A 44,307-nucleotide genomic window follows, 5' to 3' on the forward strand; every position below is an offset into this window, starting at 1 on the left:
GACCCTGCGTGAAATTCTGGCATCACTGCGCTAAGAAGGAAAAACCATGAGCAATGACAGCAACAGCCGTTTAGTGTATTCGACCGACAGCGGCAGAATCGATGAGCCCAAAGTCGTGGCTGAGCGTCCGAAAGGTGACGGCATTGTGCGTATTCAGCGCCAGACCAGCGGGCGCAAAGGGAAGGGCGTGTGCCTGATCACCGGTGTCAGTCTTGATGATATTGAACTGGAAAAACTCGCTGCCGAACTGAAAAAGAAATGCGGTTGTGGCGGTGCGGTGAAAGACGGCGTGATTGAGATCCAGGGTGACAAACGCGATCTGCTTAAACAACTGCTGGAAGCGAAAGGCATGAAAGTGAAACTGGCGGGGGGCTGACCTGTCTGTAAACGATCACTGACCGTTTATAATAAGATGCTGCATCCGCAAAGGTGCAGCATCTTGCTTTAGCTTTTAGAGATATCACAACGCGAAAGCACGTTGTTTGTCATCCATCTGATGACAATAAAGTTGACCTGAAAAACAACCCAATCCTATTTTTAGCTTTATTCGTTGCTTAACGCTTACGTTTTTGATGCCAGTTAAATAGAACTTATCTCCCGGTTGTTTTACTTACTGACCTGATGTCCGATGATACCACCCACTGCAGCGCCACCCAATGTCCCTAAGGTACTGCCGTCAGTCAGAACTGCACCACCCAGCGCACCTGCACCCGCACCGATTGCGGTGTTACGGTCACGCTTAGACCAGTTACCACAAGCGCTGACAGACATTGCCAGAGTCAGAACCAGTGCAATACTGGCAACACGTTTATTCACGAGCATCATAATTTTTCTCCTATCCAGACGCAGTTGTGCATCCGTTAATTAAAAATAGTGAAATTGATATACATTCACTAGGTGAATAATCTTAATTCACCAAGGATGCTCTTTCTCACCACACAAAAGACTAAAAAGCTGGACAAACATTCAACGGTTTGTGGAACAAATGGGCACTTTTACGTTTGCAGCAGATCTGTACGCACTCTTTAGCGATTTCCCCCATACCTGCACACACCCGTCACCCAGACAATAAAGCCTCGTAATAAGAGGAAACCAAGATGCTAAAGCAACTGAAAGAGCAGGTATTAGAGGCCAATCTGGCACTGCCTCGCCATAATCTGGTGACCTTTACCTGGGGAAATGTCAGCGCCGTTGACCGTAAACTTGGGCTGGTCGTGATTAAACCGTCGGGAGTGGAATACGACCACATGGGCGTGGACGACATGGTGGTGGTGGAACTGGAGACCGGCAAAATCGTCGAGGGCAGCAAAAAGCCTTCTTCCGATACCGATACCCACCGGGTACTGTACCTGAATTTCCCGGAAGCAGGGGGTATTGTTCATACGCATTCGCGCCACGCAACCATCTGGGCGCAGGCCGGTTTGGATATTCCCGCCTGGGGCACCACCCACGCGGATTATTTCTACGGCAACATTCCCTGCACGCGGCTGATGACCGAAGAGGAAATCGCCGGACGTTATGAATGGGAGACCGGTGAAGTCATCGTTAAAACCTTCACGGAAAGACATCTGTCGCCGGCAGACATTCCGGCTGTACTGGTGCATTCGCACGGGCCGTTCGCCTGGGGGAAAGATGCCGATAATGCCGTGCATAACGCCGTCGTGCTGGAAGAGGTCGCCTACATGGGCATTTTCTCCCGCCAGTTAACGCCGCAGTTGCCGGATATGCAGCCGCAATTACTGGATAAGCATTACCTGCGTAAACATGGCAAGAATGCCTACTACGGCCAATAATCCCCTGAAACCCGAATTATCGGGGGGCACAGATAAGGATAGGTCAGCCGACCAGGCTGACCTTAATCCCGGCAGCGGAAAGTTGCTGCTGATATTCAGGGGATAATTTGTCGTCAGTGATGACCCGGCTGAAGGCACTGACCGGCCCCAACGGGTTAAGATTTATTTGACCGAATTTCGATGAATCCGTTAGCACGATATTTTCCGCACCTTTAGCCACGACCGCATTCACCACATCAGCACGTAACATGTCCCGGCCGGTAAAGCCGGTGGTATCGGTGAAGCCGTCGATGCCCATGAACGCTTTACTGAAATTCATTTGTTGCAGACACATTCTGGTCAGCGGGCCGACCACCGTCTGACTGGTTTTCTGATACATCCCGCCGAGCAGAACCACGTCACAGGGCATACTTTTCAGCAAAGAGGCGACATAACCGCTGACGGTAATCACCGTCAGGTTCTTCTTATCGGCAAGATATTGCGCCAGCAAGGCGATGCTGCTGCCACTTTCGAAAAATACCGTTTCGCCGTCCTGGATCAGGGATGCCGCAAACTTCGCCAGTTTCTGCTTCTGGGCAAAATTCGACATCATGCGGGTATCCACGTCATCGGTCTGGATAGCGACGGCAAAACCGTGCGCACGGCGCAGATAATGTCGCTGTTCCAGTAGCGTAAGATCGTGGCGGATCGTCACTTCTGACACCTGACAAATCTGTGACAACTCACTGACGCTGATGCGCTGCTTATCGTTTACCCATTGCAGAATAACTTGTTGTCTGTCGTTCATAACCGCCCAAAATACGGGCAGCCTGCGCCGCCCGTTGAAAGTTAAATTCAGATGCGAATTTTAAAGTGAATGTTCTGTACGGGCGATAATATCATCCTGAGCCTCAGGCGATAAGGCCGTAAAGAATGCGGAGTAACCGGCGACACGGACAACCAGGTCGCGATAGTTCTGCGGTTCCTCACGCGCTTTAAGTAATGTCTCGCGGGAAACAATATTGTACTGAACATGCCAGCCGCGATGTTCCTCAAAGAATGTCCGCAGCATTAGCATTAACGTCTCGCGTTCGCTTTCATTTTCCAGCGATGCCGGATTCAGTTTCTGATTGAGCAGTACGCCGCCGAGAATCGCTTCTGTCGGTAATTTGCTCAGCGAATTAAAGACCGCTGTCGGCCCGAGATGATCGGTACCGGATGCCGGGCTGGCCCCTTCCGCCAGCGGCGTAAAGGCTTTACGTCCATCCGGCGTGGCGGTAGTTGCGGCACCAAACGGCACGTTGGCCGAAATAGACGATGTACCCGCGTAATACGTGCCACCGACCGGGCCGCGTCCGAAGCGGGTATTGTGATAATTCGACAGTTCATCGATATAGCACTGATACGCACGCACCAGCAAATTATCGACCTCGTCTTGATCATTGCCGTATTTCTCTGCGCCGTTAATCAGCCGCTGACGCAGTCGTTCGCCGTCCAGTCCCTCATAATCTGAAGCCAGCGCGTTGGCCAGCTCCTGCTGGCCAATCACGCCCTGATCGAATACCAGCTTTTTCACTGCCGCCAGGCTGTTACCCAGATTGGCGATCCCGACTTGCAATCCTGAAACCCAGTCGTATTTCGCACCGCCTTGCTTGATGGTTTTCCCGCGTTCTATACAGTCATCGACCAGCGCCGAACACAAAATATCCTGCGCATTCTCTTCCAGAACCGTATCGACCACGCATTCGATTTCGATGGATTTGCGGGTGTAATAACGGATTTGTTCATCCCACTGCGCAAAGACCTGATCGAAATTATCGAAATTCCCCTGCGACAAACCGCGTTCCTGCGGCAGGAAGCGGGTATGACTTTTCGCGTCGTGCCCCTGTTCAAGCGCGGCGAGCATCACGCGGGCAAAGTTGATGAAACTCATGCCGGTACAACGATAGCCCCACTTGCCGCCGACTGCCGTTTCGATGCAGCCAATGGCGGCATAATCATAAGCATCCTGTTTTTCGACGCCCAGTTTGATGAATTCTGGAATAACAATTTCATCGTTATTAAAGGCGGGCATGCCAAAACCACAGCGGATCACCTGTACGCAGGCATCAAGGAAGTCACGGCTCATTCCGGCGTGATAGCGCACGCTCAGATTCGGCTGGGTGGATCGCAATTGTCCGCAGGATTCCAGAATGGCGTATGACAGCGGATTGACCGCATCGGATGCCACGTCATTATGCAAATTCTGACCGCCGATGGTGACGTTCTGGTACAACGGGCTGCCCGCCGACGCTTTGGAATGCGTACCGGAGCGGATCTTGTTCACTTCCAGCAATTTCAGCCAGCAGCTTTGCAGCAGTTCGATGGCCTGATCACGCTCCAGCGTTTGTTCCAGCTCAACGTCACGACGATAAAACGGATACAAATACTGATCCATGCGGCCAAACGACACGGAGTGGCCGTTGGATTCAATCTGCAAAATAAGCTGAATGAAGTAACACAGTTGCAGCGCCTGCCAGAAGTTTTGCGGTGGCTGATGAGCAATGACGTCGCAGTTGGCGGCGATGGTCAGTAACTCGCTACGGCGCTGCTCGCGGGTTTCCGTGGCGGCCATTTCCCGTGCCAGTTGTGCGAAACGCACGACGTGGTCGCTGACCGCTGCCAGCGTGATATCAATGGCTTTCAGCAATTGCTCTTTATGCAAATCTTCCCAGTCAGTCAGCCGAATGCGGCTGCGACGCTCGCCCACTTTACTGCGTAATCCGTCCAGACCCAGTTCCAGCAGCAGCGGGAAATTCACCGCCAGATGGGCATCGCCGGAAGTCATATTGCCTTCGGCTTTTACGATACCGCTGTCGAGCAACGCTTTCTGCTCATCGGTAAACATACCGTAGCAGCGGTCCTGCACGGTCTGCCCGCGCCACCACGGGCAGAGTTCATGCAGGATTTTTTTGTTGGCTTCGCTGACGGCAAAACCTGCGCCCGGCCGGTCAGCAAGCGCGTCAATTTCACTTTCGATCCAGCCCACGGTGTATTCCGGGAAAATCGGTGCAGCGCGCACTTCGCTGGCCTGATTACCGACGATCAGCTCGTCATGTTTGATCCAGATAGTGCGTTTGCTCAGATGTTCAGCCAGCGCCAGCGCGCGGCGTACCGCCAGCGGTTTGTCAGCATGTTGCTGATAAACCTGCGTGTAATGCTGTGCGCGCTCGGTACATACCGGTGGCTTGACGATGTGGATCAGGGCTTCTTTATGAGACCGGATACGGGCGGAAAGGGTGTTCAGATTCAGTTGGGTCATTTTTCTTATCCTCTTAACTGTGCACAAAGTCCTTTTTCTGCGGCGTATTGTTCAGCGAACGTCAGCAGGTCAGGGTCATTTAACGGCTGGCGTGGCGCCAGATAAGGTTGCCCCAGCAGGACATACTTATTGATGCCCAGCGTGTGGTACGGCAAAAAGTGAATGGCTTCGCAGCCGGTTTCATCCGCCGCAAAATCAACGATCTGGCGGATGGATGCCCGGTCAGCATTAAAATCAGGAATTAACGGCACACGGACGATGAGCTTTTGTCCGGCCGCAGCCAGACGACGGAAATTATCCTTCACTCTTTTGGCGGAACCGCCGGTCAATCGGCGGAAAGGTTCATCGGCCACATGCTTGAGATCCGCCAGCAATAAATCCAGCGCCCCCAGCGAAGGCTCAATGTATTTCCACGGCACATGCAGACAACTTTCCACGGCGGTGTGCAGCCCTTCGTGACGGCAACGTTGCAGCAGTGTCAGCGCAATTTGTGGCTGCAGGAAAGGTTCGCCGCCGGAAAGCGTCACACCGCCGCCGGTACGGGTATAAAAAGGTTTATCCCGCAGGATTTGCTGCATCAGGGCGTCAATATCCGCGTCATTTCCACACACACTCAGTGCGCCGGAGGGGCAAACCTGTTCGATCAGACAGCGATCTTCTGCCTGAAATTGTTCATGCCGAATCCCGATGCGGTCATGTTCTATGCTGACTGCATGTGGAAAAGTCTTTGCGCAGTGCTGACATCCTGCGCTGCATAAACGTGAATCGAACAGCACGTCAGGCGCCGCCGAACGACTTTCCGGATTCTGGCACCAGGTACAGCTCAGGGAACAGCCTTTCAGAAAAACCACCGTCCGGATCCCCGGGCCATCATGTGTGGAATAACGCTGCACATTGAAAATCATCTCGACGCTCCCTGGTGCTAAAAATCTTCTTTCGCAATTTAATAACTTTCATTCGAAAGTGATTTTGATGATGATCAACAAACCTTCTGCTTGCTGACGTACACTCTCTGAACTTTGCATTCACTCACAAGTTTCAGGGAGAAAGTTATGGAGCTGTATCTCGATACTGCCGATGTCACTGCGGTAAAACGTTTGTCGCGCATCCTGCCGTTGCAGGGGGTCACCACGAATCCGAGCATCGTGGCGAAAGAAGGTAAATCGCTGTGGGAAGTGCTGCCTGCCTTGCGCGATGCGCTGGGGGGTAACGGTAAATTGTTCGCACAGGTGATTGCTGCCGACGCCGAACAAATGGTTGCAGAAGCGTTGTTGTTGACGCAGCGGGTGTCCGGTTTGGTCGTGAAAGTGCCGGTAACCCGTGAAGGTCTGGCGGCCATTAAAAAGCTGAAGGGCATGAATATCCCGACGCTGGGCACGGCGGTGTATGGCGCAGGTCAGGGATTACTGGCGGCACTGGCGGGGGCGGAATACGTTGCGCCTTATGTGAACCGTCTGGATGCACAGGGCGGTGACGGCATCGCGATGGTCAAAGAGTTGCAGACCTTGCTCAGCCTGCACGCGCCGCAATCGAAGGTGCTGGCCGCCAGTTTCCGAACCCCACGTCAGGCGATGGATTGCCTGCTGGCGGGATGTCAGTCAATCACCTTACCGGTGGATGTGGCCGAACAGTTACTCAATACACCTGCCGTCGAAGCGGCGATTGAAAAGTTTGATACTGACTGGCGTCAGGCGTTCGGCACTTTATCGCTGAGCTGACATTTTTGCGTGATACCCGGCCCGCACAGGCAACTGTTGCGGGCTTTTTTGTTTTTGTGTGTTAAGTATTTTCGTACAAATAATTCGAAAATGTGATTTCTCTCCGAAATTAAATATTGACGGAGTAAATTATTAAAACTACCGATCTAAAAAATAGAAACATCGTTTCAATTTATGAGTTGAATCACTTTTATCACCCTGAGAAATGGATAACGTAGCGGCATCAGGTAGTCCGTGACTTTTAAATCAGGTGAAAATTATGCACATTAAACGAGCGATAGAAAAAATCCCCGGCGGGATGATGTTGGTGCCTCTCTTCATTGGTGCGCTGTGCCATACCTTCGCGCCTGATTCGGGCAAATATTTTGGTTCCTTCACCAACGGGCTGATGACCGGCACTGTACCTATTCTGGCGGTGTGGTTCTTCTGCATGGGAGCCTCCATCAAACTCAGCGCGACCGGCACGGTGTTGCGTAAATCCGGCACGTTGGTGGTCACCAAAATCGCGGTGGCGTGGATTGTGGCGGCGATAGCATCACGGTTCATGCCGGAAAATGGTGTGGAATTCGGCTTCTTCGCCGGACTTTCCGTGCTGGCACTGGTGGCTGCAATGGACATGACCAACGGCGGCCTGTATGCCTCGGTAATGCAGCAATACGGCACGAAAGAAGAAGCGGGCGCATTTGTGCTGATGTCTCTGGAATCCGGCCCGCTGATGACTATGGTGATCCTCGGCACGGCAGGCATCGCGTCTTTTGAACCGCACGTCTTCGTTGGCGCCGTGTTGCCGTTCCTGGTCGGTTTCAGCCTGGGCAATCTCGACCCGGAACTGCGCGAATTCTTCAGCAAAGCGGTACAAACCCTGATCCCGTTCTTCGCCTTCGCACTCGGTAACACCATCAACCTGAACGTCATCGCACAAACCGGTCTGTTAGGTGTGTTGCTGGGGATGTCGGTTATCGTCATCACCGGTATTCCGCTGATCCTCGCCGACAAATTCATCGGAGGCGGCGATGGTACCGCTGGTCTCGCTGCCTCCAGTTCTGCGGGGGCCGCGGTGGCAACGCCGGTCCTGATTGCTGAAATGGTGCCGCAGTTCAAACCGATTGCCCCGGCTGCAACCGCGCTGGTTGCTACCTCGGTTATCGTCACCTCAATTCTGGTGCCGATCCTGACCGCAATGTGGTCGAGAAGAGTGAAGAACAAAGCAGTGAAAGGCAAAGTGGCGATGGATCCGCCGATGGCGAGTATCAAATAACGCCAGATTTGGATTACTCCTCCCCTTCGCAGGGGAGGAGGCAGTCCGGAATTATCCTCACAGTCCTGGCGCTTTCCACATCGACGTCGTTAGCTGCCGGTCCACCAGCCCCAGTTGATCCGCATACACTTCCTGCCAGTTGGCTTTCTGCACCAGATATTTTGCGTGGTTCGCCACATCCGGCTGATATTCCCGTTCCCAGCGCACCAGCGCTTCACCGGTGTCTGCAAGCGACGAATACACGCCTGCTGCGACACCCGCTGCAATCGCACAGCCCAGCGCGGTGGCTTCTTTGACCACCGGCACATTGACCGGAACACCCGTCACATCACTTAAAATCTGACACCATAATTTGCCCTTCGAACCGCCGCCGGAGAACACCAGCGACCTGGCGCGTACACCGGAAAATCGGGCGATCATATCCAGATTACACGCCGATACGATGGCGGCGTTTTCTTCTAACGCGCGGAACAGCACCGGTTTGTTGCATTTTTCCGGGTCGATGGACAGATTGATGAACGACGGGGCGGCGTGATACCAGTTCTTGAAATGCATCGCATCCGAGAATACCGGCGTGACGCCCCAGGCCCCCACAGGCACGCGGGCGGCCATGTCTTCCAGCAAGCTGTAAGCATCCACGCCAAGACGCTGCGCCATGGTTTTCTCTTCGGTACAGAATGCGTCACGGAACCAGCGCATGGTCAGTCCGGTAAAGAAACTGATGGATTCGGCCTGTGCCATACCGGGGATGACGTGCGGATTGACGCGGATATTCATTTCGGGGTCGGTGACCGCTTCCGGCAGGTTGACGATTTGCTGCCAGAATGTGCCGCCAAGGACGGCGGTCTGGCCGGGACGCACCAGACCCAGGCCGAGCGTGCCAAGTTGCGCGTCGCCGCCACCCATGCCGACCGGCGTTCCGGCTTTCAGTCCACAGGCATCGGCCGCGCTGGCCGTGACATAACCGAGGCGTGTACCCGTTTCAGCCACCGGAGAAAGTATATCGGCGCGCAGCCCTGCCATATCCAGCAACTCAGGTCGCCAGTTGCGGGTGGCTAAATCCAGCATGCCGGTGGTACCGGCGTTGGACGGATCCACCGCCAGTTCGCCGCTGAGCATGTAGGCCAGCCAGTCGCTGATCATGGTAATAGTGGCAGCCTGACGGTAAATATCGGGGCGGTGATGGGCCAGCCATAACAGGCGCGGCATGGCGCTGAGGGCCAGTGTCTGACCGGAGCATTCATAGACTTCGCGTTCAAATTCGAAATCGTGGATCTCTTTTAATTCGGAAACTTCACGGCTGGCGCGGGCATCGACGTTGGCGCAGGCCCAGACAGGTTCGCCGGATTTGTCGTACAGCACGATCCCTTCGCGCATGGAACAGGCCGCCACTGCGCGGATCGCAGAAGCGGGGAGATGTGCTTCCTGCAATGCCTGACGAATACACTGACAGGCCAGTTGCCAGTTTTTTTGCAGATCAAATTCCATTGAACCGGGCACATCCGGCACCGCCAGATGGATCCATTCGGCCTGTCCGGCGGCTATCTGCTCGCCTTCGAGATTGAAAATCACCGCGCGGATACTGCCGGTACCAGCATCCAGCGCCATCAGATAGTTGCGATCGTGGTCAGAGTTCAGGGTAGAGGTCATCACAATGTTCTCTCGTGCCAGTTTATCGGGCACCGTATACCTGACCGCCACGCCCCTTACACCCTGCGGGTCAGTCGAGCAGCGCCAGCATGGCTCTTGCTGTGCTCTCTTCAGTTACCAGTGCATTAATTCGTCTGCCTTTCAGCGCCGCGACGATGGCTTCAGCTTTCTCGACCCCACCTGCGACGCCTAACACGGTCGGAATGCTGGCCAGTTCGTCCGGCGCGACGGCAATCAGTTCATCGTGGATTGCCATGTTTTCTGCCAGCTCGCCGTTGCGCTGCATAAAGAAACCGAGAATGTCGCCGACTGCGCCTTTGCGGCCAAACAACAACTGCTCACCTTCGCTGATATAACCGGAACGCAAAATAGTCGCGTCCTGTTTCTGGTTCAGCGAGCCAATGCCGACGACCGCAATATCTGCCGCGCAGGCGGCCAGCATGACATCGTGTACATTACGTTCCTGACGGAAAATAGCCGCTACGCTGGCTGATGACGCCCGCAGCGGAGCCGGAATAATGCTCACTCCGCAGGCTGCATCAAGCTGACCAATCCCGGTCATATAGGGCCCGACGCCGCCGGAAAGCGTGACCATGCGGATTTGTTGTGAGGAGATGAATCCGCTCAGATGTTGCAACGTACTCATCGCCGTTTCGCCAAAACCCACAGCCAGCAGTTGTTCCGGCCTGAGCAATGTCATCAGCATGTGTGCTGCGCCGACCCCCAGCCGTGTGCTCAGCGAGCCGTCGGCCAGTTGTGGCAGCACGCGGATCTGCTGTAAACCAAAGCGTTCGAGCAGGGTATTTTCCAGCGTCAAACAGCCCTCAAAACGCGAGTTAATTTGTACGCGGATCACTCCTGACTGCCGGCCTTTTTCCAGCAGGCGTGACACTTTCAGCCGCGTCAAACCAAGCCGTTCACCAATTTCATTCTGGGTCAGGCCGTCGTGGTAATAGAACCACGCGGTGCGCGCCAGCAGTTCCTCTTCGCCCATGCTGAATTCCGGATGGTTAGTCAAATCGGAAAGCGTTGTCTTCTCATTCATAGTGAACACTTATCAAAATGTAGATCAATTGTTCGTTAACAAAATGTTGTTAACTGTGATGTGTTTTGCAAATTTCAAATGATTACTGCCTGAATCATAACGCAGAGTATATGAGTTGAACAAACTGTGATCAGCACAAAAGTTTTCCCTGCCACCTCGGTCTAGTTTTATGAACAATGTTAAATGATAAATACATTTGTTCAATTAATGTATCAAGCCAGAGGCCGGTGTATGCAGAGCAGCAAACAGTTATCAGCAGACCTGCAAACCATGGATCTGCTGTTGCAGGTCAGCGGTGTCAGTAAAAGCTTTTCCGGCGTGGCGGTGCTGAAAGACATCGATTTCAGCCTGCAATGCGGAGAAGTCCACGCGCTGCTTGGCGGCAATGGAGCGGGTAAATCGACACTGATGAAAATCATTGCCGGTGTCGAAATAGCCGACAGTGGCACGTTACTGCTCGGCGGCGAGCCTTTACTGGCGCTGTCACCAGCAAAAGCGCATCAGGCGGGGATTTATCTGGTACCGCAGGAGCCGATGCTGTTTCCCAGCCTGACCGTGCGCGAAAACATCCTGTTCCGCCTGCCTGCACATCAGGCCGGCGAAAAAAAATTGCAGCAAACGCTGGCTGATCTGGGGTGCAATTTACCGCTGGGTGCCCTGGCCGGAACCCTGGAAGTGGCCGATCAGCAACTGGTGGAAATCCTGCGCGGGCTGATGCGCGATGCGCGGCTGCTGATCCTTGATGAACCAACCGCCTCGCTGACACCGGCGGAATCCGCCCGCCTGTTTACACAAGTCCGTCATCTCACCGGGCAGGGCGTCGGGGTGGTATTCATCTCGCACAAACTGCCGGAAATACGTGCGATTGCCGACCGGGTCAGTGTGATGCGTGATGGCAAAATTGCGCTCAGCGGCAGGCTCGCCGAACTGGATAACGATGCGCTGATCCGCGCTATCACCCCGCATTCCCAGGACACCGCGCTGCCCGCAGAGCAAAAGTTGTGGCTGGATTTACCCGGCACACGACGCAACCCGGCAGGCAGCGAACCGGTCTTGCAGGTGCAAAACCTGACCGGTGAGGGCTTTATTAATATTTCATTCAGCGCCCGCGCCGGGGAAATCGTCGGGCTGGCAGGCGTGGTGGGGGCAGGGCGCACCGAACTGGCAGAAACCCTGTATGGCCTGCGCGACGCCCGACGTGGTCAGGTGCTTTTGCAGCAACAAGACATCAGCGGCCTGACGACCTTACAGCGGCTGAAAAAAGGGCTGGTGTATTTGCCGGAAGACCGGCAGGCATCCGGCCTGTATCTCGACGCGCCGCTGAGCTGGAACACCACCTCACTCACCTTCAACCGTCAGGGCTGGTGGCTGAACATCAAACGCGAAGCGGCGGTGCTCGAACGCTATCACCGTGCGCTCGGCATTAAATACCGCGACGGGTCACAAACTGCCCGCACACTTTCCGGCGGTAATCAGCAAAAACTGTTGATCGCCAAATGCCTTGAGGCACAGCCCGCGGTGCTGATTGTCGATGAACCTACGCGCGGCGTGGATGTGTCCGCGCGCGCTGACATTTACCAGTTGCTGCGCGAAGTGGTGCAACAGAACGTGGCGGTGATCCTGATTTCATCTGATCTGGATGAAATTGAAGGACTGGCGGATCGGGTATTCGTTATGCATCAGGGGGAAATGAGCGGCGAATTGCAGGGCAGCGACATCAACGTCAGCAACATTATGCATATCGCGTTTGGTAATCATGCCAAAACCCCCGCCACCGGAGGAACCTCATGCTAAAGCGGATACAAAACAATCGTGAACTGACCGCGCTGATGGCGATTATTGCGCTGTTTGCCTTGCTCGGTGCGATGGACCGGCAGTCGTTCAGCTTTCAGACACTGAGCATGATTTTTGGCAGCGCGCAGATCCTGATGTTGCTGGCGATGGGGGCCACCGTGGTGATGCTGACCCGCAACATCGACGTGTCGGTCGGTTCCGTTACCGGCCTGTGCGCCGTGACGCTGGGGGTTTTGCTCAACGGCGGCATGAACCTGCCGCTGGCCTGTCTGCTGACTCTCGGCACCGGTTTACTGGCCGGAATATTTAACGGTGTACTGGTCGCCTGGCTGCGTATTCCGGCGATTGTCGCCACGCTCGGTACGCTGGGGTTATACCGCGGGCTGATGCTGCTGATGACTGGCGGCAAATGGATTGAAGGCTTACCGGCCGGGCTGAAATCTCTGTCAGAACCGGTTTTCCTCAATGTCTCCCCGCTCGGCTGGCTGGTGATTGTCTTGCTGGCTGCGATGTTCTGGATGCTGGGTCGCACGGCGTTTGGCCGCAGTTTCTACGCTGTCGGCGACAACTTACAGGGTGCCAGACAACTTGGCGTGGCCGTCAACCGGGTACGCATTCTGGCATTTGGCATTAACGGCATGATGGCCGCCATTGCCGGAATTGTCTTCGCTTCACAAATCGGCTTCGTGCCCAATCAGACCGGCAGCGGGCTGGAGATGAAAGCCATCGCCGCCTGCGTGCTGGGCGGCATCAGCCTGCTCGGCGGCACCGGCTCCATTCTCGGTGCGGTGCTCGGCGCGTATTTCCTGACCCAAATTGACAGCGTGCTGGTGCTGTTACGCCTTCCGGCGTGGTGGAACGATTTTATCGCCGGGCTGGTGCTGCTGGCGGTGCTGGTATTTGACGGCAGATTGCGGCAGGCGCTGGAGAAAAACTTGCGGCGGCAGAAGTATTCACGCTTTCTGGCGGCCACGCCACCGCCTCAGAAGAAACCCGTTGAACGCAAATCTCAGCAACCGAAAAATACAAGCCGCCGGCTAAGTACCGGCAAAAAGAGCGGGGTAGTGTGATGAACAAACTCCAACAATATGGCTGGGAAATCGCGCTGCTGGCGTTGCTGGTCATCGAAATCTTACTGTTCGGTTTCGCCAATCCGCGCATGCTGGACGCCAGTACGCTGCTGTTCAGCACCAGTGATTTCATCACCATCGGGATTGTGGCGTTACCACTGACACTGGTGATTGTCAGCGGCGGTATCGACATTTCCTTTGGTTCCACCATCGGACTGTGCGCCATCGCGCTCGGTGTACTGTGTCAGGCCGGTGTGCCGCTGGCACTGGCCATTATGCTTACGCTGGCACTGGGCGCGGCCTGTGGTTTGCTCAATGCGGCGCTGATTCTTTATACCGGCGTGAATCCGCTGGTCATCACACTGGGGACGCTCTACCTGTTCGGCGGCAGCGCCTTACTGCTTTCCGGGCTGGCGGGCGCGACGGGTTTTGAGGGTATCGGTAATTTCCCCGATGCGTTCACCAACTTTGCCAATCAGATTGTGCTGGGCCTGCCCATGCCGCTGGTGATCTTCCTGCTGGCGACACTGTTTTTCTGGCTGCTGATGCACCGCAGTCGCACCGGTCGCAACGTCTTCCTCATCGGTCAGAATGCCCGAGTGGCGCGTTATGGCGCATTGCCGGTCAGCCGCACGGTGTTTGCTCTCTACGGCATGACCGGGCTGGCGTCGGCCGTGGCCGCCATTCTGATGACTTCGTATTTCGGCTCGGCGCGTTCTGATCTCGGTAATGCGCTGCTGATGCCCGCTATCACCGCGGTCGTGCTGGGCGGTGCCAATATCTACGGCGGTTCAGGTTCCATTCTCGGCACAGCGCTGGCGACACTGCTGATCGGGTATCTCCAGCAGGGTTTGCAGATGGTTGGCGTCTCCAGTCAGGTTTCCAGTGCGCTGTCCGGCGCGCTGCTGATCCTGGTGGTGATTGGCCGCTCTGCCAGCCTCAACCGTGGTCTTATCCGCAGTGTTTTCCAGCGCTATTGCCGGCGCGGGTCTGCGCCTTCTCCTTCCTTGACGTCTTCTCAATAAGCCGGGGTTAATGATGAAAGCCAACACAATGAAAATCTTGTTAATTGCCAGTGCCGTGAGCCTCGCGTGTCTGAGCGCACAGGCGGCTGAACGTATCGCCTTTATCCCAAAACTGGTGGGCGTCGGTTATTTCACCAGCGGCGGCAACGGCGCAATGGCCGCCGGTAAAGCGCTGGGCGCGGACGTGACCTACGACGGTCCGACCGAGCCGAGCGTTTCCGGTCAGGTGCAGATGATCAACAACTTCGTCAATCAGGGATACAACGCGATTGTGGTGGCGGCGGTATCACCCGACGGCCTGTGTCCGGCGCTTAAACGCGCGATGCAACGCGGCGTGAAAGTGCTGACCTGGGATTCCGATACCAAACCGGAATGCCGCTCGATTTACATCAATCAGGGCACACCACAACAACTGGGTTCGATGCTGGTTGAGATGACCTCCAGCCAGGTGAAAAAAGAGAAAGCGAAAGTGGCGTTCTTCTATTCCAGCCCGACAGTGACGGATCAGAATCAGTGGGTGAAAGAGGCGAAAGCCAAAATCGCCAAAGAGCATCCGGGCTGGGAAATCGTGACCACGCAATACGGTTATAACGATGCCACTAAATCCCTGCAAACCGCCGAAGGGATCCTGAAATCTTATGGCGATCTGGATGCGATTATTGCGCCTGATGCCAACGCATTACCGGCAGCGGCTCAGGCGGCGGAAAACCTCAAACGTACCAACGTGACCATCGTCGGTTTCAGTACGCCAAACGTCATGCGCCCGTATGTCGAACGCGGCACGGTGAAACAGTTCGGTCTGTGGGACGTGGTCAGCCAGGGCAAAATTTCGGTTTATGTCGCCGATCAGTTATTGAAAAAAGGCGCGCTTAACGTGGGTGACAAACTGGATGTGCCGGACGTCGGAACGGTGGAAGTGGTGCCGAACAGCGTGCAGGGCTACCAGTATGAGGCCAAAGGTAACGGCATCGTTTTACTGCCGGAACGCGTGGTCTTCACCAAAGACAACATCGGCAAATACGACTTCTGATCAGTAAGGAGAAAAGAAAATGGCAGATCTGGACGATATCAGAGACGGCAAAAATTTCGGCATCGGCACGCCGCAGGATAATCACGCGTTCTTCCTCAAGGGCAGCGGTCAGCTTGACTGGGGAATGCAGTCGCGGCTGGCGCGGATTTTCAATCCGCAGTCTGGCCGGACGGTGATGCTGGCGTTTGACCACGGTTATTTTCAGGGGCCGACGACCGGCCTTGAACGCATCGACATCAACATTGCGCCTTTGTTTTCGCATACCGACGTGCTGATGTGTACCCGTGGCGTACTGCGCAGCGTGGTGCCTGCGGCGGTGAACAAACCGGTGGTGATGCGGGCTTCCGGTGGTAACTCGATCCTGACTGAACTCTCTAACGAAACGGTGGCGGTGGCGATTGAAGATGCGCTGCGCCTGAATGTCGCCGCGATGGCAGCGCAGGTGTATATCGGCAGTGAATACGAACATCAGTCGATCAAAAACATTATTCAACTGGTCGATCAGGGGATGCGTTACGGCATGCCGACCATGGCGGTGACCGGCGTCGGCAAAGACATGGCGCGGGATCAGCGTTACTTCTCGCTGGCAACCCGCATTGCCGCTGAAATGGGCGCGAACATTATCAAAACCTACTATGTCGATGAAGGTTTCGAACGCGTCGCAGCGGGATGTCCGGTGCCGATAGTGATTGCTGGCGGCAAAAAATTGCCGGAACGCGAGGCGCTGGAAATGTGCTTCAAAGCCATCGATCAGGGCGCATCCGGTGTGGACATGGGGCGCAACATCTTCCAGTCCGAATCGCCGGTTGCCATGCTGAAAGCGGTGAAAGCGGTGGTGCATGAAAACGCCAGCGTGGCGCATGCTTATGAACTGTTCCTGAGTGAAAAGGGGTGAATCATGGAAGTGACACTGGTCGAAATTAATGTTCAGCCGGAAAAGGTGGATGAGTTCCTGGCGGTATTTCACGCTAACCATTTGGGCGCGGTGAAGGAACCGGGAAATCTCAGATTTGATGTGTTGCAGGACGAGGCGGTACCGACGCGCTTCTTTATCTACGAAGCCTATCAGGATAACGACGCTGTGCTGGCACACAAGAAAACACCGCACTATTTGAAATGCGTCGAGGCGCTGGAGGGGATTATGTCGGAGCCGAGGAAGAAGACGGTGTTTAAAGGGGTATATCCGTAAGGTAAAAACGGGTTTGCTCCACCTTTAGTGAGGACCATAGCGGAGCATTATTAGTTTTGGCTCCTCCCCCTGCGAAGGGGGAGGCTGGGAGGGGGTTTTAGGGGCTAACACTTAGTCAAAGCTGACTTTAACTGTCTGATTTTTCTTTAATACCCCACCCCAACCCTCCCCTTCGCAGGGGAGGGAGCAGTCTTGTATTACATCAACCCCTCAAGCCTCACATATAACTCCCTGAACACTTCACGCCGCTCTGCATACGCAGTATGCCGTTCTGCGTCCGGCTGATGCACTTGCTCAAGTGGCAGTTCCGGCAGGAACCGCTCCAGCGGTTGCCCCGGATTCATGGCGATTTGTGCTAAACGTGCAGCACCGAGCGCCGGGCCGACATCGCCGCCGGTGCGGTATTCCAGCGTTTTACCGCTGATGTCGGCCAGCATTTGCCGCCAGTAAGGGCTGCGGGCGCCGCCGCCAATCAGCGTGATGCTGTGCGGTTTCAGACCGGTTGCGTGCAGCACGTCCATTCCGTCTGCCAGAGCAAACCCCACACCTTCAAGTACGGCGCGGGCGATATCAGCCGGGCCATGCTGATGGGTCAGGCCGAACAATACACCTTTGGCATTCGGGTTATTATGCGGGGTGCGTTCGCCGGAGAGATACGGCAGGAACCAGACCGGTGAATCTGCAGGCGGGGTCTTTTCTGCCAGACTGATCAGTTCGCCAACCGATGCGGTGCCGGTCAGTTTTGCAGCCCAGTCCAGACAAGAGGCGGCGCTGAGCATGACGGACATCAGATGCCAGGTGTCAGGCAGGGCATGGCAGAAGCTGTGTACCGCCTGTTGCGGATTACTCAGAAAACCGTCGCTTACCGCGAAATACACGCCGGACGTACCCAGAGATAGCATCGCTTGTCCGGTTTTATACAACCCGACACCGACGGCCCCGGCGGCATTATCACCGCCACCGGCAATCACCGGCACGGAATCCATGTTCCAGCGTGAGGCGAGTTCCGGCAACAGGTGTCCGGTAATCTGATTACCTTCGAAAAGCGCGGGCATCTGCTGGCGTGTCAGGCCGGTGGCATGCAGTAATTCGTCATTCCAGTCGCGCTTAGCGACATCCAGCCACAGGGTGCCAGCGGCATCAGACATATCGCTGGCGAACACGCCGGTCATCAGCCAGCGAAGATAATCTTTAGGCAGCAGGACTTTGTCGATTTTGGCAAACAGATCCGGCTCGTTTTTACGTAACCAGAGTAATTTGGGCGCGGTAAAACCGGGCATCATCAGATTACCGGTGATCTGGCGGGAATTCGGGACTTCCGCTTCCAGTTGCTGACACTGACTGAAGCTGCGGCCATCGTTCCATAAAATGGCCGGACGTAACACGTTCTGTTGTGCATCCATTACCGTCGCGCCATGCATCTGACCGGTCAGACCGATGGCTTTGACGTCTTTGAGTGAACGCTGATGCGAAAGCGCCGTGACCGCCTTGTCCGTGGCTTTCCACCAGTCAGCGGGAAGTTGTTCAGACCACAGCGGATGCGGGCGGGAAAGGGTTAACGCCTCACTGTGGCTGGCGACCACCCGACCTTCTTCGCTGAGTAAAATGGCTTTCACGCCAGAGGTGCCAAGATCTATTCCGAGATACATAGTTTTCCCTTATCTGTTAACCCGAATCTGTAACGATTAACGCCCTGCAATTCCGCGCGCAGCGGGCAGGGCGTCAACTTATTTTAGCCGGTTAACCAAACAGATAGCGGTTAACCAGATTCTCCAGACGCTCCTGCTGACCGCTCTGGTGCTGAGGGGACAGCGCGTTGTGTTGCGCATAGTTGCTCAGGGATTCCAGTGACATTTTGCCTTGCAGGATCTGCTGGCCCAATTCTGTGTTCCAGCCAGCGTAACGTTGGGCAACATGCTTATCCAGTTCACGGCTTTCAATCATACGGGCTGCCACTTTCAGCGCCAGCGCCATGGTGTCCATTCCACCGATATGGCCGTAGAACAGGTCATATTTATCGGTGCTCTGGCGACGAACTTTTGAGTCAAAGTTCAGGCCTCCGGTGGTGAAACCGCCCGCTTTGATGATTTCATACATCACCAACGCATTTTCTTCCACGCTGTTCGGGAACTGATCGGTATCCCAGCCACACTGCGGGTCGCCACGGTTTGCATCGACGGAACCGAAGATACCCAGAGCAATTGCGTTAGCAATTTCATGGTGGAATGAGTGACCCGCCAGCGTGGCGTGGTTGGCCTCGATATTCACTTTGATCTCTTTTTCCAGGCCAAACTGTTTCAGGAAGCCATAGACGGAAGCAACATCATAATCATATTGATGCTTGGTCGGTTCCTGCGGTTTAGGTTCGATCAGCAGGGTGCCCTGGAAGCCAATTTTGTGTTTGTGCTCAACGACCATCTGCATGAAGCGACCCAGTTGTTCGCGTTCCTGACGAAGATCAGTATTGAGCAGGGTTTCGTAGCCTTCACGGCCGCCCCACAGTACGTAATTTTCGCCCCCCAGTTGTTTGGTGGCATTCATGGCGTGCACAACCTGCGTTGCGGCCCAGGTATAAATTTCTGGATTAGGATTGGTCGCCGCGCCTGCGCCGTAACGTGGATTGGTGAAGCAGTTAGCTGTACCCCACAACAATTTTACACCGCTGGCTTCCTGCTTTTGCGCCAGTACATCAGTCATGATGGCAAAATTATTGACGTATTCTTTAATTGATGCCCCTTCCGGCGATACGTCAACGTCATGGAAGCAATAGTAAGGCACGTTCAGCTTCTGGAAGAATTCGAAAGCGACATCCGCTTTACTTTTAGCCAGCTCCAGCGCGTCACCGGGATGTTGCCACGGGCGGTCAAAGGCGCCCACACCGAACATGTCATTACCATTCCAGCAGAAGGTGTGCCAGTAACAAGCCGCGAAACGCAGATGCTCAGCCATCGTTTTGCCGAGGATCACTTCTTCAGGGTTGTAATGACGGAATGCCAGCGGATTAGTGCTGTTAGCACCTTCGTAGCGAACTGCGTCGAGCTTGTCGAAATATGCGTGCATTGATAACTCCTTGAAAACGGGCCCAGCGGGACTGGGAGGCTGAGGCTCTATCTTCGGAGTTGACGTGACATCCCACAATTACGTTATTTCACACTCAATTTAATAGAATTATTAAGTGTGCGGCAGATCGCATAAATAACCTTTTTTCTTGTCGTTTTTATCCGTCTTCCACGATATCTCGATAATAAAAGTATCTGGCTTGTGCATATTACAATCAAACTATGATCCCCATCATAATTCCTAAAATAAACAAAAAATCGTAATGCAGTGATTAAAATCTGCAATTGCCGATTAATTACCCAGCGACAACAATCCTTGTGTCATTGCTGTACGCACTTCTCTGTATCTGCCTCTACTTATTCTTATAAAAGGTCTGACATGATGAAAATGAATAAAGTAATTCTTTCTGCCTGTGCCGCATTAGTGCTTTTTAGCCAGTCAGGGTTAGCGAAAGAAATTAAAATTGGTATGGCTATTGATGACTTACGTTTAGAGCGCTGGCAAAAAGACCGTGATATTTTTGTGGCTAAAGCCAAAACGCTCGGCGCGGATGTTTTTGTGCAATCCGCAAACGGCAATGAAGAAACACAAATGGCGCAGATTGAAAATATGATCAACCGTGGCGTCGATGTGCTGGTCATCATCCCGTATAACGGCGAAGTGCTCAGCAACGTGATCGCCGAAGCGAAGCAGGAAGGCATCAAGGTGCTGGCCTATGACCGCATGATTAACAACGCGGACATTGATTTTTATATCTCTTTCGACAATGAAAAGGTCGGGGAGCTGCAGGCACAAAGCCTGGTTGAGCGTGTGCCGCAGGGGAATTATTTCCTGATGGGCGGCTCGCCGGTGGATAACAACGCCAAGCTGTTCCGCGCAGGACAAATGAAAGTGCTGAACCCGCTGATCAAAGACGGGAAGATTAAAGTTGTGGGAGATCAGTGGGCCGATGGCTGGTTGCCGGAAAACGCCCTGAAAATTATGGAAAATGCCCTGACGGCCAACAACAATAAAATTGATGCCGTGGTGGCGTCAAACGATGCGACGGCCGGTGGTGCAGTACAGGCTCTGTCAGCACAAGGGCTGGCAGGGAAAGTAGCGATCTCGGGTCAGGATGCCGATCTCGCGGCGATCAAACGTATCGAAGCCGGTACTCAAACCATGACCGTTTATAAACCGATTACCAAACTGGCCAATGACGCTGCCGAAATCGCGGTGCAGTTAGGCAAAGGGGAAACCCCGAAATCCAATGCCACATTAAATAATGGCAAAAAAGACGTGCCGTCTTATTTATTAACACCGATTCCGGTGGATAAAAATAATATTGAAAGCACCGTGGTGGCCGACGGATTCCACAAAAAATCAGACCTTTAATTTTTCAATATTTTCTATAGAAACAACACTTCCCCCCGGAAGTGTTGTTTCTGCTGGAGGTGAAAGTGCCAGAACAATATGAAAAATTACCGTTGCTGGATATGCGCAATATCACCAAGCGGTTTGGTGCAGTAAAAGCCGTTGATAATATTAGTCTGACGTTATCTGCGGGTGAAGTGCTATCGCTGTGTGGCGAAAATGGATCGGGTAAATCCACGCTAATGAAAGTGTTGTGCGGTATTTATCCGCAAGGAACGTTTGAAGGTGAAATTTATTTTTCAGGAGAACGTCTTACTGCGAAAGGTATCCGGGATACCGAGCAAAAAGGGATCGCCATTATTCATCAGGAACTTGCGCTGGTTAAGCAACTGAGTGTGCTGGAAAACATGTTTCTGGGTAATGAATGGGGCAGTTATGGGCTGCTGGATACCGACAAAATGTATCTGCGTTGTCAGCGCATGCTGGCGCAGGTCAAACTCAATATTGACCCGCATACGCTGGTCGGGGAACTGGGGCTCGGGCAGCGGCAACTGGTTGAAATTGCCAAAGCGCTGAACAAGCAGGTCCGTTTGCTGGTGCTGGACGAACCGACGGCATCATTGACCGAAAGTGAAACCGCGATTTTGCTCGATATCATTCGTGACCTGCGCCATCACGACATCGCCTGTATTTATATCTCCCACAAACTCAATGAAGTCAAAGCCATATCGGACAAACTGTGCGTGATCCGCGATGGTCGTCATATCGCCACCTGCAATGCCGCCGGAACGTCGGAGAAAGAAATTATCGCCATGATGGTGGGGCGTGAACTGACGGAACTCTTTCCGCCGCGTGAACGCCAGATCGGTAAGGAAATATTAAGGGTGGAAAATCTTACTGCCTGGCATCCGGTTAACCGGCATATCAAACGGGTGGATAACGGCGGTTTTACGTTACGTGAGGGCGAGGTGCTGGGTGTCGCCGGACTGGTGGGTGCCGGAAGAACCGAAATGATGGAGTGTTTATTTGGTGTTTATCCGGGACGATGGTCTGGCGATATCTGGCTGCAAGGCGAGAAAGTGCAGATCACCGATTGCCGCGATGCCATGCGGCGCGGGCTGGCGATGGTGCCTGAAGACCGTAAACGTGACGGCATCGTGCCGGTTATGGCCGTTGGCAGCAACATTACACTGGCGGCGTTAAGCCAGTTCAGCGCTGGCGGTGTTCTGCGCGAAGCCGAAGAACAGCACAGCATCAGTGAGTCAGTGAAACAACTCAAAATCAAAACCTCTTCTCCCGAACTGGCAATCGGGCGGCTCAGCGGTGGCAATCAGCAAAAAGCCATTCTGGCACGGTGCCTGCTGCTAAAACCTAAAATCCTCATTCTTGATGAACCGACGCGCGGGATCGACGTCGGGGCAAAACATGAAATCTACAAACTGATCGGCCAGCTGGCGGCGCAGGGCATGGCAATTATCGTCATCTCATCAGAGTTACCCGAAGTGCTGGGACTCAGCGACCGCGTGGTAGTCATGCATCTCGGACAGGTCAAAGCCTGTCTGGATAACAATAATTTAAGTCAGGAACAGGTCATGGAAGCCGCATTGAGGAGTGAATCTTATGTCTAAATTTCCCCAACCAGGAACCCCGTCTGCGCCTGCAACTCAGGGTGGGGCCGACGCGTTATTTTCGATGCAGAAACTGAAGAGTATTAACCTGCAGGTGTTCGTCATGCTGGCGGCCATTGCGGTGATTATTGTCTTCTTTAGCGTCACCACTGACGGCGCGTATATCAGCGCACGTAACGTGTCCAACCTGCTGCGTCAGACCGCCATCACCGGCATTCTGGCTGTAGGCATGGTCTTTGTGATCATCTCAGCGGAGATCGACTTGTCCGTCGGTTCCATGATGGGGTTACTGGGTGGAGCGGCGGCGATTTTCGATGTCTGGCTCGGCTGGCCTTTGCCGCTCACCATTGTGGTGACCCTGGCATTAGGGCTGCTGTTGGGCGCATGGAATGGCTGGTGGGTAGCATATCGTAAAGTCCCGTCATTCATTGTCACACTGGCCGGAATGCTGGCGTTTCGCGGCATCCTGATTGGTATCACCAGCGGCACCACGGTATCACCGACGACACCTGCAATGTCGTTAATAGGTCAGAGTTATCTGCCGGATTCTTTCGGTTTTGGTATTGGTGCGATTGCGCTGGCCCTGTTTATTGGCTGGCAGTGGCGCAGGCGCAAACAGCGGGCGGTGCTGGGTTTGCCGCTGACCGCAGCAAAAAGTGATGTGACCCGCCAGGCACTCACTGCGGTTATCGCGCTGGGCGCTATTTACCTGCTCAATGATTATCGCGGTGTGCCAACGCCGGTGTTGATTCTGGTGGCGCTGATGTTGGGTGGCATGTTTATGGCCTCCCGCACCGCATTTGGCCGTCGTATTTACGCTATTGGCGGCAACATTGAAGCGGCGCGGTTATCCGGTGTTAATGTCGAGCGCAGCAAGCTGGCGGTGTTTGCGATAAACGGTCTGATGGTAGCGATTGCCGGTCTGATCCTCAGTTCGCGGTTGGGGGCAGGTTCGCCTTCGGCGGGGAATATCGCGGAACTGGATGCCATTGCAGCCTGCGTTATTGGCGGAACGAGCCTGGCGGGTGGCGTCGGCAGCGTGGCCGGTGCGGTTATGGGGGCTTTCATTATGGCTTCGCTGGATAACGGCATGAGCATGCTGGATGTACCAACGTTCTGGCAGTACATCGTTAAAGGCGGAATTTTACTGCTGGCGGTCTGGATGGATTCGGCGACCAAACGACGTGCATAAAGTCAGCAGAGATGGCAGTGATGACGGGCGGTCACTTAGGAAAGTCTGAGCAACCTCACAAATTCACTAAGCTAAATCTACGTAAGCCATGGCGTTGTGCTATTGACCAACCCAATCAGCCTCATTCATGAGTACAAATGAATGAGGCTTTAGTCTATGAGAAAACCGGTGAGAGACAGGCATGTTTGAAAAACGTTATCGGATCACGTTGTTATTTAACGCCAACAAAGTCTATGACCGTCAGGTCGTCGAAGGCGTGGGTGAATACCTTCAGGCCTCACAAAGCGACTGGGATATCTTCATTGAGGAGGATTTCCGCTGTCGCATAGACAACATTAAAGACTGGCTTGGTGATGGTGTGATCGCCGATTTTGATGACCGTGAAATTGAAACGTTGCTTGAAGGTCTCAATGTGCCGATTGTCGGGGTGGGCGGGTCTTATCATCAGGAAGAAGATTATCCGCCGGTGCATTATATCGCTACCGACAACTACGCACTGGTTGAAGCGGCCTTTATGCATCTGAAAGAAAAGGGGATTAACCGCTTCGCGTTTTACGGTTTGCCTGATGCAGGGGGAAAGCGCTGGGCGCAGGAACGCGAGCACGCGTTCAGAAAACTGGTGTCTGCTGAACAGTATCAGGGTGTGGTCTATCAGGGGATGGAGACAGCACCGGAAAACTGGCAACACGCTCAGAACCGGCTGGCGGACTGGATCCAGACACTGCCGCAGCAAACTGGCATTATTGCGGTTACCGACGCCCGCGCACGTCATCTGTTGCAGGTGTGCGAGCATCTGAATATTCCTGTACCAGAAAAGCTTAGCGTCATTGGTATCGATAATGAGGAACTGACGCGCTACCTGTCGCGTGTCGCCTTGTCATCCGTGGTACAGGGCACGCGCCAGATGGGCTATCGCGCCGCGAAACTTCTGCATCAGTTGCTGGATCAGCGTGATTTACCGTTACAGCGTATTCTGGTACCGCCGGTAAAAGTGGTAGAACGCCGCTCAACGGATTTCCGATCACTGCGTGATCCGGCCGTCATTCAGGCGATGCATTACATCCGTTACCATGCCTGCAAAGGGATTAAGGTTGAACAGGTTCTCGATGCCATCGGCATGTCGCGTTCTAATCTTGAGAAACGGTTTAAGGATGAAACCGGACAGACGATTCACGGCGTGATCCACGAAGAAAAACTCGACCGCGCCCGCAACCTGCTGGCCGCTACCTCGATTTCCATCAATGAGATCTCGCAGATGTGCGGATATCCGTCGCTGCAATATTTCTATTCGGTATTCAAAAAAGGCTATGAAATGACCCCTAAAGAGTACCGCAGCATTCATGGCGATAGCGTGTATCAGGATGTCTGAAAGCCGCATAAAAAAATGCCCCGTTCAGTGACGAACGGGGCATGAATACATTGATACCAGAGAATAAATTACAGTGTTATCACCACCGGACCTGCACCGGCAGCCGGGGTCAGCAATATCCCCAGCGCCCCTTCTTTCTGCGCAGCACCGCTCACTTCCCTGACCGATTTCTGATTGCGCAGGCACAGTGTCCAGCCTGATGCCTGGCCTTCCCGGGTTACTGTAATTACGCCATCCCGCCGTTCGGCTTTCAGGATGAAGACGGTTCTCCCGCTCAGATCGGTGATCACGCTTTCTGCCACCGCGCCGTCTTCCAGCTCGAACAGATGGAATTCAGGCTGCTGGCTGTAATCATAATCCGGCTTCTGATTATTACTGCCAAGCGCCAGCAAGGTATTCGGACGAACATATAACGGCAGGCTGTCGAAGCCATGCTGCTGACGATGCCAGCGCGAACCTTCGGCCACGTCGTTGCTCAGAAGGTGCGTCCAGCGGCCTTCTGGCAGATAGAAATTGACATCGCCTTCTTCGCTGAAAACGGGGGCGACCAGCAGATCATCACCAAGCATATATTGGCGGTCAAGATAATCGCATGCCGGATCGTCAGGGAACTCCAGCACCATGGCGCGCATCACCGGTGTTCCGTGGCTGGCAGCCTGGGCTGAAGCGGGGTAGAGATACGGCATCAGGCGGCATTTTAGCTGCGTGAACTGGCGCACCACATCGCAGGCTTCATCGTCATACACCCACGGCACCCGATAGGATTTGCTGCCATGCAGGCGGCTGTGGCTTGAGAGCAGGCCGAATGCGCACCAGCGTTTGTAGATGTGCGCCGGTGCAGTATTTTCGAAACCGCCAATGTCGTGGCTCCAGAAACCAAAGCCGGATAATCCGATGGATAACCCGCCACGCAGGCTTTCAGCCATGGACTCGTAAGTGGCGTAGCAGTCACCGCCCCAGTGAACCGGGAATTGCTGCGCCCCCACCGAGGCGGAACGGGCGAACAGCACGGCTTCGTCTGCGCCGAGTTTATCCTGCAACGTTTCGTATACCAGTTTGTTGTACATAAACGCGTAATGATTATGCATTTTTTGCGGGTCACTGCCGTCGTGCCAGACGACGTCGGTTGGGATACGTTCGCCGAAGTCGGTTTTGAAGCAATCGACGCCCATATCCACCAGACGTTTCAGATGGCCCGCGTACCATTCAGCGGCCTGCGGATGAGTGAAATCCACGATGCCCATACCAGCCTGCCATTTATCCCACTGCCAGACACGGCCGTCAGGGCGTTTGAGCAGATAACCTTTTTCTTTACCTTCACGGAAAAGCGGTGATTTCTGGCCGATGTACGGGTTGATCCACACACAAATTTTCAGGCCGCGCGCTTTCAGGCGCTGCAACATACACTGAGGATCAGGGAAAGTTTGCGGATCCCATTCAAAATCACACCACTGGAAAGCCTTCATCCAAAAGCAGTCAAAGTGGAAAACATGCAGTGGCAATTCACGTTCCGCCATGCCGTCAATAAAGCTGTTGACGGTCGCTTCATCATAGTTGGTGGTAAACGAGGTGGTCAGCCACAGGCCAAACGACCAGGCGGGTGGCAGTGCAGGGCGGCCGGTCAGACGGGTATAACGATCGAGCACTTTTTTCGGCGTCGGGCCATCGATAACGAAATACTCGAGATATTCGCCTTCCACGCTGAACTGCACTTTGGAGACTTTTTCTGAGCCGACTTCAAAAGACACACATTCAGGATGATTTACCAGCACGCCGTAGCCGCGGTTTGTCAGGTAGAACGGAATGTTTTTGTAAGACTGCTCAGTGCTGGTGCCGCCATCGCGGTTCCAGGTTTCGACAGTCTGGCCATTTTTGACCAGCGCGGTGAAACGTTCACCCAGACCATAAACCGTTTCGCCAACGCCCAGATCCAGGCGTTCCATCATGTAGGTTTTATGCGAGTTCGCATCCTGAACATAGCCGTTAGATTTCGCGACACTGCCGGTGATCCGTCGGCCATGGCGCAGGAAGTCCAGCGTCCAGTTATTACCTTTGGTGACGCGAACACTCAGATCACCGCTGTGCAGCGCGGCGAATTCATCGTTGTCTTCAAAGCGCAGTTCGGGGGTGTCGGTTTGCATTAACGGATAATGCGGGCCTTTATCCATTTCGCCATCAAAATGAGTAATACGTACACCCATCACGCCGGTCTGCGGCGAGAAGAAACGCAGCGTAAACAGTGGCGAGTCCAGTTGGCTGGCGCGTTCCGAGGCATCTTTCGGCGCAGCATAAATCACCATCTCATTACCGGAGCGTTGTACTTCAAACACCTGAAGCGGGTGTGTGAGTGACAATCCTTCCTGGATCAACCAGTTACCATCACTGATCTTCATAATGTCTCTTCCTTTTAAACTTCATCCAATTTATTTCATAAATTCTTGCTGATTGCGGCGGATGCCTTGTGCGACTTCATCAAGAATGCGGCGTAGCAGCGGGGTACGAAGAATGTAATAGCGTTTACAGATGATGGCGCTCAACAGGTAGCAAACTGCCGGAACCAGGGTGAACAGCGCGATAATGCTGGTCATGGTGGCTGCATTTTGGGTGGCGGCACCGGACTGATAACCAGCACCGGCCAGCATCCAGCCGATCATCGCGCCGGCCAGGGCCAGACCGAGTTTCAGAACAAACAGGGTACCGGCGAAGCTGATACCGGTCAGGCGTTTGCCATCGTTCCATTCGCCGTAATCTACGGTGTCGGACATCATTACCCACTGAATTGGTGTGACTAACTGATGCAGAACGCCGATAACGAAGATGAAGATAAACATCAGCACGCTGCCGTTCACCGGCAGGAAGAACATGCCGAGGCTCAGAACCGCCAGAATGGCGTTGGTCCACCAGAAAACACTGACCTTACATTTCCAGTCGGTCAGCGGTTTTGCCAGCGCACTGCCTAACAGGTTACCGACGGAATAGACGCCAAGGAACCAGGCGAACAGCACCGGATTGCCGAGAATGTACGTCACGTAATACATCATGGCGCCGCCGCGAACCGCGACCGCAATGATGTTGAGGATGGTCAGCAGGCCGACAATACGCCACTGGTCGTTGTGCCAGATATCACGCAAATCTTCGCGCATGGTGCCGGTCGGTTTGCCCGGATCGATACGTTCTTTGGTGGTGGCAAAACAAATCGCCAGCATCACGGCCGCAACAATCGCCAGCACCGCAATCCCGCCCTGATAACCGAGCGCCTGATTTTCTCCGCCGATCAGTTTAACCAGCGGCATCATCAGCACGGTACTTAACATGCCGCCAGCAGTGGCCAGCACGAAGCGATAGGATTGCAGTGAAATACGTTGCGTCGGGTTAGAGGTAATCACACCGCCGAGGGCGCAGTAAGGAATGTTGACCACGGTATACATCAGCGTCAGCAGGGTATAAGTGATAGCGGCGTAAATCATTTTGCCGGTCATGCTCAGCTCTGGCGTGGTGTAAGTGAATATGCAGACGATGCCGAAAGGAATGGCGCCAAACAGCACATAAGGGCGGAATTTCCCCCAGCGCGTTCGGGTGCGGTCTGCCAGTAATCCCATGCAGGGGTCTGAGATCGCGTCCAGTGCGCGGGCCAGCAGGAACATCGTACCGACATAACCTGCAGGAATGCCGAAAATATCGGTATAGAAAAACATCATGTAGAGCATGACGTTATCGAAAATGATATGACTGGCGGCGTCGCCTAATCCGTATCCAATCTTTTCCTTGACCGAAAGGATTTCTGTACTCATTGCTTCAATGTCCATATGAAAAGGGTGAGTACGTTTTTAACGGTTGGCGGGGGCCTGAGGCTATTGAGATTTTTGTTTCTGAAATTATGTTTCTTTATTTCTGTGATCGCACAGTGCAAACGGAGGATAGTTGAGCGGGAAAAGTGTGGAGGAAGAGCCTGATACGGGGCGGATAGATGCGGAAAAAACCTCCCGTTTCCGGGAGGCTCCGATGTTTATTTTTTATATTTTGCTTCCAGCGTCGCAAACCACGGTGCGGTGAAATCTTCAGATTTACCCCAGCCAGGAATGATTTTGCTTAGACCGGTCACGTTGATGCCGTCCGGTTGGCTGAGAAGCAGAGATTGCGGAATGGTCTGTGCCGGGAATTCATAGGTTGCAGGGGTTTTCTCACCGGCAATTTTAAGCGCCACAATTCGCAGGTTAACCGCGCCAATCAGCTGTGTATCCACTGCAGCGGTCATCTGCCACGGGCTGCCTTTTTCGCGCATCAGTTGTAAATCCTGATTCGATACATCAATGCTGTAGAGTTTGATCTCGGTACGGCCATTTTCTTTCAGTGCTTTATACGCGCCCTGACTGAAGGCGTCCCATGCGCCCCAGATGGCATCAATCTGACCTTTCGGGTACTTCGCGAGGATTGCACCGACTTTGTTCGCTGTATCGCCCTGCACGTCAGAAGACACTGCGCCGATAGATTCCAGCTGATGAATGCCCGGATTCTCTTTCAAAATAGCTTCGTAGGTTTTCTGGCGGCGTTCCATTGGCGGGAAACCGGCTACCCACAGTTTGACGATATTAGCCTTACCGTTGAAGTCTTTCACCAGCTGGCCGACAGACGCTTTCGCCAGTGAGGCATCGTCCTGACGGGTGACGGTCACGCCTGGAATGTTTTCCGGCACTTCGGTATCAAATGCGGAAACCGCAATACCTGCTGCCGCAATGCGTTTTGCCAGCGCTTCGGAATACGGGCCGCGTCCCTGGGACAGGATAATGCCGTCGTATTTCTGGCTGATGGCCTGATTCACGAAATCCTGAAATTTGGCGTCATCGCCATTACTCAGAAAGGTATCCACTTTAAAGCCAAGCGCGCGGCCTTGTTTAATGGCACCGGCCAGGAACTGCGTGGTGTTATCGTCGGAGCCAAGATTACGGATAACTGCGATGCGCACGGGACCGTTGTGCTGGGCGATAGCCGCCGGAACGGGCGCAGGTGTTTCACCGGCAGCGAAGGCCGGTACAGTGGAAAACAGGCTTAATGCCAGCAGGGATGCGGATATTTTTTTCATTATTGAACAGCTCCGTCGGACGCGATGTTTTTTCTGGTGTTTTTTTTGGTAAATCCGGGAAGGCAATGCGGCTTTCCAGATTGAGGATGTACAGAAGTCTGTCTGTCTGGACGTCTATTCTGTCGGAGCAGTTTACCGGTATGTTACGAAAGAAGGAATGCTTTGTTGTTATTATATTTAACAGTGTTGTTATTCCTGTGGGTTATAGCGGATGCGCAGCCTCTGAGCAAAATCAGGCACATGGCCTAAACTGAATTTTTGTCTGCGATTTTTACATTGATTGTTCATTCCTCTAATACAGCCTCCGGGAGAAGCCTTATGCCATTTTCTTTCCGCGACACCTTATTGCCTGCTTTTGCGCTGGTGATGTTAACCACCAACGTCTCTGCTGCGCCGAAATCCCCCGTCCCGCCGCCACTTGTCAGCGCGCAGGTCACTGAACTGGCAAAAGGGCTGGATCACCCGTGGTCACTGGCTTTTTTGCCTGATAATCAAGGGGCGCTGATTACCGAACGCAGCGGGCAACTGCGACTTTGGAAGCAGGACGTTGGATTATCCGCACCGCTGAAAGGTGTACCGGCCGTGTGGGTCGCCGGGCAGGCCGGTTTGTGGGATGTCCGTTTGTCGCCAGATTTTGCCAGTAACCGCCGGGTGTATCTCACCTTTGCGCAGCCCGGTGAAAAAGGTGAACCGCATGCTGCGCTGGGCTATGGCACGTTGACGGCGGACAATAAAATCCTGACGAATTTTAAGGTCATTTTCGTACAGCAACCGGCGTTGCAAAGCGGTATTAATCTCGGCGGGCGCATCGCCTTCGATCAGAAGGGAAATATTTTCCTGACGACCGGTGACAATAATCAGCGCATCAACGCCCAGCATCTGAATCAGTTGCAGGGCAAGATTTTGCGTCTGACACCGGAAGGCGGCGTGCCGCAGGATAATCCGTTTGTTCAGGACAAAAGTGCGAAGCCGGAAATCTGGACTTTCGGCAACCGTAATCCGCAGGGACTGGCAGTTAATCCGTGGAGCGGGGTGTTGTGGGAAACCGAACACGGTCCGCGTGGCGGCGATGAAGTGAATCTGCTGAAAGCGGGTAAAAACTACGGCTGGCCGCTGGCAACCTTCGGGATTAACTATTCCGGGCAGCCGATCCCCGAAGCCAAAGGCACCACATTAGCGGGGGCGGAAGATCCGATTTATTACTGGGAAGTTTCACCGGCATTAAGCGGTATGGCGTTCTATAACGTGCAAAAATTCCCGCAATGGAAAAACTCGCTGTTTATCGGTGCGCTGGCAGGAGAATCGCTGATCCGCCTGACGCTCGACGGCGAAAAAGTCACGCATGAAGAGCGTTTACTCAGTGACCGTAAGGAACGGATCCGCGAAGTGCAGGTGGGTGCAGACGGATTTGTGTATGTGCTGACCGACGATCGCGATGGCAAGTTGCTGAAGGTGGCACCGCAGGGTTAAGTCCTGAAGGGTTAACTCAATAAAAAGGCGGGCTATTTCAGCCCGCCTCAGTTTCAGTCAGCGCAATCAGCGTTGCGTTCTTTGCGCCTTGAACAGGGCCCAGACGCTGAGCAACCCGACCATCATCAGGTAGTAGCCCGGTGCCAGACTGCTGCCGGTGGCGGAAATCAGCAATGTACAGATGAATGGCGCGAAGCCACCAAACACGGTTACGGCGACGTTGTAGCTGATCGCCATCCCGCTGGCGCGGGTGGTGATCGGGAACAGGTCAGCCATCATCGACGGCACGGTGGAGAAATACACCGATTTCAGTAGTGCCAGCCAGCTTATCAGCAACAGCAAGGACATCGCTGATGTGTGTTGCAGCATCAGCCAGAACGCCGGATACACGGTCAGCAACAGCAGAATAAGCGATCCCCACATCAGCGGCAGACGGCCAATTTTCTCCGCCCACAGGCCCATAACGGGCGTTACTACCGTCAGGATAATCCCGGCTGCCAGTGTGGCGCTGAACCCCGCCGAAGCAGGCAGATGCAGTGTTTTGGTGGCATATGTCGGTACGTAGTTCAGCATATAGTTGATGGCAGTAGACACCACCATCAGGCCAATCGCGGTAAAGAACAGGCCTTTTTGCGCACGCACGATTTCTTTCAGTGGCGACGCGGTTTTCTCGGCCTTGCTGAAACTTTCCGATTCCCGGATATGACGGCGGATGTATAAACCGACCGGCCCGATCAGCAGCCCGAAGATAAACGGAATACGCCATCCCCAGTCCTGCAGTTGTGTTTCACTCAGCACTGCCGATAAGCCCAGCCCGAATGCCGATGCCAGCAGCGTACTCGCACCCTGTGTCGCGAACTGCCAGCTGGCGATAAACGCTTTGCGTTCCGGGAAGTGCTCGACCAGAAAGGCCGTCGAACTGCCGAATTCACCGCCTGCCGAGAAGCCCTGAATCAGACGAGCTGCCAGGATTAACAACGGAGCCGCCATGCCGATGGTTCCGTAAGACGGCGTGATAACGATAATCAGGCCGCCGATCATCATCAGGCTGATGGACAGCAACAGTGAGGCTTTGCGTCCGTGTTTGTCGGCATACGCACCCAGCACAACCGCGCCGAGCGGGCGGATCAGGAATGACACGCCGAAACTGCCAAACGTCAGTAACAGGGAAACGGTCGGATCGGATGTCGGAAAATAGGCGTGAGCAATGTAGCTGGCGAAAAAACCGTAAATCGCGATATCAAACCATTCCAGCGCGTTACCGATACAGGTCGCAAAGAGGGTTTTCATCAGGCTTGGCTTTTCTGTCGCGTTGCCGGTTGTATGGGATGACGCCGTTAACTGGCTCATTTGGCACCTCCGGCGTGATCAATATGCTGAGCGAGCAGGGCGGTACCATGCTCGCCGAAATCCCATAACAGACGGGTCATGATCGCCAGCCCCTCGCGGGCGACGGAAATCAACATGTGCTCGTTGACGCCATGCTGACCGCAGGCCGGATACGAATGCGGAACCCACAACGTCGGCAGGCCGAGAATATCGGCAAAAACGTCGTTGGGCAGTGAACCGCCGAGGTTCGGTAGCAGCGCCGGTTTTTTGCCGGTAGTTTGCTGCATGATGTTCAGCGCCCAGCCGACCAGCGGGTCGGTCGGGTCGAAACGGGTGGCCGGTGAACCGCGCATAAATTCCACTTCAACCTGTGGGAAACCCTGTGCATCAAGATGGTCACGCACGTGTTTCGCCAGGTTTTGCCAGTCAGTGCCGACCACAAACCGTAGCTGACACACTGCCGTGGCGTTGCCGGGAATCGCGTTCATCGGGCGCTGCGGATTACCGGTCAGGAATGACAGCACTTCCAGCGTATTCCAGGCATACAAACGCTCGGCTGGCGTCAGACCGGCTTCTCCCCAGTCCGGGTCGATCTGCGGATCACTTTCGCCGCCACCGACGTCAACATCACGGAGAATTTCTCGCACTGCCTCACTGACTGCAGGCGGTTTAAGCGCTTCCACCTGCAGCTGCCCCTGCTGACTGACCAGCGAGGCCAGCGCATTGGCCAGCTGAATGCCGGGATTGGTCAGCAGACCGCCCCAGTTGCCGGAGTGATAGGCGTTGTCGCGGGCATTGATGGTCAGACGGAAATTGACCGCACCCCGCGAGCCGAGGAACAGCGTCGGGCGCACAGCACTCAGGCGCGGGCCGTCGGAGGCCAGGAAAATGTCGGCGCTGAGTTGGTCGTGATAATCGCGGCACAGTTCGGCCAGCCCCGGCGAGCTGATTTCTTCACCCATTTCGAACAGCAGTTTGCAGTTAAAGCCGAGACGGCCACCACGTGCTTTGAAGATTTGTTCCAGTGCCGCGATATTAACGCTGTGCTGGCCTTTGTTGTCGGCGCTGCCGCGTCCGTACCAGCGGTCACCTTCTTCTTTCAGCGCCCATGGCGACAAATCACTGCGCCAGTTTTCATCGTCGCCGAACACCACGTCGCCGTGGCCATAGCTCAGTATGGTGGGCAATTCGCTGTCTTCAATGCGTGTAGCAATCAGGAAAGGACGGTTGGCGGCATGAGGATTTTCCACGCTGAGCAGGCTGAAACCCATCGCTGAAAGTGCCGGTTTAATCTCTTCATCGAGATAACGTGCCAGTTCAGCGTCTCGCTGATTGCTCTGGCTTTCGGTGGCAATAGCCACCCTGCGTGCCAGTGTTCTTTTGTATTCACCCTGATCGAACCAGGCTAATGCCTGTTCAACGATATTTTCCGCTGTCATGAATAACCTGCTTTTTAATGTTTTGAGGATTTATTGTTGGTTTTTTTAGCAGTTTCACTCTACGCGCGGCGCAAGCGTTGCCACAATAATAATAATTGCAACTTAGCGTTGCTTTTATTGTAATGCTTGTCTGCACAGTTATGAGGCAATACGGCCATGCAAAGTACGGAAATTCGCTACTTCCTGGTAGTGGCAAACACCGGTTCGCTGAGTGCGGCGAGTAAGCAATTATTTGTCGCAGTGTCTGCCATCAGTCGCCAGATCCAGCGCCTCGAAGAACGTATCGGTGCGCCGCTTTTTGAGCGTCATGCCCGCGGCATGGTGCTGAATGATGCCGGACAAATTCTGGAAAACCATGTGCGCAAAAGCATGATGGACATGGAACACGCCATGGCAGAAATCCAGGGGCTGAACGCGGTACGCCGCACGGTGATCCGCATGGCCTGCACCGACGGGCTGGCGTTTGATTTGCTGCCGCAGCTGTTTTCACAGTTCCGGCTGAACAATCCGGGTGTGATGTTTTATCTCAACGTCGGCACGGCGGTGGAAGTGTCGGAGATGATCCACAACGGCGAAGTGGAACTGGCGTTGCAGTTCAGTCTGGCGGCGGAGCGCGGTGTGGATATTCTGGCGTCTTTTCCCGCGCCGGTGCGCATGGTGATGCGTCCGGATCATCCGCTGGCGGAATCTGAGGTGCTGCTGACGGATTTGCACCCGTACCCGCTGGCGATGAACGAGCAGGGCAGCACCATCCGCCAGTTGTTTGATTTGTCCTGCCGGATGAGCGGCATTTTTCTTGAGCCTGCGGTGAGTTGTAACCGTTTCTCGACGTTGTACGATTTTATGGTGCAGACACCGGGCGCGATTGCGGCATGCAGCCATTTTTCCATTATGTACAAAGCGCGCCGCGACAATTTGCGGGTGAAACCGGTGAATATTGAACAACTGAGTCAGCGTACGTTGCAGTTGCAGTCACCGGCAGGCAAGCGGCGTCCGGCGGCACTGAGTCAGTTCATCGATTTTATTCGTGATGAACTGACGCGTGAAAACGAGAATTTTATTCGTGATTTCCGGCTGTAGCCGTCAGCATGCGTCTTGTTGCCGATGCGCATAGCGTGACCAGTGCAGGTTGTGCCAGCCTTTTGCAGCAGCGAGCTTTTGCAGGGGCTCGCTGGCATTAATGACCGTAGCGACATCGGCAAACTCCAGCAAAGGCTGATCATAAAGCGTATGGCTGTAGGCGAAAATTTGCTGATAGAACGTCGGCTCGCGATTCTCCAGCCACAGTTTTAAGCGCTCAAGACGCCCCTCATGAAAGGTCAGTTTACCTTCGACCCTGCCGCTGAAACGCTGGTTAACGATGCCGGCTTGCAGCCCGAGTCCGGCATTCGCACCCAGACGTCGGGCGACCGGCATGACCAGATGGTCGCCCGATGCGGAGATAATCAGGATTTCATCCCCGCGCATACGGTGCCAGTCGAGCCGTTCACGCGCCTGCGGATAAACCCGTGGCATGATATCCCGATGGATAAACCGCTGAACCCAGTTCGCCACGGTGGCACAGTTCAGGCCGCTCATGGGCTGTAACGTCTGAGAAAGATAGCGGCGGTAACGCTCGGTGGTTTGCGGGCAAATAACACCGCTGGCCGGAGTATTGTGCTGATGAACGGCATTCAGCCGGTAATGACTGAGTTCATCGCGGGGGGTGTAGCCCTGCGAAACCAGCCAGTGCAACCACAGATTGTGGCTGTCATCGCAAATCAGCGTGTGGTCGAGTTCAAATATTGCGAGATCCATGGGGCGGATTCCCTCATCTGAAAGCCTTCATTCAGCGTAGCGCAATTTCAAATATTGAGTGTTTTGTGAACAACATTGTCACGCGATCTTCATCAGGCGTGAAAGCGAGTCCACAGGCTTATCAGCAACCATGCTGCCAGTGACCAGCAGACCACGGCGCCAAACAGGGCGTAGGGGAGTTTCATCGAGCCGATGAAGAAATACAGAGAAATCAGATACACCATGTAAGGGATAACGGCCCACAGTCCGAAAATAATGGTGGTGCGCAGGGCTTCAATGCTGCGTTCGGTGCCGACGATATAATGGGCAATCAGCGCAAAAGTGGGGAACAGCGGAACCAGTCCGGCAATGTAATAATTGCGGGTTTTAGACAACACGCCGATCAGAATCACAACCAGTGCGCCAATCAGCGCTTTTACCACCAGACCTGTCATTGATGCCCCTGCGCCTGTTCACTCGCATTGATTTCTGTGGTGAATAAGCCCTTTATTGTTATAGGTATTTTGTATGTGATTTACAGACAAACTGCCCCAGCCGGATGGAATGGTCAAGTGCTTACTGCTGTTTTTATCGTCAGTTGAATCTGCGCAAGCAGCGGAAAACTCTACTATTCTTAAGATCTTTACACTATTTAGGTTTATTCCCGACCCGGAAAGCAGTAGGTTTTACCTCTGACAGAGTTGCACAATCTGATTGAAAGATAAGATAAATTTCAGTTACCCGGACAAAAGCGCTGATACCTATGACAATTTCTTCCCAATTCAAACGGACTTTCATTTACGCGCTGGGCGGTGGAGTATTGCTGCTGGCGCTGCCTGCCGCTCAGGCGGATAACGCCCCGGTCGCGCCGCAGATTAACGCGAAATCCTGGGTACTTATGGATTACAACAGCGGGAAGATCCTGACGGAATCTAATCCCGATGCGCGTCTTGACCCTGCCAGCCTGAGTAAAATCATGGTCAGCTATGTGGTCGGGCAGGCGATCAAATCCGGCAAAATCAAATCAGATGATCTGGTTTCCGTCGGTAATGACGCCTGGGCGACCGGCAATCCGGTGCTGCGCGGCTCCTCGCTGATGTTCCTCAAACCGGGTGACCGCGTGCCAGTTTCTGAGCTTAACAAAGGTATTGTGATCCAGTCAGGTAACGACGCCAGTATTGCGCTGGCGGATTTTGTGGCGGGCAGCCAGGATTCATTCGTCAACCTGATGAATCGCTATGCCGAACAGCTGAAACTGCAAAACACCCATTTTAAAACCGTTCACGGGCTGGATGCGGACGGGCAATATACCTCCGCTACTGACATGGCCCTGTTGTCGCAGGCGCTGATCCGCGATACGCCGGATGAATATGCGCTGCACAAAGAAAAAGAATTCACCTTCAATCACATCAAGCAGATTAACCGCAACCGCCTGTTGTGGAGCTCTAACCTGAACGTTGACGGCATCAAAACCGGTTACACGTCGGGCGCGGGCTACAATCTGGTTTCTTCCGCCAGCGATTCCACCGGCATGCGTTTAATCGCTGTGGTGATGGGGGCGCCAAGCGACAGGATCCGTTTTAATGAAAGCGAAAGCCTGTTGACCTGGGGTTTCCGTTTCTATGAAACGCTCACGCCAATCAAGGCGGGTGATGCCTTTACCAGCCAGCGTGTCTGGTTTGGTGAGGAGAAAATGGTGCCACTCGGCGTGGCTGAAAATGCCTCGCTGACCATGCCTAAAGGCCAGCTGAAGAATCTCAAGGCCAGTTTCAATCTGACCAGTCCGCAGCTTGAAGCACCGCTGGCGAAAAATCAGGTAGTGGGTACAGTAGATTTCAGTCTGGACGGCAAGGTCATCGAACAGCGTCCTCTGGTGGCGTTGCAGGAAGTGAAAGAAACCGGTTTTATTGGCCGTATCTGGGACTTCGTGATGATGAAGATCAGTGGATTGTGGGGCAGTATTTTCGGCAAATGATAATCTGCTGACATAAAAAACGAGGCTCAGGTAGCCTCGTTTTTTTATGCTTTGAATAACGGAGCAGGGGATCAGTGCTGAACCCAACCTTTCTTGATCGGGAAAGCAAAACCGAAACGGTAAACCTTGCACATCAGGGCATTAATCGGTTCGCCGAACAAGTTCCACACCAGTTGCGCGAACAGGCACCCCAGCATACCTACCAGGAAGCCGCCCAGCATATCCAGCGGCCAGTGCACGCCAAGGTAAACGCGTGACCAGGCGATCGACAAGGCGGTTACCATCAGTAAAGCGCCTGACCAGATACGGTGCCAGAACAGGAAGGCCAGCGCGAAGGTGAAACTGACTGTACCGTGATCACTCGGGAAGGAATCATCCGGTGAATGATGCAGGAAGTTATAACCAAAACCTTCCACAAAAGGACGGGCATGAGGGAACAACATGGAAAACGTTTTAGCCGTTGTCATCGCAAAAAGAAGCGCAATGGCTGTCTTACTGATCATTTCGCGTTGCTTATCGATACGCTCCTGATGGCCCCATAGCCACAGGCCGATAATCAGCAGCGGGACAATCATAATCAGGTCATTAGCCAGAAAAGTGGCCAGCTGAATCAGCGCTTTCGGCGAATCCGGTGTGGCGTTAATCCATAGAAAAATCAAATGATTTAGTTGCTCCATAATACTACCCTCATTTATACAGGCCAAAATAGCCATCAAAAGAATCCGGTAACTTGCTGACAGGACGAAAAAATTTCAGATACGTTAATTTGTGCTGCCCTGCAGGTAAAGGGGTCTCGTCTGAATATCCGCATTCATTGAATAACGGTATAGTTTCACGATGAAATAGAGTGTAAAGAGAAGAACTTAAGGAAGCCTTAAGCGGGTGGTCATACCGCCTGAGCGGGGGACAGACAAAGTCTGAATACGGTAACGAGTGATTTCACAGGAGAGTGTCAGAATGGAGATTCGTGAGGCTGATATCGGCGATTTAAGCCTGTTGCAGCGCCTGGGGCGGGAGACCTATCGCCATTATTTTGGTAGTTTATGGCAAAGCGGGGACGAACTGAATGCTTTCCTGGAGGAGGATTTTGGTGATGAGGCGCTAGCCCTGAGCCTGGAAAGTCCGGATTGCTGCTGGCTGGTTGCGCAGGATAACGGTGAGGCGGTCGGTTTCGCCAGACTGAATTTTAATACGCCGCTGGACGTTGCAGAAGGTCAGGGGGCGAAGTTATGCAAACTGTACTTCACCCCGCTGAACCGTTCGCGTGGTTTGGGATCTGAAGTTTTTGCCTTCGCCGAACGTGTGGCAAGAGCGCGTAACCAGCCCGTTCTCTGGCTTGATGTGTTGCAAAGTAATTTGCCCGCCATCGGATTTTATCAGCGTCAGGGGATGCATCTGGCGGCTGAGACGACATATGTCACCGCCACCCAAACCACCCGGTTGTGGATCATGAAAAAGGATATCAATGATTAAATTACGCCTCGGCGGTCTGTTTATCACACTGGAAGCAGGGGAGGATATTCCTTATGCGCCGGAATTTTGTGAACATTATACCTACCTTCTCCACCCGGTTGACGGTGGCTATGAGATTTTGCGCTACGATGCTTATTCCGGCTGGCATAGACGTCCTGACCAGCTATTTGAAGATGGTCATCAGGCATTTGTATTTGCCTATCAGGCGTACGAAAAGGAATGGAATCAGACCGACGGGCGTTTAGGCGGTAAAGGCCAGCGCCTCGAACGGATTATGTAATAACCTGTTCTTGCGAATAGTCATCTACAGCCCCTATTTCAGGGGCTTTTTGTTGTCCTTAATGCAACCTTATTTTTAGAAAAATACAAAACATGACAGAGAACAGGCTGAATTCTGTGAATTATGTTTTCATGCCATAGTATCGCGGTGAAATTATTATAGGATTTAAATATCACTGTGAGAATGATATGAAATCACTCCAGGTCAAACAATGCCGTAACTGTATGTTTTTAATTGTCTTATTATTGTGTTGTGGGCAGTTTTAAACTTAAACAAACACCAAACGAAAGGTATTTCAAAATTTTTCTGGTTGCAACGAAACTTACCCTCGTTTATTTTTACGCCCATCTGTCCGGCCCGAAGGAGAAATATAACTTCATGGTGGCGGATAATAAAATTGCCGGACGGAAATTTAAACAGTTTATAAATAATCAAGGATATTGATGATGAAATTACGCGCGCTTTCTCTGGTAATTCCCGCACTGATGATGGCTGGCACTGCTGGCGCTGCCGAAATTTATAATAAAGACGGTAATAAACTCGATCTGTTCGGTAAAGTCGACGGCCTGCATTATTTCTCCAACGATGACAGCGCTGACGGTGACCAGTCATATATGCGTTTAGGTTTCCGTGGTGAGACTCAAATCAATAATGAACTGACCGGTTACGGTGAGTGGGAATATCAGGCTTCCCTGAATACTGCAGAAAGTGAAGATGCAAACAATTTCACCCGCGTAGGTTTTGCCGGTCTGAAATTCGGTCAGTGGGGCTCACTGGATTACGGTCGTAACTACGGCGTGATGTATGACGTGGCAGCATGGACGGATGTTTTGCCTGAGTTCGGTGGCGATACCTACGGCGCGGACAACTTCATGTTCCAGCGTGCGAACGGTGTACTGACATACCGCAACAAAGATTTCTTCGGCGTGGTCGATGGACTGGATGTGGCGGTGCAGTATCAGGGCAAAAATGGCAGTGCGACTGAATCTAACAATGGCCGCGATGTCCTGGCGCAGAATGGTGACGGCTACGGCATGTCCCTGACATATGATCTGGGCGAAGGTTTCAGCGCAGCAGCAGCGATGATGGCGTCTGATCGTACCAGCGAACAAAATGGCCGTAACAATCCGGCAATCATTGGTAACGGTGATAAGGCAACGGCTTACAGCGGCGGCCTGAAATACGACGCAAACAATATCTATCTGGCAGCAATGTACACCCAGAGCTACAACGCCAACCGTTTCGGTAAAGCGGGCAGCACGGCTTACGGTTACGCGGATAAAGCACAAAACTTTGAAGCCGTTGCACAGTACCAGTTCGATTTTGGTCTGCGTCCTTCGATTGCGTATGTACAATCACATGCCCGAAATGTTCCGGGTTACAGCAACCAGAACCTGACTAAATATGTTGATGTAGGCGCGTCATACTTCTTCAACAAAAACATGCTCACCTACGTTGATTATAAAATCAATCTGATGGATGACACCCGCCTGACCCGCGACGCCGGCATCAATACCGATGACATTGTAGCCGTCGGTCTGGTTTATCAGTTCTGATAAGCCGGCGCGCCCCTGTTAGTTTCAGGAACCGCGTCCTATGTGTCTGATTCCCCTGCCAGTTGGCAGGGGATGATTCACTGACTTTTCCTTCTTTCCTCATCCTTCCCACTCAGGCATCATGGCGTAACATTCAATGCATTACTGCTGATGAGGCCAGGATGACCGACTACGCCACCCCTAATCTTCCTTCCCGTAATTTCGAAGAAACCCAGTGCTTTTATGGCAGCTTTGGATTCATTACCACTTACGTTGATGACGGCTGGCTGATCATGACCCGCGGAACCCTTACGCTGGAATTCTTCCTGCACACGGATCTCGACCCGCTCACCAGTTGGTTCAGCTGCTGCCTGCGCGTTGATGACGCCGATGCACTTTTTGATGCGTTTATGGCGGCAGGAATCGGGCAGGATAAAAAATCCCATCCGTGCATTCATCAGCCAAAAATGCAGCCATTCGGGCTGAGAATGGGCGCAATGATCGATATCGACGGCACGCTGGTGCGGGTGATTGAGAATGAGAAATAAGCGCTGAAACACGTTCAGATACTCTTCAACTCACGTTAAATTTTCGCTATGTTATTGAAGTGAATATGATTGAGGAGATGAAAACGTGATAGTTAGAACATGGCACGGATGCGTACCCGTAAAACATGCAGCAGGATTTGCTGAACATCTGCAACTGACGGGCGTCCAGCATTCTCAGGGTATCGAAGGCAATTTAGGCGCTTTGGTCAAAAGCGTTTCGCAAGGGGACTGGGAGCATTTTTTCCTGGCAACCTACTGGCGGGATATCGAAGCAGTAAAAGCCTTTGCCGGTGATGACTATCATGTTGCCGTGACCTATCAGGACGATGAACAGTTTGAATTGCTGTCTGATCCTTATGTGTTTCAGCATGAGGTTGAGGGTGTGGTGGGTAAACTATGGAATTAATCGAAACGGAGTTATTCGGCCCATTGATAGCACCTGATGAATTTTGGCAGATTATTGAGTTTGCTTCTGTGGACAAAGACGGCGCACGAAATATCTATCTTTGGAGAGGTCAAGGCAACATTGAGTGGCCTATTCATAGCGGGGCATATAGACGGCTCGCGAAAGATAAAAGTTATCTTCCTTCGGAAATGAGTATGCGTGACTATGAAAGGGAGCTTCTAAGTAGTGCGAAACACCAAGGATATCATTACGAAAATGGGCGAGTGCTTTGTGATTTTGAATTACTGGCAAAGCTTCAACACCATGGTGCAGCAACACGTTTGGTAGACGTTTCAAGAAATATGCTTGTTGCCCTCTGGTTTGCCTGTAATTCTGAAAGAGATAAAATCGGACTATTATTCGGTCTGCATTGGGCAAGCGTTCGTGGCTTTGAGGGAAGGCCTGAACTACGAACTTACAATGAAATATTTGGTTCAGGCGATCCGAAACCAGATGATGTCTTGGAGGTGTGCCCAAGATTATGGCAACCACCTGTTGTGACGAAAAGGATTGCCGCTCAGAATGCACAATTCTTATATAGCCGAGTTAGCGATGAACTAGAGGGAAGCTTATTATTCCAAAAAAATTCGCAATGGGTAAAACTAATTGCTCTTACACCGGACATGAAGAGGGAGTGCTTAGTCATGCTCGAAAAGGTTTTCGACATCAGGCAATTTACTCTTTTCCCCGACATTGATGGGTTTTGTTATGCCAACAGCACCAGTTTTGAAAGTCATAGTAATGAGCGCTGGTAGTGATAAGTTTTATCTGGCACTCAGTATCTCAATGAGATTATACAATTAAAGTACGCTAAAATATTATTCCACAAGCAATGAAAGCATTGTGACCGGTGGGTTATATTAAACCTAATAGGCAGATGTATCACTTACCCGTTAAGGTTATATCAAAGTTAGTTGTGTCATCCTGGCTAGACTCAGACCTATTCTCGTTTTCATCTATGGTATACCTTTTCCTTTAGTTGCAAACATCTTCGACACCCTGCAGCCAGAACGGCTGGCAGGGTAGCGTTCACACATTTATTGACCAGTTGTCACTTTGCGGACTGCCATGCGTGATTCCCTCCAAAGAAGGGGATATTTAACTGTATACAAAAGGGTCTTCCCCCGTTGTGGTGGCTATTGTAGGATTTGGTTGTTCACCGAACAATGGGAGGTACCACTTGAGTAATGCTGCTGTTGTCATCAGAAATTACAGTTCTACTTTTCCTGACCCTATTTTGATAACGAAAAATGATACTGCCGTTATTAGCCATTGTGACCTTGAATATCCGGGGTGGGTATTGATAACACTCACCTCAGGGAAAGCCGGATGTGCTCCCCAACAAATATTTTCTCCCCCTCAGTTCTAAAGAAGTTATCTGTCTTGAAGACTATATGGCCCATGAACTTGACCTGCCCCCAGGATTAGATACAACGCTCACTTAGTAATGTCGGATCCTTCACTATCAGAATTACCCTTTCTCCAGGCCGCCGCAAATTCAGA

Annotated in this window: 40 protein-coding genes (1 of these 40 cut by a window edge); 24 read left to right on the forward strand and 16 right to left on the reverse strand. The window is 53.1% G+C overall.

The features are described 5' to 3' along the window. Together pyrF and yciH are read left to right on the forward strand one after the other, a co-directional pair. Window positions 1-34, forward strand: partial view of an orotidine-5'-phosphate decarboxylase gene (gene pyrF / locus ABIC79_RS23980; RefSeq protein WP_121019237.1) — the final stretch only. Its footprint begins 695 nt before the window's first position; 34 of the gene's 729 nt are visible here — the last part of the coding sequence; its start codon lies beyond the left edge, outside the window; its stop codon occupies window positions 32-34. 12 nt (window positions 35-46) lie between these two features. Next, the gene (gene yciH, locus ABIC79_RS23985; RefSeq protein ID WP_013575903.1) at window positions 47-376 is read left to right on the forward strand and encodes a stress response translation initiation inhibitor YciH; all 330 of its coding nucleotides are present in this window, start codon (window positions 47-49) and stop codon (window positions 374-376) included. 230 nt (window positions 377-606) lie between these two features. Here yciH and osmB read toward each other — a convergent pair whose 3' ends face one another. Beyond that, window positions 607-825, reverse strand: a complete 219-nt coding sequence (gene osmB, locus ABIC79_RS23990) for an osmotically-inducible lipoprotein OsmB (RefSeq protein WP_013575902.1) — start codon at window positions 823-825, stop codon at window positions 607-609. Window positions 826-1,097: 272 nt separating this feature from the next. Here osmB and araD point away from each other — a divergent pair, with 272 nt between their 5' ends. Next, entirely contained in the window at window positions 1,098-1,793 is a 696-nt protein-coding gene (araD, locus tag ABIC79_RS23995; protein WP_013575901.1) for an L-ribulose-5-phosphate 4-epimerase, read from the forward strand. Window positions 1,794-1,836: 43 nt separating this feature from the next. Here araD and ABIC79_RS24000 read toward each other — a convergent pair whose 3' ends face one another. Genes ABIC79_RS24000 through ABIC79_RS24010 form a run of 3 tightly spaced genes read right to left on the reverse strand, consistent with a single transcriptional unit; the run spans window position 1,837 to window position 5,978 of the window. Continuing rightward, on the reverse strand, window positions 1,837-2,580 hold the full coding sequence (locus ABIC79_RS24000) for a DeoR/GlpR family DNA-binding transcription regulator (RefSeq protein ID WP_013575900.1): 744 nt from the start codon (window positions 2,578-2,580) through the stop codon (window positions 1,837-1,839). A gap of 60 nt (window positions 2,581-2,640) precedes the next feature. Next, window positions 2,641-5,073 (reverse strand): formate C-acetyltransferase/glycerol dehydratase family glycyl radical enzyme, encoded by a 2,433-nt coding sequence (locus tag ABIC79_RS24005; protein ID WP_013575899.1) that lies wholly within the window; start codon window positions 5,071-5,073, stop codon window positions 2,641-2,643. Between the two features lie 5 nt (window positions 5,074-5,078). Further along, on the reverse strand, window positions 5,079-5,978 hold the full coding sequence (locus tag ABIC79_RS24010) for a glycyl-radical enzyme activating protein (protein ID WP_121019239.1): 900 nt from the start codon (window positions 5,976-5,978) through the stop codon (window positions 5,079-5,081). 147 nt (window positions 5,979-6,125) lie between these two features. Between ABIC79_RS24010 and fsa the strand changes: the two genes are divergently transcribed. Both fsa and kdgT read left to right on the forward strand, forming a co-directional pair. After that, entirely contained in the window at window positions 6,126-6,791 is a 666-nt protein-coding gene (fsa, locus tag ABIC79_RS24015; RefSeq protein WP_037034458.1) for a fructose-6-phosphate aldolase, read from the forward strand. Between the two features lie 259 nt (window positions 6,792-7,050). Beyond that, window positions 7,051-8,049 (forward strand): 2-keto-3-deoxygluconate transporter, encoded by a 999-nt coding sequence (kdgT, locus tag ABIC79_RS24020; RefSeq protein WP_013575896.1) that lies wholly within the window; start codon window positions 7,051-7,053, stop codon window positions 8,047-8,049. A gap of 57 nt (window positions 8,050-8,106) precedes the next feature. Here the strand turns inward: kdgT and lsrK are convergent, their stop codons facing one another. Both lsrK and lsrR read right to left on the reverse strand, forming a co-directional pair. After that, window positions 8,107-9,699 carry an autoinducer-2 kinase gene (gene lsrK / locus ABIC79_RS24025; protein ID WP_166860703.1) on the reverse strand — a complete coding sequence of 531 codons (1,593 nt, stop codon included), beginning with the start codon at window positions 9,697-9,699 and terminating at the stop codon, window positions 8,107-8,109. Between the two features lie 70 nt (window positions 9,700-9,769). Continuing rightward, window positions 9,770-10,744 carry a transcriptional regulator LsrR gene (lsrR, locus tag ABIC79_RS24030; RefSeq protein WP_013575894.1) on the reverse strand — a complete coding sequence of 325 codons (975 nt, stop codon included), beginning with the start codon at window positions 10,742-10,744 and terminating at the stop codon, window positions 9,770-9,772. Between the two features lie 231 nt (window positions 10,745-10,975). Here lsrR and lsrA point away from each other — a divergent pair, with 231 nt between their 5' ends. The 6 genes from lsrA to lsrG are packed head-to-tail and all read left to right on the forward strand — an operon-like array spanning window position 10,976 to window position 16,852. Continuing rightward, complete coding sequence (lsrA, locus tag ABIC79_RS24035; protein WP_126124955.1) at window positions 10,976-12,538, forward strand: autoinducer 2 ABC transporter ATP-binding protein LsrA; 1,563 nt, start codon at window positions 10,976-10,978, stop codon at window positions 12,536-12,538. Next, the gene (gene lsrC / locus ABIC79_RS24040; protein WP_126124954.1) at window positions 12,532-13,608 is read left to right on the forward strand and encodes an autoinducer 2 ABC transporter permease LsrC; all 1,077 of its coding nucleotides are present in this window, start codon (window positions 12,532-12,534) and stop codon (window positions 13,606-13,608) included. Before lsrA ends, lsrC begins: the two co-directional genes overlap by 7 nt. Continuing rightward, a complete protein-coding gene (gene lsrD / locus ABIC79_RS24045; RefSeq protein WP_126124953.1) occupies window positions 13,608-14,633 on the forward strand; it encodes an autoinducer 2 ABC transporter permease LsrD in 1,026 nt (341 codons plus the stop codon). The genes lsrC and lsrD overlap by 1 nt, the downstream gene beginning before the upstream one ends. A gap of 28 nt (window positions 14,634-14,661) precedes the next feature. Further along, entirely contained in the window at window positions 14,662-15,663 is a 1,002-nt protein-coding gene (gene lsrB, locus ABIC79_RS24050; protein ID WP_369794782.1) for an autoinducer 2 ABC transporter substrate-binding protein LsrB, read from the forward strand. A 19-nt stretch (window positions 15,664-15,682) separates the two neighbouring features. Further along, complete coding sequence (gene lsrF / locus ABIC79_RS24055) at window positions 15,683-16,558, forward strand: 3-hydroxy-5-phosphonooxypentane-2,4-dione thiolase (RefSeq protein WP_013575889.1); 876 nt, start codon at window positions 15,683-15,685, stop codon at window positions 16,556-16,558. Window positions 16,559-16,561: 3 nt separating this feature from the next. Beyond that, complete coding sequence (gene lsrG, locus ABIC79_RS24060) at window positions 16,562-16,852, forward strand: (4S)-4-hydroxy-5-phosphonooxypentane-2,3-dione isomerase (RefSeq protein WP_037034453.1); 291 nt, start codon at window positions 16,562-16,564, stop codon at window positions 16,850-16,852. A gap of 197 nt (window positions 16,853-17,049) precedes the next feature. On the opposite strand, the gene xylB is transcribed toward lsrG, so the two are convergent. Then, entirely contained in the window at window positions 17,050-18,501 is a 1,452-nt protein-coding gene (xylB, locus tag ABIC79_RS24065; protein WP_126124952.1) for a xylulokinase, read from the reverse strand. A 91-nt stretch (window positions 18,502-18,592) separates the two neighbouring features. Further along, complete coding sequence (xylA, locus tag ABIC79_RS24070; protein WP_112197501.1) at window positions 18,593-19,912, reverse strand: xylose isomerase; 1,320 nt, start codon at window positions 19,910-19,912, stop codon at window positions 18,593-18,595. A gap of 381 nt (window positions 19,913-20,293) precedes the next feature. Here xylA and xylF point away from each other — a divergent pair, with 381 nt between their 5' ends. From xylF to xylR, 4 genes are all read left to right on the forward strand, one after another. After that, on the forward strand, window positions 20,294-21,286 hold the full coding sequence (xylF, locus tag ABIC79_RS24075) for a D-xylose ABC transporter substrate-binding protein (RefSeq protein WP_015690054.1): 993 nt from the start codon (window positions 20,294-20,296) through the stop codon (window positions 21,284-21,286). A gap of 101 nt (window positions 21,287-21,387) precedes the next feature. Further along, window positions 21,388-22,893 carry a xylose ABC transporter ATP-binding protein gene (locus ABIC79_RS24080; protein ID WP_119262242.1) on the forward strand — a complete coding sequence of 502 codons (1,506 nt, stop codon included), beginning with the start codon at window positions 21,388-21,390 and terminating at the stop codon, window positions 22,891-22,893. Then, on the forward strand, window positions 22,886-24,085 hold the full coding sequence (xylH, locus tag ABIC79_RS24085; protein ID WP_013575883.1) for a xylose ABC transporter permease XylH: 1,200 nt from the start codon (window positions 22,886-22,888) through the stop codon (window positions 24,083-24,085). The genes ABIC79_RS24080 and xylH overlap by 8 nt, the downstream gene beginning before the upstream one ends. Window positions 24,086-24,266: 181 nt before the next feature. Then, window positions 24,267-25,454, forward strand: coding sequence for a D-xylose utilization transcriptional activator XylR (xylR, locus tag ABIC79_RS24090; protein ID WP_013575882.1), 1,188 nt, complete (start codon window positions 24,267-24,269; stop codon window positions 25,452-25,454). A gap of 68 nt (window positions 25,455-25,522) precedes the next feature. Here the strand turns inward: xylR and yicI are convergent, their stop codons facing one another. The 3 genes from yicI to ABIC79_RS24105 form a co-directional block, all read right to left on the reverse strand. Beyond that, window positions 25,523-27,847 carry an alpha-xylosidase gene (yicI, locus tag ABIC79_RS24095; RefSeq protein WP_354568714.1) on the reverse strand — a complete coding sequence of 775 codons (2,325 nt, stop codon included), beginning with the start codon at window positions 27,845-27,847 and terminating at the stop codon, window positions 25,523-25,525. A 30-nt stretch (window positions 27,848-27,877) separates the two neighbouring features. Continuing rightward, entirely contained in the window at window positions 27,878-29,245 is a 1,368-nt protein-coding gene (locus tag ABIC79_RS24100; RefSeq protein ID WP_126124214.1) for a glycoside-pentoside-hexuronide family transporter, read from the reverse strand. A 215-nt stretch (window positions 29,246-29,460) separates the two neighbouring features. Then, complete coding sequence (locus tag ABIC79_RS24105; RefSeq protein ID WP_013575879.1) at window positions 29,461-30,534, reverse strand: sugar ABC transporter substrate-binding protein; 1,074 nt, start codon at window positions 30,532-30,534, stop codon at window positions 29,461-29,463. 318 nt (window positions 30,535-30,852) lie between these two features. Here ABIC79_RS24105 and ABIC79_RS24110 point away from each other — a divergent pair, with 318 nt between their 5' ends. Beyond that, entirely contained in the window at window positions 30,853-32,004 is a 1,152-nt protein-coding gene (locus ABIC79_RS24110) for a PQQ-dependent sugar dehydrogenase (RefSeq protein ID WP_250980899.1), read from the forward strand. Between the two features lie 66 nt (window positions 32,005-32,070). On the opposite strand, the gene ABIC79_RS24115 is transcribed toward ABIC79_RS24110, so the two are convergent. Together ABIC79_RS24115 and ABIC79_RS24120 are read right to left on the reverse strand one after the other, a co-directional pair. After that, window positions 32,071-33,354, reverse strand: a complete 1,284-nt coding sequence (locus ABIC79_RS24115) for an MFS transporter (protein WP_037034447.1) — start codon at window positions 33,352-33,354, stop codon at window positions 32,071-32,073. Next, a complete protein-coding gene (locus ABIC79_RS24120) occupies window positions 33,351-34,772 on the reverse strand; it encodes a M20 family metallopeptidase (protein WP_126124948.1) in 1,422 nt (473 codons plus the stop codon). Before ABIC79_RS24120 ends, ABIC79_RS24115 begins: the two co-directional genes overlap by 4 nt. A 156-nt stretch (window positions 34,773-34,928) precedes the next feature. Between ABIC79_RS24120 and ABIC79_RS24125 the strand changes: the two genes are divergently transcribed. Beyond that, window positions 34,929-35,852, forward strand: a complete 924-nt coding sequence (locus ABIC79_RS24125; RefSeq protein ID WP_013575875.1) for a LysR family transcriptional regulator — start codon at window positions 34,929-34,931, stop codon at window positions 35,850-35,852. A gap of 3 nt (window positions 35,853-35,855) precedes the next feature. On the opposite strand, the gene ABIC79_RS24130 is transcribed toward ABIC79_RS24125, so the two are convergent. Both ABIC79_RS24130 and ABIC79_RS24135 read right to left on the reverse strand, forming a co-directional pair. Next, complete coding sequence (locus ABIC79_RS24130) at window positions 35,856-36,569, reverse strand: HAD family hydrolase (RefSeq protein ID WP_013575874.1); 714 nt, start codon at window positions 36,567-36,569, stop codon at window positions 35,856-35,858. Window positions 36,570-36,661: 92 nt separating this feature from the next. Continuing rightward, window positions 36,662-37,003: a GlpM family protein gene (locus ABIC79_RS24135; RefSeq protein ID WP_013575873.1), complete on the reverse strand. Its 342-nt coding sequence runs from the start codon at window positions 37,001-37,003 to the stop codon at window positions 36,662-36,664. A gap of 308 nt (window positions 37,004-37,311) precedes the next feature. Between ABIC79_RS24135 and ABIC79_RS24140 the strand changes: the two genes are divergently transcribed. Further along, window positions 37,312-38,523 (forward strand): serine hydrolase, encoded by a 1,212-nt coding sequence (locus tag ABIC79_RS24140; RefSeq protein ID WP_013575872.1) that lies wholly within the window; start codon window positions 37,312-37,314, stop codon window positions 38,521-38,523. 71 nt (window positions 38,524-38,594) lie between these two features. On the opposite strand, the gene ybjG is transcribed toward ABIC79_RS24140, so the two are convergent. Next, window positions 38,595-39,200, reverse strand: coding sequence for an undecaprenyl-diphosphate phosphatase (ybjG, locus tag ABIC79_RS24145; protein WP_013575871.1), 606 nt, complete (start codon window positions 39,198-39,200; stop codon window positions 38,595-38,597). 280 nt (window positions 39,201-39,480) lie between these two features. On the opposite strand from ybjG, the gene ABIC79_RS24150 reads away from it, so the two are divergent. From ABIC79_RS24150 to ABIC79_RS24175, 6 genes are all read left to right on the forward strand, one after another. Continuing rightward, a complete protein-coding gene (locus ABIC79_RS24150; protein WP_013575870.1) occupies window positions 39,481-39,996 on the forward strand; it encodes a GNAT family N-acetyltransferase in 516 nt (171 codons plus the stop codon). Beyond that, window positions 39,989-40,276, forward strand: a complete 288-nt coding sequence (locus ABIC79_RS24155; protein WP_013575869.1) for a hypothetical protein — start codon at window positions 39,989-39,991, stop codon at window positions 40,274-40,276. The genes ABIC79_RS24150 and ABIC79_RS24155 overlap by 8 nt, the downstream gene beginning before the upstream one ends. Before the next feature lie 446 nt (window positions 40,277-40,722). Continuing rightward, complete coding sequence (gene ompC, locus ABIC79_RS24160; protein ID WP_015690049.1) at window positions 40,723-41,832, forward strand: porin OmpC; 1,110 nt, start codon at window positions 40,723-40,725, stop codon at window positions 41,830-41,832. A gap of 161 nt (window positions 41,833-41,993) precedes the next feature. Beyond that, complete coding sequence (locus tag ABIC79_RS24165; RefSeq protein WP_121019245.1) at window positions 41,994-42,359, forward strand: bleomycin resistance protein; 366 nt, start codon at window positions 41,994-41,996, stop codon at window positions 42,357-42,359. Between the two features lie 85 nt (window positions 42,360-42,444). Next, complete coding sequence (locus ABIC79_RS24170; RefSeq protein ID WP_121019246.1) at window positions 42,445-42,765, forward strand: hypothetical protein; 321 nt, start codon at window positions 42,445-42,447, stop codon at window positions 42,763-42,765. After that, window positions 42,756-43,559, forward strand: coding sequence for an FRG domain-containing protein (locus ABIC79_RS24175; protein WP_121019247.1), 804 nt, complete (start codon window positions 42,756-42,758; stop codon window positions 43,557-43,559). The genes ABIC79_RS24170 and ABIC79_RS24175 overlap by 10 nt, the downstream gene beginning before the upstream one ends. Window positions 43,560-44,307 lie beyond the last annotated feature (748 nt).

This window comes from Rahnella sp. 2050 (assembly GCF_040544515.1).
In the GTDB taxonomy this organism is placed as follows: domain Bacteria; phylum Pseudomonadota; class Gammaproteobacteria; order Enterobacterales; family Enterobacteriaceae; genus Rahnella; species Rahnella aceris.

Excerpts from the sequence above, each read along its gene's own strand:
- yciH (WP_013575903.1), top strand. The coding sequence starts at position 47 with ATGAGCAATGACAGCAACAGCCGTTTAGTGTATTCGACCGACAGCGGC.
- osmB (WP_013575902.1), bottom strand. The coding sequence starts at position 825 with ATGATGCTCGTGAATAAACGTGTTGCCAGTATTGCACTGGTTCTGACT.
- araD (WP_013575901.1), top strand. The coding sequence starts at position 1,098 with ATGCTAAAGCAACTGAAAGAGCAGGTATTAGAGGCCAATCTGGCACTG.
- ABIC79_RS24000 (WP_013575900.1), bottom strand. The coding sequence starts at position 2,580 with ATGAACGACAGACAACAAGTTATTCTGCAATGGGTAAACGATAAGCAG.
- ABIC79_RS24005 (WP_013575899.1), bottom strand. The coding sequence starts at position 5,073 with ATGACCCAACTGAATCTGAACACCCTTTCCGCCCGTATCCGGTCTCAT.
- ABIC79_RS24010 (WP_121019239.1), bottom strand. The coding sequence starts at position 5,978 with ATGATTTTCAATGTGCAGCGTTATTCCACACATGATGGCCCGGGGATC.
- fsa (WP_037034458.1), top strand. The coding sequence starts at position 6,126 with ATGGAGCTGTATCTCGATACTGCCGATGTCACTGCGGTAAAACGTTTG.
- kdgT (WP_013575896.1), top strand. The coding sequence starts at position 7,051 with ATGCACATTAAACGAGCGATAGAAAAAATCCCCGGCGGGATGATGTTG.
- lsrK (WP_166860703.1), bottom strand. The coding sequence starts at position 9,699 with ATGACCTCTACCCTGAACTCTGACCACGATCGCAACTATCTGATGGCG.
- lsrR (WP_013575894.1), bottom strand. The coding sequence starts at position 10,744 with ATGAATGAGAAGACAACGCTTTCCGATTTGACTAACCATCCGGAATTC.
- lsrA (WP_126124955.1), top strand. The coding sequence starts at position 10,976 with ATGCAGAGCAGCAAACAGTTATCAGCAGACCTGCAAACCATGGATCTG.
- lsrC (WP_126124954.1), top strand. The coding sequence starts at position 12,532 with ATGCTAAAGCGGATACAAAACAATCGTGAACTGACCGCGCTGATGGCG.
- lsrD (WP_126124953.1), top strand. The coding sequence starts at position 13,608 with ATGAACAAACTCCAACAATATGGCTGGGAAATCGCGCTGCTGGCGTTG.
- lsrB (WP_369794782.1), top strand. The coding sequence starts at position 14,662 with ATGAAAATCTTGTTAATTGCCAGTGCCGTGAGCCTCGCGTGTCTGAGC.
- lsrF (WP_013575889.1), top strand. The coding sequence starts at position 15,683 with ATGGCAGATCTGGACGATATCAGAGACGGCAAAAATTTCGGCATCGGC.
- lsrG (WP_037034453.1), top strand. The coding sequence starts at position 16,562 with ATGGAAGTGACACTGGTCGAAATTAATGTTCAGCCGGAAAAGGTGGAT.
- xylB (WP_126124952.1), bottom strand. The coding sequence starts at position 18,501 with ATGTATCTCGGAATAGATCTTGGCACCTCTGGCGTGAAAGCCATTTTA.
- xylA (WP_112197501.1), bottom strand. The coding sequence starts at position 19,912 with ATGCACGCATATTTCGACAAGCTCGACGCAGTTCGCTACGAAGGTGCT.
- xylF (WP_015690054.1), top strand. The coding sequence starts at position 20,294 with ATGAAAATGAATAAAGTAATTCTTTCTGCCTGTGCCGCATTAGTGCTT.
- ABIC79_RS24080 (WP_119262242.1), top strand. The coding sequence starts at position 21,388 with ATGCGCAATATCACCAAGCGGTTTGGTGCAGTAAAAGCCGTTGATAAT.
- xylH (WP_013575883.1), top strand. The coding sequence starts at position 22,886 with ATGTCTAAATTTCCCCAACCAGGAACCCCGTCTGCGCCTGCAACTCAG.
- xylR (WP_013575882.1), top strand. The coding sequence starts at position 24,267 with ATGTTTGAAAAACGTTATCGGATCACGTTGTTATTTAACGCCAACAAA.
- yicI (WP_354568714.1), bottom strand. The coding sequence starts at position 27,847 with ATGAAGATCAGTGATGGTAACTGGTTGATCCAGGAAGGATTGTCACTC.
- ABIC79_RS24100 (WP_126124214.1), bottom strand. The coding sequence starts at position 29,245 with ATGAGTACAGAAATCCTTTCGGTCAAGGAAAAGATTGGATACGGATTA.
- ABIC79_RS24105 (WP_013575879.1), bottom strand. The coding sequence starts at position 30,534 with ATGAAAAAAATATCCGCATCCCTGCTGGCATTAAGCCTGTTTTCCACT.
- ABIC79_RS24110 (WP_250980899.1), top strand. The coding sequence starts at position 30,853 with ATGCCATTTTCTTTCCGCGACACCTTATTGCCTGCTTTTGCGCTGGTG.
- ABIC79_RS24115 (WP_037034447.1), bottom strand. The coding sequence starts at position 33,354 with ATGAGCCAGTTAACGGCGTCATCCCATACAACCGGCAACGCGACAGAA.
- ABIC79_RS24120 (WP_126124948.1), bottom strand. The coding sequence starts at position 34,772 with ATGACAGCGGAAAATATCGTTGAACAGGCATTAGCCTGGTTCGATCAG.
- ABIC79_RS24125 (WP_013575875.1), top strand. The coding sequence starts at position 34,929 with ATGCAAAGTACGGAAATTCGCTACTTCCTGGTAGTGGCAAACACCGGT.
- ABIC79_RS24130 (WP_013575874.1), bottom strand. The coding sequence starts at position 36,569 with ATGGATCTCGCAATATTTGAACTCGACCACACGCTGATTTGCGATGAC.
- ABIC79_RS24135 (WP_013575873.1), bottom strand. The coding sequence starts at position 37,003 with ATGACAGGTCTGGTGGTAAAAGCGCTGATTGGCGCACTGGTTGTGATT.
- ABIC79_RS24140 (WP_013575872.1), top strand. The coding sequence starts at position 37,312 with ATGACAATTTCTTCCCAATTCAAACGGACTTTCATTTACGCGCTGGGC.
- ybjG (WP_013575871.1), bottom strand. The coding sequence starts at position 39,200 with ATGGAGCAACTAAATCATTTGATTTTTCTATGGATTAACGCCACACCG.
- ABIC79_RS24150 (WP_013575870.1), top strand. The coding sequence starts at position 39,481 with ATGGAGATTCGTGAGGCTGATATCGGCGATTTAAGCCTGTTGCAGCGC.
- ABIC79_RS24155 (WP_013575869.1), top strand. The coding sequence starts at position 39,989 with ATGATTAAATTACGCCTCGGCGGTCTGTTTATCACACTGGAAGCAGGG.
- ompC (WP_015690049.1), top strand. The coding sequence starts at position 40,723 with ATGAAATTACGCGCGCTTTCTCTGGTAATTCCCGCACTGATGATGGCT.
- ABIC79_RS24165 (WP_121019245.1), top strand. The coding sequence starts at position 41,994 with ATGACCGACTACGCCACCCCTAATCTTCCTTCCCGTAATTTCGAAGAA.
- ABIC79_RS24175 (WP_121019247.1), top strand. The coding sequence starts at position 42,756 with ATGGAATTAATCGAAACGGAGTTATTCGGCCCATTGATAGCACCTGAT.